The organism is Xenorhabdus miraniensis (assembly GCF_002632615.1).
This window is the reverse complement of record NZ_NITZ01000026.1, coordinates 1-45,742: the sequence shown is the minus strand read 5'-3', so window position 1 is coordinate 45,742 and position 45,742 is coordinate 1. Positions and strand designations below refer to the sequence as shown.

The 45,742-nt window shown below is 46.2% G+C and carries 34 protein-coding genes, 1 tRNA gene and 2 pseudogenes; 15 read left to right on the top strand and 22 right to left on the bottom strand.

The features are described 5' to 3' along the window. Nucleotides 1-230 precede the first annotated feature (230 nt). The 3 genes from Xmir_RS18980 to efp all read right to left on the bottom strand — a co-directional run bounded on the left by Xmir_RS18980 (nucleotide 231) and on the right by efp (nucleotide 1,783). Nucleotides 231-671: a hypothetical protein gene (locus Xmir_RS18980; RefSeq protein WP_099115679.1), complete on the bottom strand. Its 441-nt coding sequence runs from the start codon at nucleotides 669-671 to the stop codon at nucleotides 231-233. A gap of 26 nt (nucleotides 672-697) precedes the next feature. Then, nucleotides 698-1,012, bottom strand: coding sequence for a quaternary ammonium compound efflux SMR transporter SugE (gene sugE / locus Xmir_RS18975; RefSeq protein WP_099115678.1), 315 nt, complete (start codon nucleotides 1,010-1,012; stop codon nucleotides 698-700). Between the two features lie 204 nt (nucleotides 1,013-1,216). After that, nucleotides 1,217-1,783 carry an elongation factor P gene (gene efp, locus Xmir_RS18970; RefSeq protein ID WP_099115677.1) on the bottom strand — a complete coding sequence of 189 codons (567 nt, stop codon included), beginning with the start codon at nucleotides 1,781-1,783 and terminating at the stop codon, nucleotides 1,217-1,219. 40 nt (nucleotides 1,784-1,823) lie between these two features. On the opposite strand from efp, the gene epmB reads away from it, so the two are divergent. Then, nucleotides 1,824-2,852, top strand: a complete 1,029-nt coding sequence (gene epmB / locus Xmir_RS18965) for an EF-P beta-lysylation protein EpmB (protein WP_099115676.1) — start codon at nucleotides 1,824-1,826, stop codon at nucleotides 2,850-2,852. A 183-nt stretch (nucleotides 2,853-3,035) separates the two neighbouring features. Here epmB and Xmir_RS18960 read toward each other — a convergent pair whose 3' ends face one another. From Xmir_RS18960 to Xmir_RS18945, 4 genes are all read right to left on the bottom strand, one after another. Beyond that, entirely contained in the window at nucleotides 3,036-3,377 is a 342-nt protein-coding gene (locus tag Xmir_RS18960; RefSeq protein WP_099115675.1) for a DUF4156 domain-containing protein, read from the bottom strand. Between the two features lie 159 nt (nucleotides 3,378-3,536). Then, the gene (groL, locus tag Xmir_RS18955) at nucleotides 3,537-5,183 is read right to left on the bottom strand and encodes a chaperonin GroEL (protein WP_099115674.1); all 1,647 of its coding nucleotides are present in this window, start codon (nucleotides 5,181-5,183) and stop codon (nucleotides 3,537-3,539) included. Between the two features lie 55 nt (nucleotides 5,184-5,238). Then, a complete protein-coding gene (locus Xmir_RS18950) occupies nucleotides 5,239-5,532 on the bottom strand; it encodes a co-chaperone GroES (RefSeq protein ID WP_038260433.1) in 294 nt (97 codons plus the stop codon). 175 nt (nucleotides 5,533-5,707) lie between these two features. After that, entirely contained in the window at nucleotides 5,708-6,238 is a 531-nt protein-coding gene (locus Xmir_RS18945) for an FxsA family protein (RefSeq protein WP_099115673.1), read from the bottom strand. A 400-nt stretch (nucleotides 6,239-6,638) separates the two neighbouring features. On the opposite strand from Xmir_RS18945, the gene aspA reads away from it, so the two are divergent. From aspA to Xmir_RS18920, 5 genes are all read left to right on the top strand, one after another. Further along, a complete protein-coding gene (gene aspA / locus Xmir_RS18940) occupies nucleotides 6,639-8,063 on the top strand; it encodes an aspartate ammonia-lyase (protein ID WP_099115672.1) in 1,425 nt (474 codons plus the stop codon). A 140-nt stretch (nucleotides 8,064-8,203) separates the two neighbouring features. Further along, entirely contained in the window at nucleotides 8,204-9,505 is a 1,302-nt protein-coding gene (locus Xmir_RS18935; RefSeq protein WP_099115671.1) for an anaerobic C4-dicarboxylate transporter, read from the top strand. 209 nt (nucleotides 9,506-9,714) lie between these two features. Further along, nucleotides 9,715-11,445, top strand: coding sequence for a protein-disulfide reductase DsbD (locus tag Xmir_RS18930; RefSeq protein WP_099115670.1), 1,731 nt, complete (start codon nucleotides 9,715-9,717; stop codon nucleotides 11,443-11,445). Between the two features lie 18 nt (nucleotides 11,446-11,463). Then, nucleotides 11,464-12,036: a division control transcriptional repressor DicD gene (gene dicD, locus Xmir_RS18925; RefSeq protein WP_099115669.1), complete on the top strand. Its 573-nt coding sequence runs from the start codon at nucleotides 11,464-11,466 to the stop codon at nucleotides 12,034-12,036. Between the two features lie 129 nt (nucleotides 12,037-12,165). Next, nucleotides 12,166-12,241: transfer RNA gene (locus Xmir_RS18920), tRNA-Phe, on the top strand. A gap of 303 nt (nucleotides 12,242-12,544) precedes the next feature. On the opposite strand, the gene Xmir_RS18915 is transcribed toward Xmir_RS18920, so the two are convergent. The 10 genes from Xmir_RS18915 to Xmir_RS18875 all read right to left on the bottom strand — a co-directional run bounded on the left by Xmir_RS18915 (nucleotide 12,545) and on the right by Xmir_RS18875 (nucleotide 19,975). After that, nucleotides 12,545-13,573 (bottom strand): tyrosine-type recombinase/integrase, encoded by a 1,029-nt coding sequence (locus Xmir_RS18915; protein WP_099115668.1) that lies wholly within the window; start codon nucleotides 13,571-13,573, stop codon nucleotides 12,545-12,547. 87 nt (nucleotides 13,574-13,660) lie between these two features. After that, nucleotides 13,661-14,692 carry a TraI domain-containing protein gene (locus tag Xmir_RS18910; RefSeq protein ID WP_099115667.1) on the bottom strand — a complete coding sequence of 344 codons (1,032 nt, stop codon included), beginning with the start codon at nucleotides 14,690-14,692 and terminating at the stop codon, nucleotides 13,661-13,663. A 211-nt stretch (nucleotides 14,693-14,903) separates the two neighbouring features. Continuing rightward, nucleotides 14,904-15,587, bottom strand: a complete 684-nt coding sequence (locus Xmir_RS18905) for an N-6 DNA methylase (RefSeq protein ID WP_099115666.1) — start codon at nucleotides 15,585-15,587, stop codon at nucleotides 14,904-14,906. A 108-nt stretch (nucleotides 15,588-15,695) separates the two neighbouring features. After that, complete coding sequence (locus Xmir_RS18900; RefSeq protein ID WP_099115665.1) at nucleotides 15,696-16,619, bottom strand: DUF1281 domain-containing protein; 924 nt, start codon at nucleotides 16,617-16,619, stop codon at nucleotides 15,696-15,698. A 91-nt stretch (nucleotides 16,620-16,710) separates the two neighbouring features. Further along, the gene (locus tag Xmir_RS18895) at nucleotides 16,711-17,007 is read right to left on the bottom strand and encodes a TA system toxin CbtA family protein (RefSeq protein WP_099115664.1); all 297 of its coding nucleotides are present in this window, start codon (nucleotides 17,005-17,007) and stop codon (nucleotides 16,711-16,713) included. Between the two features lie 9 nt (nucleotides 17,008-17,016). Beyond that, complete coding sequence (locus Xmir_RS18890) at nucleotides 17,017-17,562, bottom strand: hypothetical protein (RefSeq protein WP_099115663.1); 546 nt, start codon at nucleotides 17,560-17,562, stop codon at nucleotides 17,017-17,019. A gap of 124 nt (nucleotides 17,563-17,686) precedes the next feature. Next, a complete protein-coding gene (locus tag Xmir_RS18885) occupies nucleotides 17,687-18,142 on the bottom strand; it encodes an antirestriction protein (RefSeq protein ID WP_099115662.1) in 456 nt (151 codons plus the stop codon). Between the two features lie 176 nt (nucleotides 18,143-18,318). After that, nucleotides 18,319-18,468, bottom strand: coding sequence for a hypothetical protein (locus Xmir_RS25795; RefSeq protein ID WP_167386015.1), 150 nt, complete (start codon nucleotides 18,466-18,468; stop codon nucleotides 18,319-18,321). Nucleotides 18,469-18,677: 209 nt separating this feature from the next. After that, entirely contained in the window at nucleotides 18,678-19,175 is a 498-nt protein-coding gene (locus Xmir_RS18880) for a hypothetical protein (protein ID WP_099115661.1), read from the bottom strand. Next, the gene (locus tag Xmir_RS18875; RefSeq protein WP_167386014.1) at nucleotides 19,172-19,975 is read right to left on the bottom strand and encodes a winged helix-turn-helix domain-containing protein; all 804 of its coding nucleotides are present in this window, start codon (nucleotides 19,973-19,975) and stop codon (nucleotides 19,172-19,174) included. The genes Xmir_RS18880 and Xmir_RS18875 overlap by 4 nt, the downstream gene beginning before the upstream one ends. Before the next feature lie 481 nt (nucleotides 19,976-20,456). Between Xmir_RS18875 and Xmir_RS18870 the strand changes: the two genes are divergently transcribed. From Xmir_RS18870 to Xmir_RS18850, 5 genes are all read left to right on the top strand, one after another. Beyond that, entirely contained in the window at nucleotides 20,457-20,936 is a 480-nt protein-coding gene (locus tag Xmir_RS18870) for a hypothetical protein (RefSeq protein ID WP_099115659.1), read from the top strand. A 282-nt stretch (nucleotides 20,937-21,218) separates the two neighbouring features. Then, entirely contained in the window at nucleotides 21,219-28,790 is a 7,572-nt protein-coding gene (locus Xmir_RS18865) for a Tc toxin subunit A-related protein (protein ID WP_099115658.1), read from the top strand. A 52-nt stretch (nucleotides 28,791-28,842) separates the two neighbouring features. Beyond that, nucleotides 28,843-33,291 (top strand): SpvB/TcaC N-terminal domain-containing protein, encoded by a 4,449-nt coding sequence (locus Xmir_RS18860; protein WP_099115657.1) that lies wholly within the window; start codon nucleotides 28,843-28,845, stop codon nucleotides 33,289-33,291. Between the two features lie 68 nt (nucleotides 33,292-33,359). Next, nucleotides 33,360-36,305, top strand: coding sequence for an RHS repeat domain-containing protein (locus Xmir_RS18855; protein ID WP_244170985.1), 2,946 nt, complete (start codon nucleotides 33,360-33,362; stop codon nucleotides 36,303-36,305). Between the two features lie 152 nt (nucleotides 36,306-36,457). Beyond that, on the top strand, nucleotides 36,458-37,498 hold the full coding sequence (locus tag Xmir_RS18850; protein WP_099115656.1) for an IS481 family transposase: 1,041 nt from the start codon (nucleotides 36,458-36,460) through the stop codon (nucleotides 37,496-37,498). Between the two features lie 282 nt (nucleotides 37,499-37,780). Here Xmir_RS18850 and Xmir_RS18845 read toward each other — a convergent pair whose 3' ends face one another. Beyond that, entirely contained in the window at nucleotides 37,781-38,698 is a 918-nt protein-coding gene (locus Xmir_RS18845; protein WP_099115655.1) for an integrase domain-containing protein, read from the bottom strand. Nucleotides 38,699-39,006: 308 nt separating this feature from the next. Further along, nucleotides 39,007-39,153 (bottom strand): hypothetical protein, encoded by a 147-nt coding sequence (locus Xmir_RS25790; protein ID WP_167386013.1) that lies wholly within the window; start codon nucleotides 39,151-39,153, stop codon nucleotides 39,007-39,009. 1,521 nt (nucleotides 39,154-40,674) lie between these two features. Here Xmir_RS25790 and Xmir_RS18840 point away from each other — a divergent pair. From Xmir_RS18840 to Xmir_RS18825, 4 genes are all read left to right on the top strand, one after another. Beyond that, nucleotides 40,675-41,286: a helix-turn-helix domain-containing protein gene (locus Xmir_RS18840; protein WP_099115654.1), complete on the top strand. Its 612-nt coding sequence runs from the start codon at nucleotides 40,675-40,677 to the stop codon at nucleotides 41,284-41,286. A gap of 17 nt (nucleotides 41,287-41,303) precedes the next feature. Further along, nucleotides 41,304-42,161, top strand: coding sequence for a queuosine precursor transporter (locus Xmir_RS18835; RefSeq protein WP_099115653.1), 858 nt, complete (start codon nucleotides 41,304-41,306; stop codon nucleotides 42,159-42,161). Between the two features lie 13 nt (nucleotides 42,162-42,174). Next, on the top strand, nucleotides 42,175-43,011 hold the full coding sequence (gene queF / locus Xmir_RS18830) for an NADPH-dependent 7-cyano-7-deazaguanine reductase QueF (protein ID WP_099115652.1): 837 nt from the start codon (nucleotides 42,175-42,177) through the stop codon (nucleotides 43,009-43,011). A 118-nt stretch (nucleotides 43,012-43,129) separates the two neighbouring features. Further along, nucleotides 43,130-43,342, top strand: coding sequence for a transposase (locus Xmir_RS18825; protein WP_099115651.1), 213 nt, complete (start codon nucleotides 43,130-43,132; stop codon nucleotides 43,340-43,342). Between the two features lie 252 nt (nucleotides 43,343-43,594). Here the strand turns inward: Xmir_RS18825 and Xmir_RS18820 are convergent, their stop codons facing one another. The 3 genes and pseudogenes from Xmir_RS18820 to Xmir_RS34580 form a co-directional block, all read right to left on the bottom strand. Continuing rightward, nucleotides 43,595-44,032, bottom strand: a complete 438-nt coding sequence (locus tag Xmir_RS18820) for a hypothetical protein (protein ID WP_244170984.1) — start codon at nucleotides 44,030-44,032, stop codon at nucleotides 43,595-43,597. A gap of 603 nt (nucleotides 44,033-44,635) precedes the next feature. Continuing rightward, nucleotides 44,636-45,031: pseudogene (locus Xmir_RS18815) on the bottom strand (conjugal transfer protein TraG N-terminal domain-containing protein); the annotation flags it as partial. Between the two features lie 21 nt (nucleotides 45,032-45,052). Further along, nucleotides 45,053-45,145, bottom strand: a pseudogene (locus tag Xmir_RS34580) (winged helix-turn-helix transcriptional regulator); the annotation flags it as partial. Nucleotides 45,146-45,742 lie beyond the last annotated feature (597 nt).

The following is a 45,742-nucleotide window of genomic DNA, read 5'->3' as shown; positions in this document are numbered from 1 at the left end:
GCCGCCTCAAAGAAATGGACGATGCCACTTCAAGACTGGCGAATGGCGATGAGTCGTTTTATGATTGAGTTCGGTGACCGCCTTGACGGTCACTACTAAGAAATGGCATTTACACAAAATGGTGAACAGGCTCATTTTTAATCATCACTTTCGAAAAAACCATCTTTGCAAAGATGGTTTTTACCTATTCTAGGAATTACCTACTTGGCCCATAACTACTACGACAGGGCTTATTTTTTTTGTTCCGCTCGTTCCAGTTTCTGCTGTCTTATCACCTGTTCTGCCTGTAAACATTCCCGAATTGCTGGAGCTGCGTGGTCAATTCGATCACTTGATTCCTCAAGTAACTGACTTGTTCCAACAGCGTGGCGTTGTCTTCCGTTTTCGCTCCCTCCGGCAGCACGACAAATAACCCGTCCTTGTTTTGGATTATGTCCACTCCGTCCGTGCGTTTCTCCAATTGGGTCAGCGTCTCTTTCTGGGCGTTGATCGCCTTCCAGTTTTCCAAAAGCCGGCTTTCCTGATAGGTACTCATTCCCCAGCCACCCAGCAAGACAGTGGCTAAGACCGCCGCCATGCTCAGGAACGGAAGTAATATCCGGTTTTTCAACACACTCGACAGTAAATTGTTCTTGGTCTCGCGGAAGTCTTTCAACTATAAGCCGATCCATTTACAAATCGATCCATTTATAAAACATCAACTCGCTAGCTTTAAACCGATAATACCCACAACGATCAAGCCAAGGCTCAAAATTCTGGCAAAATTCGCTGATTCTCCCAGTACCATAATGCCAAAAATTGCCGTTCCCACTGCACCAATGCCTGTCCACACTGCATATGCGGTTCCTGCCGGCAGATTTTTCATGGCATAGGCCAGTAGCCCCACACTAACAATCATCGCACTGATCGTAATTAGGCTCGGAATCAAACGTGAAAAACCATGCGTATATTTCAGGCTTACCGCCCACACCACTTCTAACAAACCCGCAATAAGAAGGATCAACCAAGACATGTCTTCCCCTTTTTATATGATGACAAGTGGGGTCGTCCCCAATGAGATGACGTTTATCCGAGTCGTCCCGAATAACGATAAGAAATGAAGCTGAATTATAGCTACCCGATCTGACTGCTGCAATAATAACGACCAACGGCTGACAACAAAAAACCGCAACCTCTGGACGGAGAGGTTGCGGTTTTTCTAGAATAACGGGCTCGATTATTTAACGCGAGAAACGTATTCGTTAGAACGGGTATCAACTTTAATGACTTCACCGATCTGCACAAACAGAGGCACTTTTACCACAGCACCCGTGCTCAGGGTTGCTGGTTTACCACCAGTACCAGCGGTATCGCCTTTCAGACCTGGATCGGTTTCAACCACTTCCAGTTCAACGAAGTTTGGTGGGGTTACAGCGATAGGACGGCCATTCCACAAAGTCAGAATACATTCTGCCTGATCGATCAGCCATTTTGCATTGTCACCAACAGCTTTCTCATCCGCAGCTAATTGCTCGAAAGTCTCGTTGTTCATGAAATGCCAAAATTCACCGTCGTTGTACAAATAAGTCAGGTTGGCATCCATGACATCTGCGCTTTCAACAGAATCTGTTGATTTAAAAGTTTTTTCCAGCAGTTTACCAGAAATCAATTTACGAAGACGGACACGGGCAAATGCCTGTCCTTTACCTGGTTTAACAAATTCGCTGTCAAGAATAGCGCACGGCTCGCCATCTAACATGATTTTAAGACCTGAACGGAATTCATTGGTACTATAAGTAGCCATGGAGATCCTCTAATTTTTAACAAAATGGCTTAGCCAAAAAATGGCACACATTATAACCCATATTCACCCTGTCAGAGAAGTCTGGCTAAAACAACTTGCGGATGTTATTACTGATCCGAATGAATTGTTGCAACTATTGTCTTTAAACACGCATGCCATATTGAAAGAAGGTAATGAGGCAAAGCGTTTATTTCCCCTGCGTGTGCCAAGAGCGTTTGTAGCACGAATGAAAAAAGGCGATCCCCGCGATCCTCTGCTATTGCAAGTCCTGACTTCCCGGGAAGAGTTTGCTACGCCTTCTGGTTTCTCCACCGATCCATTAGATGAACAATGCAGTGTTGTACCTGGCTTATTGCATAAGTACCACAATCGTGCCTTGTTATTGGTCAAAGGGGGATGTGCGGTAAATTGTCGTTATTGCTTCCGCCGCCATTTCCCTTATGAAGATAACAAGGGCAATAAAAACAATTGGCAACTTGCTCTGAATTATATCGCTCAACACCCTGAGCTTGATGAAATTATCTTTTCCGGTGGTGATCCTCTGATGGCAAAAGATCATGAGCTGGATTGGTTAATCAGTCACATCGAATCTATCCCACATATTAAGCGGCTGCGGATCCACACGCGTTTGCCAGTTGTTATCCCTGACAGAATCACGCTTTCACTGTGTAATCGCTTAGCACAGGCCCATTTGCAAGTGATCATGGTCACCCATATCAACCATGCCAATGAAATTGATGATGCCTTCCGGGAAAGTATGATGAGGCTAAAACAAGCTGGTGTGACTCTGTTAAATCAAAGTGTGATGCTGCGTGATGTCAATGATAACGCAGATACTCTGGCTGATTTAAGTAATGCGTTATTTGATGCAGGTATTTTGCCTTACTACATCCACGTTCTGGATAAAGTTCAAGGCGCTGCCCATTTTCTTGTGAGTGATGGAGAAGCGAAAGCCATCATTCGGGAGTTATTGTCAAAGGTATCCGGTTATTTAGTGCCTTGTCTGACAAGGGAAATTGGAGGGGAACCAAGCAAAACACCGCTGGATTTAGAGTTAAAACAAAATTAGTTTTTCCAGAATGGGCAGCGCCAGAAACCAAACGTAAATGTCATTCCCGCTATTTCGAAACGTTTTTTCTGAGCATTGCCCAAACTTATTTTTCACTAACCCCATCGATTTTTACATCCACATCGGATAAACAACACCACCTCATCTACGGGGCTATCTCTTTTATTTTTCTGCCATTAATACCTAAGGGCACTTATAGACCTGACCAACCATTTTGCTATCAAGAGGTACAAAGCTACCCAGCAAATTCTCTGATGGACTGTTTACGCCATAGATAACGTTTCCACCAATTTCAGCCGCTTTATTGCGTAAGTCATTGGCTGCACTGCGCATAGAGCTGCTCTCGCCGCTAACGCCATTGAGCCAGTTGCTTTGCGTACCGGTAATTTCACCTAACCGCTGGCATTCACTGCCCGGTTGAGTCTCCACAAATTGCACATTAGCACCAGCAGAGGTTAACTGATGATTCGTTGTACATCCTGCCAATAATAACACTGACGCACCAAGCAAAATTTTAATTCGCATAACTTCCCTCATTGGTTATAGGAATTTCTACCATGATGATAAATATACCCTTTTGTTTTCAATTAAGACAAAAAAATAAAAAGGCGAGCAAGTTTTTCCTGCTCGCCTTCAAAGTTTTGTCCTAACGGATGGGCAATTCCATCATCAGGATGAACAGCATTACATCATGCCGCCCATTCCACCCATGCCACCCATGCCGCCAGCTGCGCCTAAGTCAGCTTTGTCATCTTTAGGCAGTTCAGTCACCATCGCTTCGGTGGTGATCATCAGGCCAGCAATAGAAGCTGCGAATTGCAGTGCAGAACGGGTTACTTTAGTTGGATCCAAGATACCCATTTCGATCATGTCGCCGTACTGTTCAGTTGCAGCGTTATAACCGTAGTTGTCTTTACCTGCTTTCACGTTGTTCACAACAACAGAAGGTTCTTCACCTGCGTTGTCTACGATCTGACGCATTGGCGCTTCCATGGCACGCATTGCAACACGGATACCCACGTTCTGATCTTCGTTGTCACCGGTCAGACCAGCGATAGCGCCAGCAACACGAACCAGAGCAACACCACCACCAGCAACAACACCTTCTTCTACTGCCGCGCGGGTTGCGTGCAGAGCATCGTCAACGCGAGCGCGTTTTTCTTTCATTTCAACTTCAGTCGCTGCCCCAACTTTGATGACAGCAACACCGCCTGCCAGTTTAGCTACGCGCTCTTGCAGTTTTTCACGGTCATAGTCAGAAGTGGATTCTTCGATTTGCTGGCGGATTTGAGTAACACGTGCAGCAATTGCACCTTCCTCACCTACGCCATCAATGATGGTAGTGGTGTCTTTGTTGATAACAATACGTTTTGCCTGACCCAGATCTTCCAGAGTCGCTTTTTCCAGCTCCAGACCGATCTCTTCAGAGATAACAGTACCGTTAGTCAGAGTTGCAATATCTTGCAGCATCGCTTTACGGCGATCACCGAAGCCAGGTGCTTTAACCGCAGCAACTTTCACAATACCACGCATGTTGTTAACAACCAGAGTTGCCAACGCTTCACCTTCAACATCTTCAGCGATGATAACCAGAGGCTTGCTTGCCTTGGCTACGCCTTCCAGAACTGGCAACAGTTCACGGATGTTGGAAATTTTCTTGTCAACCAACAGGATGTATGGGTTTTCCAGTTCAACAGCACCTGATTCTGGTTTGTTGATGAAATAAGGAGATAAGTAACCACGGTCGAACTGCATACCTTCAACAACATCCAGTTCGTCTTCCAGACCAGTACCTTCTTCAACGGTGATTACACCTTCTTTACCGACTTTGTCCATCGCTTCAGCGATCAGTTTACCTACAGTTTCGTCGGAGTTTGCAGAGATTGTACCAACCTGTGCAATAGCAGTGGAATCAGAGCAAGGTACGGACAGCTTTTTCAGCTCCTCAACGGCAGAGATAACTGCTTTGTCGATACCACGTTTCAGATCCATTGGGTTCATGCCAGCAGCAACAGCTTTCAGACCTTCGGTGACAATAGCTTGAGCCAGTACTGTTGCAGTAGTAGTACCATCGCCTGCCGCATCATTGGCTTTAGAAGCAACTTCTTTAACCATCTGCGCGCCCATGTTCTCGAATTTGTCTTCCAATTCGATTTCACGTGCTACAGATACACCGTCTTTAGTGATAACAGGTGCACCGAAAGATTTATCCAAAACTACGTTACGGCCTTTAGGACCCAGAGTAACTTTAACTGCGTCAGCCAGTACATTCACACCGCGTAACATTTTGCTACGAGCATCATTACCAAATTTTACGTCTTTAGCTGCCATTGTGTCTTTCCTTTAAATTCGTTCAATTAAGAAGATCTAAGCGCAAGAGATTAAATTACGCTTCAACAATTGCCAGAATGTCGCTTTCAGACATGATCAATACTTCTTCATTATCGATCTTCTCTGTTTTAACGCCGTAACCTTCATTAAAAATGACGGTATCACCCACTTTTACATCCAGCGCTTTCACGTCCCCGTTTTCAAGGATGCGACCATTGCCAACTGCCAAAATTTCTCCACGGGTGGATTTGCCCGCAGCAGAACCAGTCAGAACAATCCCGCCAGCGGATTTCGATTCAACTTCTGTACGCTTGACGATAACGCGGTCGTGTAATGGACGAATTTTCATTGATAGATCTCCTATAAATAAAGTCCATATCAGGTAAGAGGATTGATACCAGAACCCAACAGAACCAGTACCATGAAGCTACAAGTTGGGGCTTAAGATCGGTACTTCAAGGGTGTCGCCAAAAAATATTTTACTTTTTTATTGCCCATTGAAATTTCAATCTAAGCAGACACCATTATTTTTTATTATGTTCACTGCCAGATTCATCATGGTTTTTTTGATCATCTGGTTTCTGACCGCCCAATGTATAGGAAGCGTCATCTTGCCTACGCTCATACTCTCCCTCAAAGGTCTGCCCGTTCTGGTGGCTCGAGCTATGATTATTCGAACCATCAAAGGCATTGGGGCGGTAAAAATTGATATGGGGCAACAGCTTTGCCGTCAGAAGTTTCTGTACAGGGGGCAGCAGCAGCAGCAACCCGAGAAAATCAGTGAAAAAACCGGGCACAATCAGTAAAAATCCCGCAATGACCAAAGAAACACTTTTGATGGCTTCTTCGGCAGGGCTTTCACCCGCTGCAATTTTTTGCTGCATAGACATAAAATTCTTAATGCCCTGATTACGTACAAGAGACACACCAAGACAAGAAGTAAGAATAACCAGCAGCAGGGTCAGCAAAACCCCAACTTCAGAGGCAATCCGGACAAACAGGACAGACTCGATGTAAACCAGCAGGCATATAAGAATAAGTGGGAGCCAGCGCACGTGGTTCTCCTTTCATTATTTATTTGTCGTTCACACTATTTATTGTTCATCGCAGTAAATATCATTCATCACAATATTTAGCATTCATATTGTGCCAAATACACACAATATGGCGTTAGATCACATAATGTGGGGATGATAATAACAGTTTTCAATACTTCAGAAAGTTGACTTTCCATCTCTGTAATCGTGACTTCAATCACACATATGTGATTTCATTAATAAAATAGCACTATAAAGTGATCCAGGTTCAAGGCATTTATAATAAATCCACATATGATCGCGCACACAATTCCATGATAAGTGATTAATATCAAGGCAATTGTCGCCGGCAACATTATTCTAAACAAACACGTAATAGAACAGTAAAAAAAACGTATCCAATTTTAAGAAGGTTCTCATGTCAAACAACATTCGTATCGAAGAAGACCTGTTAGGTAAACGAGAAGTCCCTGCTGATGCCTATTATGGTATTCACACTCTGCGTGCGATTGAAAACTTTTATATCAGTGACCGTACTATCAACGATGTCCCAGAGTTCATTCGTGGCATGGTCATGGTGAAAAAAGCTGCGGCACTGGCAAACAAAGAACTCCATACTATTCCAGGAAAAGTTGCAGATATTATTGTCAAAGCTTGTGATGAAGTCCTCAACACTGGCAAATGTATGGACCAATTCCCTGTTGATGTCTTCCAAGGCGGCGCAGGTACTTCTCTGAACATGAATACCAATGAGGTACTGGCGAATATCGGTCTGGAATTGATGGGACATAAAAAAGGCGAATATGAGTACCTGAATCCGAATGATCACCTGAACAGAAGCCAGTCAACCAACGATGCTTACCCTACTGGTTTCCGTATTGCTGTCTATAACTCATTGATGCAATTAATTGAATCCATTGAATTTCTGAAAGCAGGATTCGACAGAAAAGGCGCTGAATTTGACGATATCCTGAAGATGGGTCGTACCCAGTTGCAAGACGCTGTTCCAATGACACTGGGCCAAGAATTCCGTGCTTTCTCTATTTTGTTAAAAGAAGAAATCAAAAACATCGCCCGCACGGCAGAACTGCTGCTGGAAGTGAACCTCGGCGCGACTGCGATCGGTACTGGCTTGAACACTGCGCCAGGTTACCAACAATTGGTCATTGAAAAATTGGCCGAGGTCACAGGATTACCTTGCCAACCAGCAGAAGATTTGATCGAAGCAACTTCCGACTGCGGCGCTTACGTGATGGTTCACAGCGCGTTGAAACGTCTGGCGGTTAAGATGTCCAAGATTTGTAATGACTTGCGCCTGCTCTCTTCTGGCCCTCGCGCTGGCCTGAACGAAATCAATCTGCCAGAATTGCAGGCAGGTTCTTCAATTATGCCAGCTAAAGTTAATCCGGTTGTGCCAGAAGTTGTTAACCAGGTTTGCTTTAAAGTCATTGGTAACGATACCTGTATCACTATGGCAGCAGAAGCCGGTCAGTTGCAGCTTAACGTCATGGAACCCGCGATTGGTCAGGCCATGTTTGAATCTATGTCTATCCTGAGCAATGCTTGCCGTAATCTGGTTGAGAAGTGTATCGACGGTATTACAGCCAATAAAGAAGTGTGCGAAAGCTTCGTATTCAACTCTATTGGTATCGTCACTTATCTGAACCCATTCATTGGTCACCACAATGGCGATATCGTGGGCAAGATCTGTGCTGAAACAGGTAAGAGCGTTCGTGAAGTTGTGCTGGAGCGCGGCTTGCTGACCGAAGCTCAGTTAGATGATATTTTCTCCGTTGAGAACCTAAAACATCCAACTTATAAAGCAAAACGTTTTGATGACTGATTAAATGTTTATAATAACGAGTTCGTCTTAATTATTAAGGCACGCCATTCCAACCGGAAGCGTGCCTTTTTAATTGTCTGCAAACACAAAGTATTAACCATAAGTTTTCATAAGATTAAATAAATTAAGGAGTACGTAACATGTTAGCCGTAGAATTGGTTATTGTTCTGCTGGCCATTTTTCTGGGGGCACGATTAGGGGGAATAGGTATTGGTTTTGCAGGAGGTATTGGCGTATTAATCCTTGCAGCCATTGGTGTTAAACCTGGCCATATTCCATTTGATGTTATCTCAATTATCATGGCTGTTATCGCAGCAATATCTGCCATGCAAGTGGCGGGAGGGCTGGACTATTTAGTTCAGCAGACTGAAAAATTACTGCGGAGGAATCCGAAATACATCACCATCCTGGCACCTATCGTCACTTATTTTCTGACTTTATTTGCCGGCACGGGAAACATTTCATTGGCAACATTGCCCGTTATTGCAGAAGTCGCCAAAGAGCAGGGCATCAAGCCTTGCCGGCCACTTTCTACTGCTGTTGTCTCTGCTCAAATCGGGATCACGGCTTCCCCTATTTCTGCGGCAGTCGTTTATATGGCATCAGTTATGGAAGAGCAAGGCATCAGTTATATTCACTTGCTGATGGTGTTACTACCCGCAACGTTTTGTGCCATCATTCTGATGTCATTCATTATTTCATGGCTTTTTGATTCCAGGCTGTCTAATGATCCGATTTATCAAAAGCGCCTTGCGGATAATCTGATAGAAATGCGCGGTGCCAGCCAAATTCAAATCAAACCCAAAGCAAAATTGTCTGTTTTCCTGTTCTTGCTGGGGGTCATTAGTGTTGTCATCTATGCCATTATCAACAGCCCGAGCGTTGGGCTGGTTGAAAAACCGTTGATGAATACCACCAATGCCATTCTCATCATCATGCTCAGTGTTGCCACCCTCACCACTGTCATTTGCTCAGTTGATACCGATGCCATCCTGAACTCAAGTACCTTTAAAGCGGGTATGAGTGCATGTATCTGTATCTTGGGTGTTGCATGGCTGGGAGATACTTTTGTACAGGCTAATATTGACTGGATCAAAGAGACAGCGGGCAGCCTGATTCATGCCCAACCATGGCTGTTGGCGATCATTTTCTTCTTCTGTTCAGCGTTGCTCTATTCACAAGCAGCCACAGCGAAGGCTCTGATGCCCATGGCACTGGCGCTGCATGTTACGCCATTAACCGCGATTGCTTCTTTCTCTGCGGTTTCCGGTCTCTTTATCCTGCCAACTTATCCAACATTAGTTGCAGCGGTGCAGATGGATGATACAGGAACCACGCGTATTGGGCGTTTTGTCTTCAATCACCCATTCTTTATTCCGGGAACCATTGCCGTTGTATTGGCTGTCACATTCGGCTTTCTGTTTGGCGGCATGATTTTGTAGTTTTATTAATCGAACATTGGAAAATATTATTTCAGGGGCAAGTAACGCCCCTGAAATATTTCCATCGTAAAAATCTTTTTTCTCCTCTCAGAACAGCATTGTATTAATATTAATCAAGTGGCTTTCTGCTATGAGCGTCATCGGTTATAGTGCTGACTAAATAAATTTTACGAATCAATTCCACGATACAGGCAGGCCAAAGATTACTTATGATGAAACGTATTCTCATGTTGTTTCTGCTGTTCAGCGGTATCGCTTTTTCTCCTATCAAAGCCAACGCACTGTTTGAACAACCGGGGCAAAGTCTCTACCTTCCTGCTGATCAGGCATTCATGTTTGATTTTCAGCAACAAGGAAATAAACTCACTCTGAACTGGGATATCAAGCCCGGTTACTACCTTTATCGAAAACAATTCAAGATTATTCCCAAGCAAGCCTCATTGGGTGAAATGGTTTATGCCAAGGGAATAGATCATGAGGATGAGTTTTTTGGGAAGAGTGAAGTTTATTTTCAATCAGCGCGCATTGATGTTCCTATTTTATCCGCCACCAATGACGCTTCTCTTGAGATAATTTATCAGGGATGTGCAGAGGCGGGTTATTGTTATCCTCCTGAAACATTAAGCGTACCATTACAAGCGGTAGTTGCTTCAGACCAATCAAATAATGAAACCACAGTATCGCAACAGGAAAGTCCCCCAATCAAAGAACATGACGTTCCATTTTCCCCATTATGGGCATTGTTGATTGGCATTGGTATCGCTTTTACGCCTTGTGTATTGCCCATGTATCCGCTGATTTCCAGCATTATCTTGGGCCAGAAACGCCCCGAAAGCCTGAAACGAATATTTTGGCTCGCCATGAGCTACGTTCAGGGAATGGCGCTTACTTATACCGTGCTTGGACTAATCGTCGCGGCTGCGGGTCTGCAATTTCAGATTGCCCTGCAAAGCCCTTACATTTTGATCGGGCTGTCAGTGCTATTTATTTTGCTCGCCCTATCAATGTTCGGGCTATATAACCTGCAACTTCCTTCTTCTATCCAAACTCGTTTGGTGGATTGGAGCAACAAACAGCAAAGTGGCTCTTATATTGGCGTATTTAGTATGGGAGCCTTAGCCGGGTTGATTGCCTCCCCCTGTACGACTGCACCTCTCAGCGCCATTTTGCTCTATATCGCCCAAAGCGGTAATACGCTGGTTGGCGGCCTGACTCTTTATCTTTACGCGCTGGGTATGGGGTTACCGCTTATCGCTGTCACATTATTCGGCCACAAACTCCTGCCTCGCAGCGGCCCGTGGATGCAGTACGTTAAGGAAGCCCTCGGGTTCATTATTCTGGCTCTGCCGGTATTCTTACTGGAGCGCATTCTTGGTGACACATGGGGCATCAGATTGTGGAGTATGCTGGCGGTTGCGTTCTTAGGATGGGCTTTCGCATTAACATTAAACAGCAAAAACGGCTGGCTGCGTGTTTTACAAATTATCTTGCTGGCTCTGGCACTTATCTCTTCACGTCCCTTGCAAGATTGGGTGTGGGGAACGCCTACGACAGAACAGCAAAAGACAGCAATAAAATTCCAACAAATTAGTGACTGGCAAGAATTAAGCCAAATTTTAGCCGAAAATCGCCAACAGCCGATTATGTTGGATTTATATGCTGACTGGTGTGTGGCCTGCAAGGAGTTCGAAAAATATACTTTCAGTGATCCACAAGTACAGGCACAATTGAGTCAATTCCTCCTGTTACAGGCAAATGTCACGGATAACGGGCCAAAACAGAAAGAATTACTACACAAATTGCAAGTAAGAGGACTGCCCACTATCTTGTTCTTTGATATTCAAGGAAAAGAGTTAATCGATTCACGAGTCAGTGGATTTATGAATGCAGAACGTTTTAACCAGCATGTGCAGCAAATACAACACCTACAACAAAAATAATCTGGAAGGAGAGCCACTGTGCAACGTGAATATGTGCTTAGCCATGCCCTGAACTTATTGGAGCAACATGGCCTGTCAGCAACACTGGAGACACTTTTAACTCCCCTGGATATTGATATTGACCATATAAAACATTTTTGGCCTGATCGTGAAGCCCTGCTCTACGACTGCTTACGCTACCACAGCCAACAGATTGAAATCTGGCAACGCCAAATTCTGCTGGATGAAGATTTGAACCCTGAACAAAAGTTATTGGCACGTTTTGATGCTCTCAAGGAAAAAGTACAGGAACAGCGTTATCCGGGTTGTCTGTTCATCGCGGCTTGCAGCACTTTCCCTGATGCAAACCATCCGATCCATCAATTGGCAGAACTGCAAAAACAAAACTCCTTCCATTACTCAACGGAGTTATTGCAGCAACTCGATATTGAAGATGTTCAACAAGTCGCCAAACAGATGGAACTTATCCTTGAAGGATGTCTAAGTAAGCTACTCGTGAAAAGAGATCTTGAAGATGTCCTGACGGCAAAACTGCTGGCTGAAGATATTCTAACCATCGCAAAATGCCGAAAAAATGGGGCATTAAGTTAATAAAAAGCGGCCCAAGCTGAATAACCACACTAATTTGGTATAAAAATACAGCGATCAATCAATTTTAATGATTTTTTCACAGAAAGTGTTTGACGGATTGGGCTGAATACGGTTTAATGCGCCCCGTTAGCCCGGATAGCTCAGTCGGTAGAGCAGGGGATTGAAAATCCCCGTGTCGGTGGTTCGATTCCGCCTCCGGGCACCAAGTTTCCATGCGAGTTTGTCAAAGGTTGTTAAATTTCCTGACAAAGGCGCGAAAAACCAGCAATGGTTAATAAAATGTTAAATCCTAATCAGTTCAATTTGTACTGTTTAGTTGAGAAGAACATTTAAGACAAGATTACAGGGTAGCTGTTTTATCAGTTACCCTTTTCTCGTTGAAGGTAATGATTTCAGTAATTGATTCTGATGTCAAGTCAGGTGAAAACTTCACGGGATGCAGGGCGGTTCAATCAATACTCTCCTCCTCAATCCTGACTGAGACCCGCCCTGGTCTTTTTACGCCGTTTTATTCCTTCTCACCGGAACTCTCATCAGCGCGATCGGTATACAATCCCAGTTCCCGCTCCAGCGTTTTGCCCGTCACTTCCATATCAAGATCAATGTATTCCATCGTGGTCGCCACATTACGATGCCCCAGTAACCGTTTCACCAGCGGCAGATTACGATCCGGCGATTTCATCAGGGTCGTGGCCACCGTATGACGAAAACGGTGGGGAGAGACCGCAAAGCCGCACTCTCTGGACAGCCGGCGAAAGAAAGAGCGGAGCTGCTGTTTTTCCCTGTCGATATCGTATTTGTAACGGGAAAGCCGGCTTTGGTGCGGTACATTCAGCCGGCTGAGGTCAAAAATCGGATCGCCGGCTTCGGCACCGGCCGCGATTGCCTGTTCAATTAATTGCGCCAGCCGAGGTTTGAGTGGCTGGACAATCGGTACCTCCCATTCACAGTGGTTTTTACTGCCTTCAAGACCCAGTTCAATATAATTGCTTTCCAGATTGATATCCCGCAGCCGCAGATGCAACAACTGGTTCTGGCGTATCCCCGTAAAACGTAATGTCGCCAGTACCGTCATCCAATACCCGGTCGGATATAATGCACAACGCCCTCCCCGTGGAGCCGCCGCGGTTCTTTCTTCCTCAGCAAATTTCCCCATCACCAGATTCATGCGGTTTATCTGTGATTCACTCAGGATCTTCTTCTTTTTCTTTTCTTTTTTCACTGCCGCATCATTAAACGGATTCTCAGTGTGGGGCAGCAGTTTTTGCTCCATACCGAAATTAAAGATCGCCCGCATATGAGCCACCTTATTGTTCCAGGTATGGCTCGACTGTTTTTTCTCCAGCAAAAGATGACGCCGCCACCGCAGCACATCCCGGTGAGTGACCTGCGCCGGTGAGACCGCTTCCCCCATAAACCGGGTAAAACCCCGTGTGACCTTGCGATAACTCCACTCGGTGTCCGGTCTCAGGATATGTGAAAAAAAGTACTCCTCTAATAACGCTTCCCAACTGATGGTTTCTGCTGTGTGCAACATGTTATTTTTTCCTCAGATCATCACGGCATCCTGCCGTTTCCTGTCCAAAATCGATTTTCGGCCATAAAATATAAATAACCATTTGAATTATTTATATTTAAATGATGAATGACAGTGACTATCAATCGCAATGTTTTCTTTATTCAGCCCAGACCGTTTGGTCAGTTTCGAATCGTGAGGGGGATTTTTTCCCTTATTTTGCTGTGAAGATTCATCAGGTGACTGAAATAATGACAATAATGTCAGGGTATCGTCAGGTGTGGAGGAAACCGGGTTTTGCATGTCACTGACGGGAGGTGCTGATGGTGTTTCCGGCACAGGGCAGCTTTCGGAAGAGCAAGCTGTATTCTTCACGGCAGACGGCGGCACCGTTGATTTCACCAAAGGGGAATTAACCCGCCCCGCAGCGTCCTGAAGCAAGGCATCAATCAGCGGAACGGTGGAAGGACGCCCGTTGAGATGCTGCATCAGGCAATCCCAGACCGCCGGTACGGAAACCAGCCACTTCATGGCTTTTTCCGGTAACAGACAGGCAGCCAGTAACACTTCCTGAGGGACCGGGGGTATGTTCTCCGGTGTGCGAAAGCGGAAACGAAACGGTTTGTCGGGGACACAGACACCCGGCTGCCAGACATGCCCGTCATCCAGCTCGCCTTCCAGTTGCCGCAATAAGGGCAAGTGGTAAAACAACGCGGCCCAGAACACCACCGCCTGCCATAAGACCCCCTGTGCCGCCTGTGTTTCCGGGGCGGCACAGGGCGGCAGCAGATGCCCTTTTGCCAGCCGCACCGCACAGGTGGTAAATTGCAGTGTCAGGTCAGCAAATCCGCCGCTGCCTGACCACTCCCCCGCCGAGGCGGCGGGCACCTGCTGAACGCTGCCCAGCAATTGCTTCACCGGCGCGAGATAAAAACGCTGATACAGCCCTTCGGGTAATGTACTGTTTTGCCATAATTGTTGCAGAGACTGTCGGCGCACCGGCGTGGCCAGCAGTTCATCCGAAGATTGCGGACGAAAATAGCCCCGGTCATCATGCATAACTTCCGGTTGAGATTCGGCTGATTTTTTCTGTGGCGCAGGCTGCTGACGGGTAAAATGCGATTTAAAACGTGCAAACATCTCTTTTCTCCTTTTCAAATTTGGCTCAGTGTCGGTGAATCCCAATCTGAAACAAGGCGAAACTCTTTTTGCGGAAATGAAAATTAACCTGACTCGGTTCATCCATTAACTGACTTACCGAGTCACCTTAATTTTCATCATAAATCAACACCTTAATATCATTTAAAAACTAAAAAGCGCCCCGAAAGGCGCAGATGAGCGTGAAAAAAACTCAGGCCGCTTGTTCATCGGCCTGCAAACGTTGCGACCAGTTACCCAGATAATGCGCGGGCGTGTAACGGGTGCGTTTGGTGTCACCCTCATGCAGGGCATCACCGATGGTCACGGCGGCCGGAATGCCGGTCAGCGACAGCTGGATATACGCCATCACGGCCGCCAGCGGGTCAATATCAATCGCAGAAACCCACAGGCTGCACATCGGGTCATGCCCCTGCCCTCGCAGCACGTCGGCCGCCGCCAGAGTCATACAACCCGCACCACACGCGGGTTCGAAAAGAGTGATAAACGGTTGGGTCTGCAACAGCCCGGCTGCATCATGCAGCTGCATCTCCGCCATCATTCTGGCGACACTCCAGGGGGTAAAGAACTGCTGGAGGCCTTTATCGCCCAGCTCCAGCCGCATAAACACGCTGCCGAGAAAATCACAGGGGGCTTCCGCCAGTGCCAGCACGGTAGTCGAAAAGAGTTGCACAATCCGGTCAACATCCTCCCGTTCGTACTGATTGATGGTTTTCAGGTAATACTGCTCCAGCTCTTCACTGAAACAGTATCTATTGTGGATCGCCGCCATCGCACAGTTGCAAAAATCCCGGAAGACCTGATGGCGGTTGTGGTAACGGGCGGTTTGTTTAAACAGCGAAATGAATTCATGTTGATAGTCAGGACGTGATGCCATTGCGTGTTTTCCTTATAAAACAAAAAAAGGAAAACACGCTCCGAAAGGGGAACGTGCTTCCCCATTCGGTTGAAGTAAAAATCAGTGGATACGACGTTAAACAAAGTGTTACTGCCCGACGGCAATGGCCGGTAAGGCCAGCGTGGTTTCCGCTTTCTCACCGTTGACCAGATACAGTGCCGGCCGGTTTTCCCGCCCGGACAGCCCATAACCGCTGTCCACATGCTCGCCCTGGTCATAGCAGTCGTAACCTTTGAGCTGGCCTGATGCTTCGCTGTACCAGTGGCGGATTTCACAGTCAAACACCGATGACAGCTCCCCCATCAGTTCGGCCGATGGCGGTGCCCACGGGGAATCAAACCGCACGATTAAGCTGCTGACATTGCGGCGCTCCCAGCGGACATGATGCCCGAACGGCCATTCCAGACCGTATTGCTCATCGTAAAACTGCGCGGTACTGGCAATCCCCTTGAGCAACCCGCTGTTACCGTTAATTTCACAGGCCAGCCGGGTCGGCATCATCATCAGCATATCGCAGGGTTGTGCTGTTTCCGGATACGCATTCAGTTTATCCCAGCACACGCCAATATCGGGTGTCTCAGACCAGCCCACCATCCCAAACCAGTCAGTATACTGGCGGGTCAGGAGGCGGGCGATAAGGTCACGTGCGGGTTCCGGCACACTCTCCCAGCGCAGCAGGCTGAGACAGGACTGACGGTACAAATTATCTATCCGTTTAATGTTGCCGCTGCTTAACGGTACATTGTCCTGTAACAGCTTCAGCCACTGCTCAAACGCCAGGTTCTGCGCCGAGGGTGCCGCCGTACCCCGTATCAGTTCCGGATACGGCGTATAGGCTTGCGGTTTGGTGGGTTTCAGTATCCCCGCACAGCCCGCCAGAAACAGGCGCAAACTCTGTAATACCGCCTGACGGTAACGGGGCGTTTCTTCCCCACAGACCCACTGCTGCATCACATCGAGACAAACGGATTTGCCGGTGATTTCTAATTGATTGGTGTACCAGTCTGCCATGGTTATGTTCCTCATTGGATTGGTAAAAATAAAAAGGAGGAACCGCACCATCAGGGAGAACAGTTCCCCCGATGGGTGATGGAAAAAAGGGTTACTGCCTGTCCTGCCTGAAAAGCGTCTCAGCAATACCGCTGTCGAAAATCACTTGCAGCTCATCATGAAGACCCAGATACGGTGTACTGAGCGGGACAGCCTGCGCATTCAGCCGGGTTAAATCGTATTTATCCACCAACTCGTTGATGGCTTCAAAGGGCAGAACACCACTGGCTATCAGTTCAGCCACCGTGTCGGCTTCACACAGTACGGTATCATTCAGGCTCAGGCCAAAATGCCGTTTTAGTAACGTGCCGGCAATGACCTGCCAGACGGTTAATCGTAAAGGGGCCATCGTGATACCTCACATGTTAAACGCTGACTGTCGTCCGTGCCGGAGAATATCCTGCACTTCACTGCACTGTTGATAACAGGGCGAAACGACATGCAGCGACAGTAAATGCGCCTCATGCCACAATGCACGGGCGGCCTGCGTATTCTGCCAGCCCTGCTCAAGCACGGCTGACTGACACAACTGGTGCTGTTGTTTTTCCAGTGACAGGCGTTCTGACGTCACCGTCACCGGCTGTGCCCAGACAATCTCGTCATAAAACCGGCCACCGAGCACTTTTCTGTCCTGTGCGTCATAAATCATGACGGTCAGCGGAAAAAAAATGCCCGTGACCTGCTCAGGCGACATTTTCGGCAGCGGCCAGTCGCCCAGCAGATGAATAACCTTCAGCCGCTGCACCGCTTCCGTGATGGAGGATGCTTCGCACACCATCACGGTTTTCTCCCGCAGTGACTGTGGTGTTTGTGGGTGTTGCATCAGGCCGGTGACCTGCACAGTAAAAATTTCCCGTAAGGCCGGTTCTGTCTTGTCCGGCACGGGTAAAAAAATGGAGCTCATCTGTATTTCCTTGATTTGATGTCAAATAAAGAAAACATCCGCCCGATGTCGGGAAGGTGTTTTCGGCTCCCCGGTCAGGCGCTTAAGAAAAGAGAAGGGTTAACAGCAACATATGCTGATAACCTCAGTGATGATTATTATTGACACTACAGATTAATGATGGACTCAGCACCTTATATGGCGCTCTTAAATCCAGTACGGCACGTATCAGTTCGGTTTCCGGGTGTTGCAGCGCATATTCACGCAGTTCGCCGAACCGGTACGCATCCTCATCGGGTTCATCCAGCACCGCGATACGGGCAAACACCGCTGTCGTCACCGCCAGCCCGAACGCATCGGCAGAAAGCGTGATAGTATCCGGCAGACAGACAGAATATGTGGCGGCGGATGTCGGCACCATATAGGCCAGCTGCTCAGAAACATCCCGCCTGTCCCAGCATTCATACCGGTATTCTCCACATAACCGGGTGGCGGTATTGGCAATCAGAAACCCCAGAAACAACCGTTCCAGCGGTTTTTTGCCGGGAAACACAGCAGACAGCGCAGAGCTGTCCAGCATGATAAGTTCACTTTTTTGCATGATGTTTTCCTGTCAATAAAAAAGACGGAGAACACCTTGCCCGGCGGGAAGCATGTTCCCCGTCCGGGTGACTGGCGTAGTGCCAGGTAGAATTAAATAACCTTCATCATCGACAAAGATGATATCTGCTTCCAAAGGGGCGCAGATGTACCACACAGTGTGTACTCCCTTTCAGGCTACGGGAGTGTTGTTGTCGCTGCCCGAAGGTGATCCTCATAAGCGACCGGATCATTCATCAACGTGATGACGCTAATGGACAGCGATAATGCAGTCAAGGGGGAATTCTTTTTCCGGCAGGGAAAAATAACGTTATTCTGTCTCACCATTCTGATAATACACCTGACGGATATAGCGTCCCCGCCCATCCTATAAAGATAAAAATTGATTTAATGTCGCAGAGAACGACATCAGGGAATGGCGAGGAGTGGCTTGATTAAAACTCCCCCGTAGAAGATAAATACGGATACGCTTTTTATAACGAAACACGTTCCAGGTAGCGCTCCGAACAGCCCCCAAGTAAAGGGAGCTGGGATATTTAAAATCGTTTACACAAGAAAAGAGGCCCCGAAAGCTCGTTGAAAATGTAAAGATCTTTATCAACCGACGTAATATTTAGGTAAAAGGATGACTGCACTCTTCCCAATATGGGGAATATCGTATCAACTGTGGGTGGGATATTGTCACTAACCCATAATCTTACATTTATAATTTTGAATGTGTATATCTGATCCTTATCAAAATCAGTGTAATCAATCTTTACTTCACGATCGATTATGTAATTTTTATTATCTATTGACAGTACACCTTTCTGTATCAAGAAACCTGTCCCATTACCATATAAAAATAAAAAAATTTTTTCATTTAAATTGGCTAGATCAGTGTTATTAACTTTTCTACGTAAAGTTAACTCACCCGCACATCGAATCTCGATGTTATTTTTTTTATTGTCCACATTGATAATTTCAAATGATGCTATTAACAAAATAATGGAAAGTAATGAAAGCGCAATATATAACCAATGGTTTTTTTTCATCGATTTGCACCAAAGTTGTTTAATATGCTTCTGCAGTCTTTAGTTTTGTTATTTTTGTCTAAGCCACATATGCCTATAAAACTAACTTGTATGTCCTGACTGCCACTACGTGTTTTTTTGTAGTAAATATTACCCTTCGCGAAGTCGCAATTAATGGCTTCTTTGTTGATATCTTGTTTGGCTATATCAATATAATTTCCACCCACATCTATTGGGAGATCTCCCAATGCATAAACGTCACATTTTCCAACGCTATAAAGAAATGTTGTTTTTTCATCGCGTACGTTTAAGTGTTTGAATGTAATAAAAGCTTCATAAGAAGCGTAGCTACAGAGGAAAACGAAAGTCATACATATAACGAATTTTTTTATTTGTTGGTTTTTTGGCCTTATGAAAATAGTGTTATCAGCGGGGTGCTTTAATTGCGCCTCACTTTCATTAATAGGAAAAACATTATTTTCACTCTGTTTAATTACTGGCTCTACAGCACCCTCGAAACGAAAACCTACTTTAGGAATGGTGATGATAATCTTTGGATCCCTTCCCAAAGATTCAAATGATTTTCGAATCTCGCTTACAGCGACATTGAGGCTATTGTTTGAACGTGTAAAACCATAATCCTCCCATACCCTTTTCAATAAATCTTCCCGATGAAGAGTTTCATTGCTGTTAGTGACCATTTCAAGCAGCAGTCGCGCCGCTTGGTTTGATAGTGTGATTTCATGATTGCTATCGTTGAGCAATGACAGTTTTCTGTCTGCAGGTGAGTATATGATGGTAAAGTTTATAACGTATTTCAATGACGTAATCCCAAACAGATTCAGATCTTTCTTAAAAAAATAACACACAACAGATCTATAGATTTTCCATTTACTCGTCAATGGTTTTATTTAAAAGGAGTGAATGATCTATTCCCTGTTTTTAAAAAGGTATTAACTGCTGCTTCATGTGTCTTTTTTTATTATTATTGGAAATTAATTATTATAATATTTATTACATCGGAATAAAAACCTTTTTAATTAAATAAATAAGTATAATGTTTTGTTTGTTTTTTTATTCTCTATCATTGTCGCCGTTGTCACAGAGGTTCTCTGCTTTACCAAGTGTGCAGTGTGACACGGGAAAACGGAACTCAGGTTACAAGAGGTAAGTGTTGAGTTCTTCATTCATCGTAGGATGTGCTTATGGAGTGACTCATGCACTTGATGTATACACTTACAATCTGAGCATACGGAGCTACACACCAAAAAATAGATTAAGTCGCAAGCAATGGATTAAAAAATGGTCACTAAATATCGAATTTTATTCTTAACAGTAATATTATTTTTATTTGGGTGCAGTAGTAACAAAGAACATGTATCAACTAAAACCTATGACATAGTTAAATACACTGTTGTTAATAACACTCAATATAGCCTCTCTGTAATTCGAAAAAATGTGGAGTGGGGTAGCTGGGTTTCCAAACCTCTATCAACTATTCAGCCTTATGGAAGGGATTCATTTTCTACCAGAGGAACCTTAACTGCAGGGACTGAGGGTAATGTAGAATATTCAATTTATGGAGGAAGCTTTGACGTTTATTGGAGCTTGTCGCATTGGGGTTCTGTTAAAAATCGTTTGACGGTAAATGATCCACACAAATTGTACGATATATATCGTGTAGAGGATGCGAGAAACACATATACGGTCTATGTTAATGAAAAGAATGCAGCGAAAAATATAATGTTCTCATTATATCAGACCCTCAACCTTTTCGTTTAGATACCAGTAGTAATGACCTAAATAAGGACTGTTCTGAATGGGAGTCATTTAATGGGGTGGTTTCAAGTAGCATAAAAAAATTAAAAAATGATAAGAATTTCGCATTTGGGATTGTTAATGGTGATATCACTGAATTTGGTAGACGGGATAGCAGAGAGAGCATAAAAATCAGTGGGAAATAATAAGTGCTCCACAGATTTTTATGCCCTCATAGGAAAGTAGTTTACAAAATATTGTCTACCCAACTTTCTGGACATCTTCCATAAAATAATTAGGATTATTATGTACAGTGCGAATGTATTACTGAACAAAATCAATCAAACTCGCGACGGTCAATCAATGACCCTCGCCGATCTTCAGCCTTTCTCATTTGGCGAACTAAGAAAAATGTTCGAGAAACAGCTTAGTTGGGGGGAGGCTCGCTATCTCCATCACGAAGCCGTTGAACAAAAAAAACGTCATCGTCTGCTGGAAGCACGTATTTTCACCCGTTCTAACCCACAATTATCTGGTGCTATCCGTCTGGGTATTGAGCAAAACAGCCTTTCACGCAGTTATGATGAAATGTTTGGCTCTCGTTCTTCTTCCTTTGTAAGTCCTGGTTCTGTTGCCTCCATGTTCTCACCGGCTGGCTATCTCACAGAGTTGTATCGCGAAGCGAAGAATTTACACTTCACAAGTTCTGCTTATCATCTTAATAACCGTCGTCCAGATCTGGCTAATCTGACACTGAGTCAGCGTAATATGGATACGGAAATTTCCACCCTGACACTGTCTAATGAACTGTTGCTGGAACATATTACCCGCAAGACCGGGAGTAACTCGGATGCATTGATGAAGAGCCTGTCGACTTACCGCAAGGCCATTGACACACCTTATCATCAGCCTTATGAGACGATCCGTCAGGTTATTATGGCGCATGACAGCACCCTGTCAGCGCTATCCCGTAACCCGGAAGTCATGGGGCAAGCGGAAGGAGCCTCATTACTGGCTATTCTGGCCAAGATTTCGCCAGAACTTTATAACATCCTGACCGAGGAGATCACAGAAAAGAACGCCGATGCTTTATTTGCGAAAAATTTCAGTGAAAATATCACGCCTGAGAATTTCGCATCGCAATCATGGATAGCCCGGTATTATGGTCTTGAGCCTGCTGACGTGCAAAAATACCTCGGCATGATGCAAAGCGACACTTCTGGCAGCGGCTCTGTTTATGTGGATAATATTTCAATGGGGCTGCTGACGGATCAAGAAGGTAAGCTCAGCGCTTACAAAATAACCCGAGTTCCTGGCGGGGATGATGCGAAACACCTGAACTTTTGGGATCTGGTCTACAAAGGTGATAACAAATTCATTATCAGAGCTAATTTCAAAAAAAATGATGGCGAGCTCATTATACGTAAAAGTCGGGTGGGCACGATCCAAGGTAGTCAGGCTATAGGCAAGTTTTCTGCGCCAATCAATGCGAATACGGTTTATCAAAGTGACGTGCTGTCGTCGCTTATCCCTGATGATTTAAAAGAAGGGGCGACAATCTTTGCTTATAATCATAATGGCCCTAAAGGGCCTCGAGGAACCCCAGTCTTTATCTTCGAAAGTTACTCGCTGACTATTTTCGCTCTCAAGCTGAATAAAGCCATTCGGTTGTGCCAGGCCACCGGACTTTCACCGAATGAACTGCAAACTATCGTATACAGTGATAACGCACAGGGCATCATAACTGATTCAGTTCTGACCAAAGTTTTCTATACCCTGTTCTACAGTAGCCGTTATGCCCTGAGCTTTGATGACGCACAGGTGCTGAACGGTTCAGTTATCAGTCAGTATGCCGACGATGACAATGTCAGCCATTTTAACCGTCTCTTTAACATGCCACCGCTGAAAGGGAAAATCTTTGAAGCCGACGGCAACAAGGTCAGCATTGATCCCGGTGAAAAGCAGGCTACCTTTGCCCGTTCGGCCCTGATGCGTGGGTTGGGTGTCAACAGCGGTGAGCTGTATCAGCTAGGCAAACTGGCAGGTGTACTGGATACCCAAAATAACATCACACTTTCTGTCTCCGTGATCTCCTCACTTTATCGCTTAAAGTTACTGGCCCATGCCCATCAGCTAGCGGTCAATGAGCTGTGTATGCTGTATAGATTTTCGCCGTTCAGTGACAAAATAACGGCTTCCCTGTCTTCTGAGGAACTGGCGCGGCTGGTTATCTGGTTGTATCAGATAACACAATGGCTGACCGAGGCGGAAATCACCACTGAAGAGCTCTGGTTGTTATGTACACCCGAATTCAGCGGAAATATTTCGCCGGAAATCAATAACCTGATTAATACGCTTCGGCCGCGTATTAATGAAGACATGGCGCAGAATAGCAATCGGGAGCTTCAGGCTGAAATTCTTGCGCCGTTTATTGCCGCTACGTTGAATCTGGCGTCACCCGATATGGCGCGTTATATCCTGTTATGGACAGATAACCTGAAACCGGGCGGTTTGGGTATTGGCGGATTTATGAGGCTGGTACTCAAAGAGACGCTGAGTAAAGAGGAAACGACCCAACTGGTGCAGTTCTGCCATGTGATGGCCCAATTGTCGCTTTCCGTGCAGAAATTACGCCTCAGTGAAGCGGAGCTTTCTGTGTTGGTTATTTCCGGTTTCTCGGTGCTGGGGGCAAGAAGTCAACCCGCCGGACAACACAATATCGATACCCTATTTTCACTCTACCGATTCCACCAGTGGATTAATACATTGGGTAATCTCAGCTCTGATACGCTGGATATACTGCGTCAGCAGACGCTAACGGCAGACAGATTAGCCTCGGTGATGGCTCTGGACATCAGTATGGTGACACAGGCCATGACTTGCGCCAGGGTGAGCCGTCTTAAAAGCTGGCAGAACATCAACTCTGTGCTGCAATGGATGGATGTGGCATCAGAACTGCACACCATGCCATCAGTTATCCGAACGCTGGTGAATATCCGTTACGTGACTGTACTGAACAAGCCAGAATCAGAATTACCTTCCTGGGATGAGTGGCAAACACTGGCAGAAAATATGGAAGCCGGGCTCAGTAAACAACAGGCTCAGGCACTGACGGATCATACCGCGGAGCGCCTGAGTAGCGTGCTGTGCAATTGGTTTCTGGCGAATATCCAGCCTGAGGGTGTATTCCTGCAAAGCCGGGATGATCTGTACAGCTATTTTCTGATTGATAATCAAGTTTCCTCTGCCGTGAAAACCACCCGACTGGCGGAGGCGATCGCCGGTATTCAACTCTACATCAACCGGGCACTGAACCGGATAGAACCGAATGCCCGTGCCGATGTGTCCACCCGTCAGTTCTTTACCGACTGGGCGGTGAATAACCGTTACAGCACCTGGGGCGGGGTGTCGCGGCTGGTCTATTATCCGGAAAACTACATTGACCCGACGCAGCGTATCGGGCAGACCCGAATGATGGATGAGCTGCTGGAAAACATCAGCCAGAGTAAGCTCAGCCGGGACACGGTGGAGGAGGCGTTTAAAACCTATCTGACCCGCTTTGAAACCGTGGCGGACCTGAAAGTGGTCAGTGCTTATCACGATAATGTGAATAGCAACACCGGGCTGACCTGGTTTGTCGGGCAAACGCGGGAAAACCTGCCGGATTACTACTGGCGTAACGTGGATATCTCCCGCATGCAGGCAGGTAAACTGGCCGCCAATGCCTGGAAAGAGTGGACGAAGATTGATACGGCGGTCAGCCCATACAAAGATGCAGTGCGTCCGGTCGTATTCAGGGAGCGTTTGCACCTTATCTGGGTGGAAAAAGATGAAGTGGCGGAAAACGGCACTGATCCGGTGAAAACCTATGACCGTTTTATATTAAAGCTGGCGTTTTTACGTCATGACGGCAGTTGGAGTGCGCCCTGGTCTTACGATATTACCTCGCAGGTGATGGCGGTCACTGGCAATAAGCCTGACATTGAACGATTGGGCCTGGCAGCATCAGGTTATCAGAACGAAGACACGCTACTGGTGTTCGTATACAAAACGGGAGAGAATTACGGCGATTTTAGCAGCAACAACAAAAATGTAGCAGGGATGACTATTTACGGCGATGGCTCCCTGACACAAATGAAAAACAGCGAGCTTAACCGCTACAGCACGCTGAAAAATACTTTTGATATCACCAATACCAAAGACAACGACTTGGTGAGAAAAGCTAATTATCGTTTTGCTCAGGATTTTGAAATACCCACCTCATTGCATATGGGTTCTGCCGTTGGTGACTATGGTCTGACGGTGATGGAAAAAGGGAATATACCACAGATAGCCAGTAAATATTCCAGTGACAACCTTGTGATTACGCTAAGTAATGCGACTTTTACTGTCAGATATGATAGCGGTAACGATGTAATCAGAAACAAACAAATCAGTGCCATGAAACTTGCTGGCGTGAACGGGGCGTCACAGTATGGTAATGAATTTATCATATCACATATGCCACTTTATGAAGGCAATTATCGTGATCTTGGAGGACCAATCGTTGTTTACAATAAAACGAAAAACTATATTGCGTCAGTACAAAACGAACGCTATGGAAATTTTGAAAGAAACTTGATTCTGGCACCTAATAAGGATTATCGTAATCGGCTCTTCGAGTTTAAGTTTTCTCCAAATAATCTTACACACCAAGTTTTTGATGTTGGCAGCAACAAAACAAGTGATTTTGAAAAGTGTAGCTATGCTATTGATGGTGTAGACTATCTTCCAGGCTACCCTGGTTACCATATATGGTCTTCTTATAGGACATACAACTGGATAGATATTGATACAGAAGTTAACAATGCCGATATCAAAATTACGGTTGTAACTGGCAGTAAAACCCATACCTTTACGGCCAGTGGCTATGCAGCTTCCTTGCCAGCCAACAGTTTTGACGCCATGCAGTACACCTTTAAGCCACTGGAAATTGATGCTTCATCGTTGACCTTTATCAATAATATTGCTCCGCTGGATATCACTTTTGAGGCCAGAGCCAAAAAATGGCGAGTACTGGGTAAGATCAAGAGAACGTTATCGGTGAAACGGGTAAATTATAATCCGGAAGATATTCTGTTTCTGCGTGAAACCCATTCGGGTGCGCAGTATATGCAGCTAGGAGTTTATCGTATCCGTCTCAATACCCTGCTGGCACCGCAACTGGTGTCCAGAGCGAATACGGGCATTGATACCATTTTAACTATGGAAACCCAGAGATTACCGGAACCTCAGTTAGGTAAAGGTTTCTATGCTACTTTCATCTTACCACCTTACAATTCATCAACGCATGGCACCAGTCGGGCATTCAAGCTCAACCTTAAACACGTAGTTGATAATAATGTTCATGTTATCTACTCAGGATTGTTGCAAGATAACGAACTCAATGTCCGGCTCTTTATTCCTCTGGATGATACACCGCTGAATCAAGAATTTATTGCCAGGGTGTTCTTAACCACCCAGAAGAACCCCAATGACGTTTCGTGGGCCGGGCCACACTTTACGGATAACGGTGGTAAAATAGCTATCCATGTTAAATCGGATACCAGTATGTTTGCTGGTGTGCAACCACATAACGGCACCACCACCGAACCCTTGGATTTTAACAGCGCCTGTGCCCTCTATTACTGGGAACTGTTCTACTACACCCCCATGATGTGCTTCCAGCGTCTTTTACAGGAAAAACAATTCGACGAAGCCACCAAATGGATGAATTACGTCTACAACCCGGCCGGTTATATCGTTAACGGGGAAATCGCTCCCTGGATCTGGAATTGCCGACCACTGGAAGAAACCACCTCCTGGCATGCCAATCCGCTGGATGCGGTTGACCCGGATGCCGTTGCCCAGCATGATCCGACACATTACAAAGTCGCCACTTTTATGCGCCTGTTGGATCAACTTATTCTGCGTGGCGATATGGCCTATCGCGAACTGACCCGTGATGCGCTGAATGAAGCCAAAATGTGGTATGTGCGTGCTTTGGAGCTGCTCGGTGATGAGCCGGAAGATTATGGCAGCAGCCAGTGGGCAGCACCGTCCCTTTCCGTCGCGGCCAGCCAGACTGTACAGGCGGGCTATCAGCGGGATCTTGCAGATCTGGATAACGGGGATATTTCCACACAGCCCCGCACCGCCAACTCGCTGGTCGGGCTGTTCCTGCCGGAATATAACCCAGCGCTCACCGATTACTGGAAAACCTTGCGTCTGCGCCTGTTTAACCTGCGCAACAATCTTTCCATTGATGGGCAGCCGCTCTCGTTGGCAATTTACGCCGAACCTACCGATCCGAAAGCACTCCTCACCAACATGGTACAGGCGTCTCAGGGAGGCAGTGCACTGCCTAAAGGCACCTTATCGCTATACCGCTTCTCAGTGATGCTGGAACGGGCCCGCAATCTGGTGACGCAATTGACTCAGTTTGGAGCTTCTTTGCTCAGTATGGCAGAGCATGATGATGCCGATGAACTGACTACGCTGTTATTGCAGCAAGGCATGGAGCTGACGACACAAAGCATCCGCATTCAGCAACGGACAGTGAATGAAGTCGAGGCCGATATCGCCGTATTGAAAGAAAGTCGACGCAGTGCGCAGAACCGTCTGGAGAAGTACCAGCGACTGTATGATGAAGACATCAACCACGGAGAGCAGCGGGCTATGTCACTGTTTGATGCGGCGGCCAGCCAATCTCTGGCCGGTCAGGTGCTTTCGACTACCGGAGGAGCAGCTGATCTGGCGCCAAACGTGTTCGGTTTTGCTTGTGGGGGCAGCCGCTGGGGAGCACCGCTGCACGCTGCGGCATCTGTGTTGTCCCTTTCAGCAACAGCTTCACAATATTCTGCGGAAAAAATCAGTCGTTCTGAAACCTATCGCCGCCGCCGTCAGGAGTGGGAAATTCAGCGTGATAACGCCGACGGTGAAGTCAGGCAGATGGATGCCCAACTGGCAGCCTTGAAAATCCGTCGTGAAGCAGCACAAATGCAGGTGGAATATCAGGAAACCCAGCAAGCCCAGACCCAAGTCCAGTTGGAACTCTTGCAGCGTAAATTCACCAACAAAGCGCTCTACAGTTGGATGCGTGGCAAACTGAGCGCCATCTACTACCAGTTTTTTGACCTGACCCAATCCTTCTGCCTGATGGCGCAGGAAGCGTTGCGCCGCGAACTGAACGACAACGGCGTCACCTTTATCCGGGGCGGCGCCTGGAACGGCACCACCGCGGGCTTGATGGCTGGTGAAACCCTGCTGCTGAACCTGGCGGAGATGGAAAAAGCCTGGCTGGAGCGTGATGAACGCGCACTGGAAGTGACCCGTACAGTATCACTGGCGCAGTTCTATCAAACCTTATCATCAGACAATTTTAGCCTGACAGAAAAACTCACGCAGTTCCTCAGTCAAGGCAAAGGCAGCGCAGGCCCTACCGGAAACGAGCTGAAACTCAGCAACCGCCAGATGGAAGCCTCAGTACGGTTATCCGACCTGAATATTTTCAGTGATTATCCCGAAAGCCTTGGTAGTACCCGCCAGTTGAAGCAGGTGAGTGTTACCTTACCGGCGCTGGTTGGCCCATATGAAGATATCCGGGCCGTGCTGAACTACGGTGGCAGTGTGGTGATGCCGCGCGGCTGCAATGCCATTGCCCTCTCCCATGGGATGAACGACAGCGGGCAATTTGTACTGGATTTCAACGATGCGCGTTACCTGCCGTTTGAAGGCATTCCGGTAACAGACAGCGGCAGCCTGACGCTGAGTTTCCCGGATGCGACCGACCGACAACAGGCGCTGTTGCAGAGTCTGAACGATATCATTCTGCACATCCGTTACACCATCCGTTCTTAATCCAGATAGTTATTAAATACAGGCCTCATTGGGGGCCTGTAAGGAGTTTGACATGCTACGTTCAGATGAACTGAAGTTGGAGACACCGTCACTGCCCAAAGGTGGCGGCACACTCCGGGGAATGGGGGAAACCTTTACCGGAGGTGGTCCCGACGGAATGGCCTCACTGTCATTACCGTTGCCGATTTCCAGCGGACGCGGCACTGCCCCGGCTATGTCCCTCACCTACAGCAGCGGCAGCGGCAATGGCGCTTTTGGCATGGGGTGGCAATCTGCTCCCATGGCTATCAGCCTGCGTACCTCACATGGCGTGCCGCGTTATGAGGGCAACGACACCTTTTTATGCCCGATGGGCGAGGTAATGCAGGTTGCCCCTAACGAACAAGGTAAGCCGGATATCCGCACCACCAACCAGTTGCAGGGCGTCACATTAGATGAGAACTGGCAGGTGACCCGTTATCAGCCCCGTATCGTTCATGATTTCAGCCGGCTGGAATACTGGCAGCCGGCGCAGGGTAACATGCAAAAACCCTTTTGGGTGATGTTCAGTCCCAATGGTCAAGTCCATCTGTTTGGGAAAAATGCCCACGCCCGGGTGGCTAATCCGGCGGATGATAACCAGATTGCCCAGTGGCTACTCGAAGAGACCGTGACGCCCACCGGTGAGCATATTTATTATCAATACCGTGCCGAAGATGACGCGGGCTGCGATGGGCCTGAAAAAGGACAGCATCCTTTATCTGGTGGACAACGTTATTTAATACAGGTTAACTACGGCAATATCACGCCACAGGCGAGCCTGTTTGCTTTGGACAACACACTGCCGGCCAATAATCAATGGCTGTTCCATCTGGTGTTTGATTACGGCGAACGAGCAGGCTCGCTGTATGAAGTGCCTGCGTTTCAGGCAGGATCGGCAAGCTGGACAGTTCGCCCCGATTGTTTCTCCCGTTTTGAATACGGCTTTGAAATCCGTACCCGCCGCTTGTGCCGGCAGGTGCTGATGTTCCATCGCCTGAATGCGCTGGCAGGTAAAAATGAGACCGGTGAAGTGCCTGCCTTAGTCTCACGTCTGATGCTAAGTTACGATCCCAATCACAGCATCAGTACTTTGGTTTCTGCCCGTCAGGTGGCCCATGAAAATGATGGGACGCCTGTCACCCTACCGCCGCTGGAGCTGGATTATCAACGGCTGGATACAGCGTCGTTGCCGGCCTGGCAGCCCATGCCACAGTTGGACCAATTTAATCACTTACAGCCGTATCAGTTCGTGGACCTGTATGGCGAGGGCTTGCCGGGTATCCTTTATCAGGATGCTCCCCGCGCGTGGTGGTATCGTTCTCCCGTACGTGACCCCCGGGTGGAAGAACCCGATACCGTGGCCTATGGTGAAATAAAGCCACTGCCACAGATCCCTGCCCAGCAGAATAATGCCGCACTGATGGACCTCAACGGGGATGGCAAGCTGGATTGGGTCGTCACCTCCGCCGGGGTCAATGGCTATCACACGATGGCGCCAAACGGACAGTGGTCGCCTTTTATCCCGCTATCCGCCTTGCCCGTCGAGTATTTTCACCCTCAGTCACAGCTGGCCGACCTGACCGGCGCGGGGCTGGCTGATTTGGTGATGATTGGACCACGCAGTGTCCGTTTGTATGCTAACCAACCAATGGGCTGGAAAACAGGCAACACCGTTATTCAATCTGACGGCATTACCTTACCGATCCCCGGCGCGGATGAACGAAAACTGGTCGCCTTTGCCGATATGCTGGGTTCCGGTCAACAGCATCTGGCAGAAATTGCGGCTGACGGCGTGACATGCTGGCCTAATCTGGGGCACGGCCGTTTTGGGCACCCCATCAGGCTGACAGGATTGGCGGTTTCAGCCAACAACTTTAATCCCGATCAGGTGTATCTGGCGGATATTGACGGTTCCGGCACCACCGACATTCTCTATGCCCACAGCACTTATCTGGAACTGTTTATCAATGAAAGCGGTAATCAGTTTGCCGCACCGGTGCGTATCAATCTGCCTGAGGATGTCCTGTTTGACCGGACCTGTCAGTTACATATTGCTGATACGCAGGGATTAGGCGTATCCAGCATTATCCTGACCGTGCCGCATAGGGCGGTGAAACACTGGCGCCTTGACCTGACGCAACACAAACCCTGGCTGTTGAATACTATCAACAATAATATGGGCGCGGAAACCACGCTGTTTTACCGCAGTTCGGCGCAATTCTGGCTGGATGAGAAACAACAGACCGAAAGCGAGGGCCGTTCTGTAGCCAGTTATCTGCCCTTTCCTATCCATGTGTTGTGGCGTACTGAAGTACGGGATGAAATCACGGGTAACCGGCTGACGTCAGAGCAGGATTATGCCCATGGCGCCTGGGATGGCAGAGAGCGTGAGTTCTGGGGATTTGGCCGGGTCAGACAAAAAGATACTGATAAGCTGGCACAGGCAACCCATTCGTCAGTCACCGATCCCCTGTCGCCCGCCATCACAATCAGCTGGTTTGCCACGGGGGTTCCCGCCGTTGATGCCCTGTTGGCAAATGAATTCTGGCACGGGGACAAACAGGCTTTCCCGCCCTTTACCTGCCGTTTTACGCATTTTGACCCTGATAAAGAACAGGATGTCACACTCGTTCCCTCAACGGAGGAAGCTTACTGGCTGCACCGGGCATTAAAAGGCCAACCGTTACACAGTGAAGTCTATGGCGACGATGGCACGGTACTTGCTGGCGTGCCGTATACTGTCATGGACAGCCGGCCCCAGGTCAGGCGGATTTTGGGTTTGCCGGGCAACTCGCCGACAGTCTGGCCCAGTGTGATTGAGCAAAGAACCTGGCAATATGAACGTGTTGCCGAAGATCCCCAATGTCATCAGCAGGTGGTACTGAACAGTGACCGCTACGGTTTTCCCCGGGAGACTGTCGAGATTGCTTATCCCCGCCGCCCTAAACCCGCTGTCTCGCCTTACCCGGATACGCTGCCGGAGACATTATTTGGCAGCAGCTATGATGAGCAGCAACAGCAATTGCGGCTTACCCGGCAACGGCAAGGTTATCATCATCTGACTAACACAGAATATCAGGTGCTGGGGCTGACTGATGTTGTACGAAGCGATGCCTGGGCCTACCCGGCAGAACGGGTACCTCGTGAAGGTCTTACGGTAGAGGACTTGCTGGCCGCAAACAGTCTGATAGCTCCCGGGACGCCCCTAACCTATTTGGGGCATCAGCGTGTGGCCTATACCGGCCCCGAAGAAAACCCGACCCGACAGGCATTGGTGGCTTATACCGAAACCGCGGTTTTTGATGAGGTGGCGTTGCAGGCCTTTAATGGCACATTGACCCCTGAAGCCCTGGAAAAGAAATTAATTGAAGCGGGTTACTTGTGTGTTCCTCGACCATTCAATACCGGGGCGGGATCGGCGGTCTGGGTCGCCCGTCAGGGCTATACCGATTACGGAGGGGCGGAGGCGTTTTACCGTCCGTTGGCCCAGCGCGCTACGGTGCAGGTTGGGAAAACTGCCATTGATTGGGATACCCATTACTGTGCCGTCATTCGCATACAGGATGCTGCCGGCCTGTACACGAATGCTGCCTATGATTACCGCTTCCTGACACCGGTTCAGATAATGGATGCGAATGACAACCAACAACACATCACCCTGAATGCGCTGGGGCAAGTGTCATCCGGCCGGTTCTGGGGGACAGAGGCAGGCACTCCGCAGGGTTATACCCCGCCTGAAAAGCGCCCATTTACACCGCCATCCTCCGTGGAAGAAGCACTCGGCTTAAAACCCAATCTGCCGGTCGCTAATTGCATCGTCTATGCGCCGCTGAGTTGGATGCCATTAGCGCAAACTTATCGGGAATCTATGGCGGGCTTTACATGGCAGGCACTGCTTGACGCGGGTGTGGTGACGGAAGATAAGCGGATTTGTGCACTGGGTTTCCGGCGCTGGCAGCAACGTCAGGGTATGGTGATGGATGAGCAGGCATTGACCGATTCACGGGAGCCTGTCCATGTTCTGGCGCTGGCCACTGACCGTTATGACACCGATCCTGAGCAACAACTGCGTAAAAGTGTCACCTACAGCGATGGCTTTGGCCGTTTATTGCAAAATGCAATATACCATGCGCCAGGGGAAGCCTGGCAACGCGCCACAGATGGCAGTCTGATTACAGACGCGAAAGGAAACCCCATCACTGCTTATACAACAACCCGCTGGGCGGTCTCGGGCCGGACCGAGTATGACGGTAAAGGACAACCTGTCCGAACCTACCAGCCCTTTTTCCTGAATGCCTGGCAGTACCTCTGCGATGACAGCGCACGGCAGGATTTGTATGCCGATACATACCGTTATGATCCCCTCGGCCGGGAATACCAGGTAAGAACAGCCAAAGGCTATTTACGTCAAAACCAGCTGACACCCTGGTTTGTAGTGAATGAAGATGAAAACGACACCGGCTCTCAGCTCACACAATAACGTCAAATAATCACACCTTCCCCCCAGAGACGGGGGGAAGGTTAACTACCCTATAAAGGTAATGGCTTATGACTTTAAACAGAGGCAATAACCTGCATCAAAACACGCCGGAAGTGGCTGTCCTGGATAACCGGGGGCTGACTGTTCGCGAGCTCCATTATCACCGCCACCCGGATACCCCCACCAAAACCGATGAACGGATCACCCGCCATCGGTTTACGCTCGCAGGTCAGCTAGCACACAGTATTGATCCGCGTCTGTTTGACTTACAACAAACGGATAATACGGTCAATCCTAACCTGATTTATGATACTGTACTGACCGGTGAAGTTGTGCGCACAAGAAGTGTCGATGCGGGTAATATACTGACATTGAATGATATTACCGGCCGGCCTGTGCTGTCCATCAATGCAACCGAAGTCACCCGTACGTGGCAATATGAAAATGAAACCTTACCCGGACGCCCGCTCAGTATCACCGAACAGCCTGCTGGCGAAGCGGCCCGTATCACCGAGCGTTTTATCTGGGCCGGGAACACTCAGGCAGAGAAAAACAACAACCTAACCGGACAATGTGTGCGTCACTATGACACCGCCGGACTGAACCAGACGGACAGTATTGCGCTTAACGGCGTACCTCTGTCCGTCACGCGCCAGCTGCTGCCGGACGGGACGGACGCAGACTGGCAGGGCGACAATGAATCCGCCTGGAACGCCCGGCTGGCGCCGGAAAGCTTCACCACCCTGAACACGGCGGATGCCACAGGGGTATTACTGACCCGCACGGATGCGATGGGTAACGTGCAGCGGCTGGCATATGACGTGGCAGGTTTGCTGACCGGCAGCTGGCTGGCGCTGAAGAACGGGACAGAGCAGGTCATCATGAAATCCCTGACGTATTCCGCCGCGGGTCAGAAGCTACGCGAAGAGCACGGCAACGGCGTAGTGACCACCTACACCTACGAACCGGAGACTCAGCGCCTTGTTGGCATAAAAACCGAACGCCCACAGGGACATGCTCAGGGGACGAAGGTGTTGCAGGACCTGCGCTATGAGTACGACCCGGTGGGGAACGTTCTGCGTATTACCAACGATGCCGAGACAACCCGTTTCTGGCGCAACCAGAAAGTGGTGCCGGAGAACACATACATCTATGATAGCCTGTATCAGCTGGTCAGTACCACCGGGCGAGAAATGGCCAATATTGGTCAACAAAGCGCTTTATTACCCATCCCTTCCCTCATTGATAACAGTACCTACAGCAATTATTCCCGCACTTATAATTATGACCGTGGGAGCAACCTGATGCAGATACGTCACAGCGCACCAACCAGTAATAACAGTTATACCATCAAGATGACGGTCTCGAACCACAGCAACCGAGCAGTGCTGAATACGCTAACGGAAGAGCCAGCTAAGGTAGATGCGCTGTTCACCACCGGCGGGCAGCAGAGCCAGCTGCAACCGGGACAGAACCTCGTCTGGACGCCGAATGGTGAGCTGCTAAAGGTGACGCCAGTAGTGCGTGATGGACAGTCCTCCGATCAGGAAGCCTATCGTTATGGTGCGGACAGTCAACGTATCATCAAAACTAACGTTCAGCAGACGGCTAACAGCTCGCAGACGCAGCGCACGTTGTACCTGCCTGGACTGGAGCTGCGCACCTCGATAAATGGTACGATGGTAAAAGAGATACAGCACGTTATCACAGTAGACGAGGCGAGCTGTGCGCAGGTGCGGGTAATACATTGGGAGAGCGGGAAACCAGAAGGCATCAGTAACAATCAGGTTCGCTATAGCTACGACAATCTGGTGAGAAGCTGTGGGTTGGAGGTGGACGATGACGGGCAAGTAATCAGTCTGGAAGAGTACTATCCGTACGGAGGCACAGCGGTGTGGGCAGCACGCAATCGGACGGAGGCAGATTACAAAGTCATGCGTTACTCGGGTAAAGAACGGGATGCAACGGGACTGTACTACTACGGATACCGCTATTACCAGCCGTGGGCAGGGCGATGGCTGAGTGCGGATCCGGCGGGGACAGTGGACGGCATAAACCTGTTCAGGATGGTGAGGAATAACCCTGTTAATTACTACGACGAGCAAGGCGACATTTCTTTACCTATCGATGTGTTTAACTCAATGACTATTAGTACTGAAGGGGCACATGGCAATAGAAAAAATGAGGTACTCCGTTTGTATGGGAAGAAAGGTGTGCCTATGGTGACTCAGTCGAGAGCCGGTAATTCCAATAAGAAACCGCCGGACCCGAAGCCAATATTGAGTTCTGAGCATACAATTCTCCATACAATCTCAGCCCAAGGGCTAGGTCGAGGGGATAACATTCACGCGACGAATTCTTTAAAAACAGCAATTAAAAAACTTGAAAAATTAGGGCATGCCTATCAAGAATATGATGAGGCTCATCGTAAACACATCGGCAGTAACAACGGTGTACTTTATCGAAACACTGAAGTAGGCGTTAATCCAATGACGGAAGCAGAATATCTTGCCAAAGAAACAATTACTAACAATTTTGCGACATACATCGATACACAGCGCTCATTATTACATAGCAACGATGTATCATCTGCAATTCAAATAAATCAAATGGCATATTTTTCTGATTCACCTGAACTGGCTGATTTAGTAAGAAACAATAGCGAATCACAAAAAACGCATGATTCATTTTATCACTCCGTCAGTGTGAAGGATTCCTATTACTATTTAAAAAATGATTCTGAAGTAGTGAGCGTTGATGTGACAAGCACCAATAAGATAGAAATGATACTGTCTAGACTTATGGGGGTGCTTGGAAGAATTCCATCGAATAAAGAGCTTAAGAATGTGTTGGAACAACATAAAGTGACCGTCCCTGGTGGGATGTTTTCATTATTAAATGATCCTAACTTTGCAAATAGAAGTATATTTAAACCTACAGAAACTGTCTATATAAGTAAAAATGCAAAAAACAAGGCCAGAAAACAAGCCAGGAAAAATGCAGCGAAGAGTTAACTATCATTAAATAACTCCCTGTCCGATAGGACAGGGTTGTATTCACTTGTATTAGTTCAGACTAGATCTGACACTTCGGTTTGAAAAGAAGAGAGTTACCGACTTTGATTAAAGGTGATGAATCCATAATCAAAGACTAAGAGGTAACTCTCATGCTTTATACTAGCAATCCAATCATCAAACACAAGGCGGGTCTGCTTAATCTCGCTGAAGAACTCAGTAATGTCTCAAGAGCCTGTAAAGTGATGGGTGTATCCAGAGATACGTTTTATCGTTATCAGGAACTCGTTGAAAAAGGCGGGATTGATGCGTTAATCAACCAAAGCAGAAAAACCCCTAATTTGAAGAACCGTGTGGATGCGGAGACTGAACACGCCGTTATCAACTCGGCCATCGAATTCCCGGCCTATGGGCAAGCCAGAACAAGTAATGAACTCAGAAAAGCAGGCATCTTTGTGTCTGCCAGTGGTGTCCGTTCTATCTGGCTCAGACATCATCTTGAGAACTTCAAAAAGCGTCTGGCAGCCCTTGAAAAGAAAGTGGCTGACGAAGGCATTATCCTGACTGACGAGCAGGTTGCCGCCCTTGAACGTCAGCAGCATGATGACGAAGCTTGTGGCGAAATTGAAACCGCTCATCCTGGCTATTTAGGGTCGCAAGATACCTTTTATGTCGGTAATCTTAAAGGCGTGGGACGCTTGTACCAACAAACTTTCGTCGATACTTACAGTAAAGTGGCTTTCGCGAAACTCTATACGAGTAAAACGCCCATTACGGCGGCGGATTTACTGAATGACCGTGTGCTGCCGTTCTTTAGCGCTCATAGATTGCCGATGTTACGTATTCTGACAGACAGAGGCACCGAATATTGCGGGCGTGTTGAGCACCATGATTACCCACTGTATCTGGCGGTCAATGATATCGACCATACCAAGACAAAGGCGATGTCACCGCAAACCAATGGCATCTGTGAACGGTTTCACAAAACCATCCTGAATGAATTTTACCCAGTGACGTTCAGAAAGAAATGGTATGGCTCATTGGATGAGTTACAAAAAGATCTGGACAAATGGATGGACAATTACAACAATCACCGCACTCATCAAGGAAAAATGTGTTGCGGCCGGACACCAATAGAAACCCTTCAGGATGGGAAATCTATTTGGGCAGAAAAAAATCTGACCCAAATATAATCTGACAGTCGCCGATAACAAAGTGGGTAACTGTCAGATCAAGTCGCGACTAGTACAATTCACTTATTAATACTACAGCTGTATTTGTTTTTCTCAATTGGAAATCTGTCCGTAGAACAGCTTGAAATGATACAATTTCTCAGTTTATTGATTATCAGATAACACATTAATTTTGGGATGATTACGGCTGTAGTATTAGGCACCGTTGCAAATAAGAATTGTAAGCTAAATCCCCAGATTTTTCTGTGTGTGAGCTTTCTGAGTTTTCTATCCAATATAGCCTCACTCATCATCACTATTCCGGTAATAAACCTGCCGGATATAACGTCCCCGACCATCACCATGCCCCAAGTCCATCGAAACCAGCGCTAACACTTCCTTATCATTAAAACCCTGCGTTTGATAATGCTGTCCGGATTGCTGAGCAAAATGATACCGCATGCTGTGTGGCGCTTTATTGCCGTGCAGTCCTGCATGTCTGACAATATAGCGGTAACGGTCGATGGCCTGCGTGATCGTGGGTTTATCAATCAATTTGCCACTGCACCCGGCTTGCTCACGTTCCGCATAGGCAATTGCGTGTTGCAGAGCTTCCCGATCCAATATAACCGTCTGCCGTGGACGTCCGCCTTTAGTACCGAACACCACCCGCACGGAGGTATGCCCGTTTTCCAGCGCTTTCTTCCAGGTCGTTAACGATTTGTAGGCTTCGACCGCTTCTTTGGTACGCAGTCCCAGCACATACGCCAGTTGCATCACAGCCGCGACACGCCGGTCTTTTTGTTCCACCTGCTGAAAAATGTCCCGGAACGCAGCCGGGGTCAGCGCCATTTTCGTTCCCTTGCGGCTTATATCAGCGATACCCAATGCCCGGTTACTCAGGCGGGCATTATCGGGATCAGCCAGCTTGTACTTTCCCGCCTGCGCTAAGATGGCTCGCAGAACCGACATTTCATTTTGCAGTGTCCGGTGACTGAGATTGTTGGCTTTGCGTTCAGCGATGTAGCGCTCAATATATTTCACCTTCAGGCTATCCATTTGCCGGAGTTTGATGCCATTGTCTTTCAAATAATCAAGGAACTGCCGGGCAATTCGCTCCCGATCCGCCACCGTAACAAAACTTCCGCCCGCCTGTCGGGCATGAGTGATAAAGACTTTTCTGAACTGCTCAACCTTTGAACGTGTCGATCCCTGCGCCATTCTCGCCTCTTCTGCTGCTTTGCGTTTGTTTTATTCATTTTTAGTCGTTTTTAAAACAATTCCCTGCGTGTCGGTTCAGGTTCACCGTTCCGTGGTGCGTCAGACAATGTGTAGCAGGGCGGGATTGTGTTGAGTTATTGCAGGAGCTCGCGACGTGCTCAGCACAGCGATGACATGCTCCCCGTTCAGAGCCTGATCAGTTCAGGATGAACGCCTCATTATCTTGACGTGATTCATTTCTCCTTAATTTTTACTGCATCAGCCTGCAATCAGGCAGTGGGTTGAAAATCCGATAGGACGATCGTTTATCAATCAAACAAAATGGCGGTTAATGGTCTGTTTTGAGTGGTTTCACTGAGTAATGCAGGGTTCAAATTGGTCGTAAAGCCAGACTGGACGTGCTCTGGTCGTTGGCCGCCCTGCGGCGTCACTTGGTAATCGCTGCGCTTCAACACAAGTGACGCTGCGCAATTTTCGTGACGTTTATCGTGATGGATTGAAATGTAAGTGAATGTTGCACCGGTTAAAGCGGTATTGATTAGCGTGAAACAGAGTGTGCTCTGCCTCTATTGTGTGGGTAAGCCGGTTGTGAATAACACCGGGAAACTTTCATCATCAAAGCGTTGAATGATGTGTCTGATGATATCTGCTTCCAAAAGTGCGCAGATGTACCGCATTACATGCACTCCCTTTCAGGCTACGGGAGTTTTAGTCCGCCGCTCAACGCTGATCCTTACAGGCGATGGACCATTGGTAACAGTTAAATACCTTATCGGTTGGGTTGAACGAGGTCAAATTTTTATTCGATGATAAGGTGAGAAAGGACGTACTATTATTTTCTTGATGAAAATAATTTTTCCTTTGTTCATACCCTTAATTGGCTTGTCAGATATCCAGAACCATTGCTCCACTACAAATCCAATAGACAGTTAGGGATTTCCTTAAAGAAGTATTTTACTCAATCACAAGAAAAGTAATCATAATAATCGTGACAATAATCTCAAAATTAAACTGATGTGATAGTCATATTGCGTTATTTAAATTATTAATAGATTATCTTTATGGGTGTTACTCACACTTGAAATTAGACACTCAAAAGGTAACCGCTCCGTACCACATATTTATCTAAATCCACATTGAGATATTCAAATCACCACAGATGCCAACTTAACAAATGTTAAGTTGGTATTTCCCAACATCCGGTACTGAAAAATTACTCTCTGCTATTGTATAACTGCTTATTTCACTTATATACTTTCCTGACAAAACTATCCTACCAGAAATGAAGTTTCCCTAGTGTACATAAGATAATTCATTTACTTCATCGGTGAAAAATAAGTAGATTACTCTAAATTTAAAGCATGTTTATGATCTGCTCTTCTCATATCTTCAATAACTCAAATTTAATGCGATAAAATATAAAACCCATAGAAATGGTAACCCTACATAAACTCCTTTATTGAAATAATAACCTGATGTAACTTCAAAGCGCGAGCATACTTTGATTAATATTCGCACTTAAAATGTCAATATTGTTCTTTAACTCTTCGGTTGACTATAGGAGTTTAAAGGATTGTGTTTTTGGTTAAATTTAACCCGATACAAACACCATTAACGTTGTTTTTTTTTAAATAATAACCTTTAAAAATCAGTTAAAATAGTGTGCTCGTTCCCTGGTGTGGCTTCGCTAATAATTTTATATTGTAATTATTTTATTTGTATAATAATTAATATATTCGGTCAGTTAGATACTACTGCGAGTAATTAAGCACGCATCATTCAATAAGATCAACATAAAAATAATCAAAAAGTGCATGAAATTGTACATTCTTTGCATACTGTCATGTTTTTTATGTAAAAAAAAACTTACCACTGACTGTTCTTATAAAGCTACGTATCGAAAAATATTATGGAAAGTAACAAGTTAATCATGTAATGTCTGAAGAAAAAACCTAACAACATTATTATTTTCCGAAATGAAAACATCAGGAATAAAAAGAAAATCTAATATTATTAGTAACATTGAGTACATGATGAGAAAAAATGGTGAGAATAAGTCCTCACTGGCTATGCGCTCAGGTGTTACAAGAACAACACTCTATAAAATTCTTGATGGTCAAATAAATAAAGTTCAACATTCAACTATCACAAGGATTGCCGATTTTTTCGGTGTCAAGTGCGATGTCATAGAACATTGCAACATTGAAGAGCTTGATCGCATAGACAATACCCTCTCCGCTGAGGGTAACAGAAACCCATCTGCTATTCCGCTTGTTCCCCAGTCAGACGTGTTAGCCAGTATGGAAGATCGTATTGGCCAGCTTGTCATGAAATACCCGGTCATCTGGGCCTTCGAAGAAGGCGCAAATCTGATTGGGCTGACGGTAGAAACTGAAATTGATAAAATTTTTTTCCCCGGTGATACATTAATCATTAAGCGCTATGCCGCACCTGTAAAAAATCAGCCATCGCTAATATATGCACCCGAAAAAGGATTTTATCTCCATGATATGTCTGGTTGCGCAAAAAAAGTGCCAACCATAAATGAGCAATTGATTGGAATCATCATTGAAGAACGCATTTCGTAAGCAAAGGAGCATTAGCTGTGTCAGGTAATCAAAAATATAAACTGCTGGGTTTCAGTCGCTCTTCCGACGCGATAAGGGCGAATATCATGATCCTGTCTACGGGGAAAAGCATCAGTATACCGTTAAAGGAATTGGAAAGTAGCCAGGTCTCAGAAGATCTCAACAGAAATGAACTCAGGGAGGTCTATCGCCGGATTTATGGCAGTGAGGATACGGTAACTGCCTATGACCTCACGGATCGGCACGAACGTTCCTGGTTCGCCTATCTGGTGATTGCGCTTTCTCTGGCCATTATCTGTATTTTTTGCACAGTGACAGGGATAAAACCAGTGAGCATTCCCTATATTAATATGGTGATACCCGCCGCAGTCTTTTTTTACCCACTCACATTCATCCTTGTTGACATGCTCAATGAGTTTTACGGCCTTCGCCTGGCCAGAAAGGCGATTCTTTTTTCGTTTATTACCAATATCCTGTTTGTTCTCGGCCTGATGTTCACCGCAGTGCTGCCGGGCCTTAAAGAGTGGGGGTTAGCAGAAGCCTATACTGAGATTGTCCATAGCATTACTGCTGTCCTTGTCGCGTCTTCAGTGGCTTATATTGTCTCTGAGAATGTCAATTCATGGCTGTTATGTAAAATCAAAGAACTGACCAATTCCCGTTATCTTTTTATTCGCATCATAACCAGCACAACAATAGCGGCCGCACTGGACAGTATTATTTTTTGTACACTGGCATTTTATAACACGCTTGATGCCGACACGATTAAAACAATTATTTTTTCCCAGTTTATTATCAAAATGACCTATGCCATTGTCGGTGTTGGACCTATCTATGCTACCCGGGCACTATTCAGAAAATATATAACCTCATAGAAGAGAAGTCATCATGGATATTAAAAAATCAATAACACATCTTGGAACAAAAACCGATTACATACAAAGTTATTCTCCAGAATTACTTGAAACACTTCCGCGATCACTCGCGCGTGATATTATCAATATCAGTTCTGATTCATTGCCATTTCAGGGTTTTGATCTTTGGACCGCGTGGGAACTTTCCTGGCTGAATAGTAAAGGGAAACCGGTAGTCGCAATCGGTGAGTTTACTATTCCGGCAACCAGCCCGGGATTAATTGAATCTAAATCATTCAAGCTGTATCTCAACAGTTTTAACCAGACTCAGTTTGAAACGACTGATGATGTGATCCAGGCCATGAAAAAAGATCTGTCTCAGACAGCCGGCCAGCCTGTGGAAGTGAAGCTCTACCCTCACCTTGAGGGATATGGCCATGAAATCAGCCCACTCTCAGGCCAGTCACTGGATGACCTGGATATCGAAATAGACGGGTATGACTTTGATGCGATGATACTGGCAGATTCCGTTTCAGCAGAAGCGGGTATTGTCTCTGAAACATTGAATTCAAATCTCTTAAAATCAAACTGTCTGGTCACAAACCAACCTGACTGGGGCAGCGTTGTTATTCGCTATGAGGGTGCAAAAATTAATCATGAAAAACTGCTGCGCTATCTTATTTCCTTCAGAACACATAACGAGTTTCATGAACAATGTGTAGAGCGAATTTACAATGATATCATGCATTATTGCCGACCAGAGAAATTAACCGTATTTGCCCGTTATACAAGACGGGGAGGGCTGGATATTAACCCTTTCAGAAGTAATTATGAAAGTGCCCCCCTCACGGGACGGCTTATCCGTCAGTAAGAGAATATCGGACTGGGTGAGTTGCTACCCACTCCCCCAGTTCATAAAACGATATTTTTACCTAAAATATGAAGACCAGCAGAGCCTTGTATATAAATTTGTGTACTGAAATGGTGAGATGTGGGAATCCTCTCAGCAAGCACTTGTGCGTGCCTACTCGCCTGCTGAGTGGGGTAAGAGAATGCTATCAAAGCATTTTATTATCGAAATGATTAACGGAAAATTAAAGACGATTTCTCAAATAAAACATTCACGCCACCAGAGTATAAAAGGATTTTTGTCGACGGTTTCAGGCGGACTGATAGTGTACTTATATGAGGCGGTTATCTGATAGTACGATCCATCCCATTCCTCACTTTTCCTGATTTCATTTTTCAATCCCAAATCACCACACTGTGACATTGCCTGATGATTTTGTTCTCTCAACACACAGGGCACTGATATTTAGTTTTCCCCATAACCAGATGTTTCTCACTCCGTTCTATCTGATAATTAGTCTGGACTGGACTACTCTCACGTATACCATAAGGCGTACTCCGAGAATTCAATTTCTAAGTGCGGCACTATTTTCTTATTCTTTAATTTATAAAGAATTTTTACATTTAATTCCGGTTAGTTCTGACAAATCAACATCGTTTCCTGTCGTGTGAAAAATTGCTTTACGCCTTTGACTAAACAGATGCTGGCAATGCACACACATATCATTAACATTATTCGGATTTTTAATGGCTTTTAATGTCCTGACCGCATATTTACCACACCGACACCTGACGACATAAATCGCATTACTTTTTCCGTCACTCCGTTGAGACAAAGGGCGGACACCTAACACGGTAAAAAAGCCATATTCATAGCCTTGAACCTGTATCAGGATGTTGATTAAATTAGGCTCCCTTTTACTTAAACGTAAATCATACGTCGTTTTGTACGGAATAAAATAGTCAGCGTGTTTTTTATTTTTCCTGTTATTACCCTTATTATTGGTATCGTTCATCACTTCTTTTAATCCATTTTGTAGCACATTAAATAGGTTCTAATTTAACTATTTTCATTATTAATTCAATAACGAAAAAACTAACCTTAACATTTAAGTTAAATCAGTCAAATCGCCTTTTCTCATTGTGATACATTAAACATGATGAAAACACATATTCCGCAAAATATGGACATGACCTACTATTTTATAGGTTTATGTAAATAAGACATCTCATCAGATGAAAAATTTGACTAACTGTTTTTACGAACTATTTATTGCCATAGTAATAAGTAGCGAAGCCTCAACGGTTGCGACCCTTGAGGCTTCTATAACAATTAAATATCGTCTATTACCCTAAAAAGGATATCGATATAAACATGTCAAGTATAGCGTTTTATATATAAGACATATTGACTGAAATGGCATTAAATAATTTACTTTTTTGTGATACAGGTCATAAATGCTGTGTTAGTTATGTGAATATAAAACCTGAATTCAGCAGAGCATGAATTAAAACATTAACGCGACAATATGACTTATTTTAATTATCGAAACAATTATCAATAGGTTAAAAAAAGGAAAATATCACATTCAAACTAAACTTAGAGGATAACGTTCTGTCCCTTAAGTTTTAAGCACTTCATTTGACTATTTCCCTTTGGACAACACCCGCTGCATCACCATCTGCCCAAACATCCCCGCAGACTGCCTGACCTGCCCCACACCCTGGCTCATCATACCGGCCATATCCCCCATCCGCACACCCGCCCACGCTAATGCACCCAGCCAGACCATCGGCAGCACAATAAACAGCGTACCCATCACCAGCCCCATGATTAAATCATCTGAGGTGTTCTGAATACCGGCCAGATTAAACAGACTGTGGGTGTCTGAACCGTACAGGGCTTCCAGTAAATGACTGTCCAACCAACGGGCGGTTTCCCACCAGAACGTCAGAAAATTCAAGGCGAAAATGACAAAAGTCAGCGTGAATACAGTTTTAAATTCATACCCCGCAAACAACAAAATCAGGGGTATCAGGATATTATGGCCTGCAACGCTTGAACGACTGATTCCAATAATATCAGCGATTTCTTGTTGGGCGAGAAAAGGATTTTTTCTAAGAAGTTGTAATATTCTAAACTCCAGATTATCCATTTTTCTCATATCACGCCCTTTATTGTTTTTAAACATAGTTATTTTTATTCCATTGATTAATGACAGTAAAGCGTATTCTTATACATTATGCTGGTAGTGAGAAAGCGATCGTAAACTTAATGATATATTATTTATCATTAAAAATGTGATCTTATTCTTAAATTTTATCCTGAAAAATAACACATTAGCAGGATTTTAAAATAATTAGCGTAATAACCATATTTTATTCTGATTTTTCCCATGAAAAAACAAATCATTATATTATAATCTTATCACTTTTAGCATTTGTCTTTTCTTCTTTTTTAATTTATTCTCTTACATGAAACAGAGATTTTTAATTACATTTAAATGTGATGATTAACACATTTTCACTAATATGAAATATAACTTCACTATTTTATTGCGGTGTAATATTTTTTATATTGAATCAGTTTCTTTATTATACTGTTAAATTTATTTGACTCTGTCGTCACCATGGATGCTTTTAATTGTTAATATATGCCATTACTTACCACACGCAAATGCCGTCATCGCCCAGGCATTTCGCACCCACAGGTCAGCCCCTGCCCAAAATGCCCATTTTGCCTGATGTTCTGC

What these genes read in the sequence shown, in the direction of transcription:
- Xmir_RS18980 (WP_099115679.1), bottom strand. Translation starts at nt 671, where the DNA reads ATGGATCGGCTTATAGTTGAAAGACTTCCGCGAGACCAAGAACAATTT.
- sugE (WP_099115678.1), bottom strand. Translation starts at nt 1,012, where the DNA reads ATGTCTTGGTTGATCCTTCTTATTGCGGGTTTGTTAGAAGTGGTGTGG.
- efp (WP_099115677.1), bottom strand. Translation starts at nt 1,783, where the DNA reads ATGGCTACTTATAGTACCAATGAATTCCGTTCAGGTCTTAAAATCATG.
- epmB (WP_099115676.1), top strand. Translation starts at nt 1,824, where the DNA reads ATGGCACACATTATAACCCATATTCACCCTGTCAGAGAAGTCTGGCTA.
- Xmir_RS18960 (WP_099115675.1), bottom strand. Translation starts at nt 3,377, where the DNA reads ATGCGAATTAAAATTTTGCTTGGTGCGTCAGTGTTATTATTGGCAGGA.
- groL (WP_099115674.1), bottom strand. Translation starts at nt 5,183, where the DNA reads ATGGCAGCTAAAGACGTAAAATTTGGTAATGATGCTCGTAGCAAAATG.
- Xmir_RS18950 (WP_038260433.1), bottom strand. Translation starts at nt 5,532, where the DNA reads ATGAAAATTCGTCCATTACACGACCGCGTTATCGTCAAGCGTACAGAA.
- aspA (WP_099115672.1), top strand. Translation starts at nt 6,639, where the DNA reads ATGTCAAACAACATTCGTATCGAAGAAGACCTGTTAGGTAAACGAGAA.
- Xmir_RS18935 (WP_099115671.1), top strand. Translation starts at nt 8,204, where the DNA reads ATGTTAGCCGTAGAATTGGTTATTGTTCTGCTGGCCATTTTTCTGGGG.
- Xmir_RS18930 (WP_099115670.1), top strand. Translation starts at nt 9,715, where the DNA reads ATGATGAAACGTATTCTCATGTTGTTTCTGCTGTTCAGCGGTATCGCT.
- Xmir_RS18915 (WP_099115668.1), bottom strand. Translation starts at nt 13,573, where the DNA reads ATGTTGCACACAGCAGAAACCATCAGTTGGGAAGCGTTATTAGAGGAG.
- Xmir_RS18910 (WP_099115667.1), bottom strand. Translation starts at nt 14,692, where the DNA reads ATGTTTGCACGTTTTAAATCGCATTTTACCCGTCAGCAGCCTGCGCCA.
- Xmir_RS18905 (WP_099115666.1), bottom strand. Translation starts at nt 15,587, where the DNA reads ATGGCATCACGTCCTGACTATCAACATGAATTCATTTCGCTGTTTAAA.
- Xmir_RS18900 (WP_099115665.1), bottom strand. Translation starts at nt 16,619, where the DNA reads ATGGCAGACTGGTACACCAATCAATTAGAAATCACCGGCAAATCCGTT.
- Xmir_RS18895 (WP_099115664.1), bottom strand. Translation starts at nt 17,007, where the DNA reads ATGGCCCCTTTACGATTAACCGTCTGGCAGGTCATTGCCGGCACGTTA.
- Xmir_RS18890 (WP_099115663.1), bottom strand. Translation starts at nt 17,562, where the DNA reads ATGAGCTCCATTTTTTTACCCGTGCCGGACAAGACAGAACCGGCCTTA.
- Xmir_RS18885 (WP_099115662.1), bottom strand. Translation starts at nt 18,142, where the DNA reads ATGCAAAAAAGTGAACTTATCATGCTGGACAGCTCTGCGCTGTCTGCT.
- Xmir_RS25795 (WP_167386015.1), bottom strand. Translation starts at nt 18,468, where the DNA reads ATGGTGAGACAGAATAACGTTATTTTTCCCTGCCGGAAAAAGAATTCC.
- Xmir_RS18880 (WP_099115661.1), bottom strand. Translation starts at nt 19,175, where the DNA reads ATGAAAAAAAACCATTGGTTATATATTGCGCTTTCATTACTTTCCATT.
- Xmir_RS18870 (WP_099115659.1), top strand. Translation starts at nt 20,457, where the DNA reads ATGGTCACTAAATATCGAATTTTATTCTTAACAGTAATATTATTTTTA.
- Xmir_RS18865 (WP_099115658.1), top strand. Translation starts at nt 21,219, where the DNA reads ATGTACAGTGCGAATGTATTACTGAACAAAATCAATCAAACTCGCGAC.
- Xmir_RS18860 (WP_099115657.1), top strand. Translation starts at nt 28,843, where the DNA reads ATGCTACGTTCAGATGAACTGAAGTTGGAGACACCGTCACTGCCCAAA.
- Xmir_RS18855 (WP_244170985.1), top strand. Translation starts at nt 33,360, where the DNA reads ATGACTTTAAACAGAGGCAATAACCTGCATCAAAACACGCCGGAAGTG.
- Xmir_RS18850 (WP_099115656.1), top strand. Translation starts at nt 36,458, where the DNA reads ATGCTTTATACTAGCAATCCAATCATCAAACACAAGGCGGGTCTGCTT.
- Xmir_RS18845 (WP_099115655.1), bottom strand. Translation starts at nt 38,698, where the DNA reads ATGGCGCAGGGATCGACACGTTCAAAGGTTGAGCAGTTCAGAAAAGTC.
- Xmir_RS18840 (WP_099115654.1), top strand. Translation starts at nt 40,675, where the DNA reads ATGAAAACATCAGGAATAAAAAGAAAATCTAATATTATTAGTAACATT.
- queF (WP_099115652.1), top strand. Translation starts at nt 42,175, where the DNA reads ATGGATATTAAAAAATCAATAACACATCTTGGAACAAAAACCGATTAC.
- Xmir_RS18825 (WP_099115651.1), top strand. Translation starts at nt 43,130, where the DNA reads ATGTGGGAATCCTCTCAGCAAGCACTTGTGCGTGCCTACTCGCCTGCT.